The organism is Thermococcus kodakarensis KOD1 (assembly GCF_000009965.1).
In the GTDB taxonomy this organism is placed as follows: domain Archaea; phylum Methanobacteriota_B; class Thermococci; order Thermococcales; family Thermococcaceae; genus Thermococcus; species Thermococcus kodakarensis.
The window spans coordinates 1,489,689-1,547,359 of the sequence record NC_006624.1; the positions used below are offsets into that span (position 1 = coordinate 1,489,689).

General features: G+C 47.4%; 56 protein-coding genes and 2 tRNA genes (2 of these 58 cut by a window edge). 34 read left to right on the plus strand and 24 right to left on the minus strand.

Annotated elements, in window-relative coordinates; translation table 11 throughout:
• The 3 genes from TK_RS08450 to TK_RS08460 form a co-directional block, all read left to right on the plus strand.
• A protein-coding gene (locus TK_RS08450; protein ID WP_011250643.1) for an ATPase crosses the window boundary here: on the plus strand, positions 1-280 show its end. Its footprint begins 461 nt before the window's first position; the window shows 280 of its 741 coding nt (coding positions 462-741); its start codon lies off the left edge, out of view; the stop codon is at positions 278-280.
• A gap of 62 nt (positions 281-342) precedes the next feature.
• A complete protein-coding gene (locus TK_RS08455) occupies positions 343-876 on the plus strand; it encodes a metal-sulfur cluster assembly factor (protein WP_011250644.1) in 534 nt (177 codons plus the stop codon).
• A gap of 142 nt (positions 877-1,018) precedes the next feature.
• Positions 1,019-1,210 (plus strand): ferredoxin, encoded by a 192-nt coding sequence (locus tag TK_RS08460; protein WP_011250645.1) that lies wholly within the window; start codon positions 1,019-1,021, stop codon positions 1,208-1,210.
• Positions 1,211-1,344: 134 nt separating this feature from the next.
• Here TK_RS08460 and TK_RS08465 read toward each other — a convergent pair whose 3' ends face one another.
• The 14 genes from TK_RS08465 to TK_RS08530 all read right to left on the minus strand — a co-directional run bounded on the left by TK_RS08465 (position 1,345) and on the right by TK_RS08530 (position 9,332).
• Positions 1,345-1,518 carry a 30S ribosomal protein S27ae gene (locus tag TK_RS08465; protein WP_011250646.1) on the minus strand — a complete coding sequence of 58 codons (174 nt, stop codon included), beginning with the start codon at positions 1,516-1,518 and terminating at the stop codon, positions 1,345-1,347.
• A 10-nt stretch (positions 1,519-1,528) separates the two neighbouring features.
• Positions 1,529-1,825 carry a 30S ribosomal protein S24e gene (locus TK_RS08470; RefSeq protein ID WP_011250647.1) on the minus strand — a complete coding sequence of 99 codons (297 nt, stop codon included), beginning with the start codon at positions 1,823-1,825 and terminating at the stop codon, positions 1,529-1,531.
• Complete coding sequence (locus TK_RS08475) at positions 1,815-2,342, minus strand: GTP-dependent dephospho-CoA kinase (RefSeq protein ID WP_048053746.1); 528 nt, start codon at positions 2,340-2,342, stop codon at positions 1,815-1,817. Before TK_RS08475 ends, TK_RS08470 begins: the two co-directional genes overlap by 11 nt.
• 2 nt (positions 2,343-2,344) lie before the next feature.
• A complete protein-coding gene (spt4, locus tag TK_RS08480) occupies positions 2,345-2,548 on the minus strand; it encodes a transcription elongation factor subunit Spt4 (protein WP_011250649.1) in 204 nt (67 codons plus the stop codon).
• A 2-nt stretch (positions 2,549-2,550) separates the two neighbouring features.
• Positions 2,551-3,123 carry a DNA-directed RNA polymerase gene (locus TK_RS08485; protein ID WP_011250650.1) on the minus strand — a complete coding sequence of 191 codons (573 nt, stop codon included), beginning with the start codon at positions 3,121-3,123 and terminating at the stop codon, positions 2,551-2,553.
• 36 nt (positions 3,124-3,159) lie between these two features.
• Positions 3,160-3,696 (minus strand): inorganic diphosphatase, encoded by a 537-nt coding sequence (locus TK_RS08490; RefSeq protein ID WP_011250651.1) that lies wholly within the window; start codon positions 3,694-3,696, stop codon positions 3,160-3,162.
• A gap of 57 nt (positions 3,697-3,753) precedes the next feature.
• The gene (locus tag TK_RS08495) at positions 3,754-4,716 is read right to left on the minus strand and encodes a DUF5305 family protein (protein ID WP_011250652.1); all 963 of its coding nucleotides are present in this window, start codon (positions 4,714-4,716) and stop codon (positions 3,754-3,756) included.
• Positions 4,717-4,735: 19 nt separating this feature from the next.
• A complete protein-coding gene (locus tag TK_RS08500; protein ID WP_011250653.1) occupies positions 4,736-5,683 on the minus strand; it encodes a COG1470 family protein in 948 nt (315 codons plus the stop codon).
• On the minus strand, positions 5,680-6,747 hold the full coding sequence (locus TK_RS08505; RefSeq protein WP_011250654.1) for a signal peptidase I: 1,068 nt from the start codon (positions 6,745-6,747) through the stop codon (positions 5,680-5,682). The genes TK_RS08500 and TK_RS08505 overlap by 4 nt, the downstream gene beginning before the upstream one ends.
• 52 nt (positions 6,748-6,799) lie before the next feature.
• Complete coding sequence (locus TK_RS08510) at positions 6,800-7,339, minus strand: DUF1102 domain-containing protein (protein WP_011250655.1); 540 nt, start codon at positions 7,337-7,339, stop codon at positions 6,800-6,802.
• A gap of 14 nt (positions 7,340-7,353) precedes the next feature.
• Positions 7,354-7,950, minus strand: coding sequence for a DUF1102 domain-containing protein (locus tag TK_RS08515; RefSeq protein ID WP_011250656.1), 597 nt, complete (start codon positions 7,948-7,950; stop codon positions 7,354-7,356).
• 187 nt (positions 7,951-8,137) lie between these two features.
• Positions 8,138-8,629: a DUF7344 domain-containing protein gene (locus tag TK_RS08520; RefSeq protein WP_011250657.1), complete on the minus strand. Its 492-nt coding sequence runs from the start codon at positions 8,627-8,629 to the stop codon at positions 8,138-8,140.
• A 6-nt stretch (positions 8,630-8,635) separates the two neighbouring features.
• Entirely contained in the window at positions 8,636-8,857 is a 222-nt protein-coding gene (locus TK_RS08525) for a hypothetical protein (protein ID WP_011250658.1), read from the minus strand.
• A 399-nt stretch (positions 8,858-9,256) separates the two neighbouring features.
• Positions 9,257-9,332: transfer RNA gene (locus tag TK_RS08530), tRNA-Gln, on the minus strand.
• Between the two features lie 92 nt (positions 9,333-9,424).
• Between TK_RS08530 and TK_RS08535 the strand changes: the two genes are divergently transcribed.
• Positions 9,425-9,502, plus strand: a tRNA-Arg gene (locus tag TK_RS08535).
• Between the two features lie 513 nt (positions 9,503-10,015).
• Here TK_RS08535 and TK_RS08540 read toward each other — a convergent pair.
• Entirely contained in the window at positions 10,016-10,966 is a 951-nt protein-coding gene (locus TK_RS08540) for an NAD-dependent epimerase/dehydratase family protein (protein ID WP_011250659.1), read from the minus strand.
• A gap of 83 nt (positions 10,967-11,049) precedes the next feature.
• On the opposite strand from TK_RS08540, the gene TK_RS08545 reads away from it, so the two are divergent.
• Genes TK_RS08545 through TK_RS08560 form a run of 4 tightly spaced genes read left to right on the plus strand, consistent with a single transcriptional unit; the run spans position 11,050 to position 14,152 of the window.
• Positions 11,050-11,457 (plus strand): type VII toxin-antitoxin system MntA family adenylyltransferase antitoxin, encoded by a 408-nt coding sequence (locus TK_RS08545; protein ID WP_011250660.1) that lies wholly within the window; start codon positions 11,050-11,052, stop codon positions 11,455-11,457.
• On the plus strand, positions 11,447-11,878 hold the full coding sequence (locus TK_RS08550; RefSeq protein ID WP_011250661.1) for a type VII toxin-antitoxin system HepT family RNase toxin: 432 nt from the start codon (positions 11,447-11,449) through the stop codon (positions 11,876-11,878). Before TK_RS08545 ends, TK_RS08550 begins: the two co-directional genes overlap by 11 nt.
• Positions 11,875-12,870, plus strand: coding sequence for a sugar phosphate nucleotidyltransferase (locus tag TK_RS08555; RefSeq protein ID WP_011250662.1), 996 nt, complete (start codon positions 11,875-11,877; stop codon positions 12,868-12,870). Before TK_RS08550 ends, TK_RS08555 begins: the two co-directional genes overlap by 4 nt.
• Positions 12,871-12,904: 34 nt before the next feature.
• Positions 12,905-14,152, plus strand: a complete 1,248-nt coding sequence (locus TK_RS08560; RefSeq protein ID WP_011250663.1) for a flippase — start codon at positions 12,905-12,907, stop codon at positions 14,150-14,152.
• A 355-nt stretch (positions 14,153-14,507) separates the two neighbouring features.
• Here TK_RS08560 and TK_RS08565 read toward each other — a convergent pair whose 3' ends face one another.
• Together TK_RS08565 and TK_RS08570 are read right to left on the minus strand one after the other, a co-directional pair.
• Entirely contained in the window at positions 14,508-15,581 is a 1,074-nt protein-coding gene (locus TK_RS08565; protein ID WP_011250664.1) for a glycosyltransferase family 4 protein, read from the minus strand.
• Positions 15,578-16,549: a glycosyltransferase family 2 protein gene (locus TK_RS08570; RefSeq protein WP_011250665.1), complete on the minus strand. Its 972-nt coding sequence runs from the start codon at positions 16,547-16,549 to the stop codon at positions 15,578-15,580. The genes TK_RS08565 and TK_RS08570 overlap by 4 nt, the downstream gene beginning before the upstream one ends.
• A gap of 69 nt (positions 16,550-16,618) precedes the next feature.
• Here TK_RS08570 and TK_RS08575 point away from each other — a divergent pair, with 69 nt between their 5' ends.
• From TK_RS08575 to TK_RS08585, 3 genes are read left to right on the plus strand one after another with little or no spacing between them, the layout of a single operon-like run.
• Positions 16,619-17,806, plus strand: a complete 1,188-nt coding sequence (locus tag TK_RS08575; protein ID WP_232500645.1) for a CDP-glycerol glycerophosphotransferase family protein — start codon at positions 16,619-16,621, stop codon at positions 17,804-17,806.
• Positions 17,803-18,492 carry an IspD/TarI family cytidylyltransferase gene (locus tag TK_RS08580; protein WP_011250667.1) on the plus strand — a complete coding sequence of 230 codons (690 nt, stop codon included), beginning with the start codon at positions 17,803-17,805 and terminating at the stop codon, positions 18,490-18,492. The genes TK_RS08575 and TK_RS08580 overlap by 4 nt, the downstream gene beginning before the upstream one ends.
• Positions 18,489-19,373, plus strand: coding sequence for a glycosyltransferase (locus tag TK_RS08585; RefSeq protein WP_011250668.1), 885 nt, complete (start codon positions 18,489-18,491; stop codon positions 19,371-19,373). The genes TK_RS08580 and TK_RS08585 overlap by 4 nt, the downstream gene beginning before the upstream one ends.
• Before the next feature lie 33 nt (positions 19,374-19,406).
• Here the strand turns inward: TK_RS08585 and TK_RS08590 are convergent, their stop codons facing one another.
• Complete coding sequence (locus TK_RS08590) at positions 19,407-21,707, minus strand: oligosaccharyl transferase (RefSeq protein WP_011250669.1); 2,301 nt, start codon at positions 21,705-21,707, stop codon at positions 19,407-19,409.
• 263 nt (positions 21,708-21,970) lie between these two features.
• On the opposite strand from TK_RS08590, the gene TK_RS08595 reads away from it, so the two are divergent.
• The 11 genes from TK_RS08595 (at position 21,971) to TK_RS08650 (ending at position 36,199) form a co-directional block, all read left to right on the plus strand.
• On the plus strand, positions 21,971-23,194 hold the full coding sequence (locus tag TK_RS08595) for an oligosaccharide flippase family protein (protein ID WP_232500573.1): 1,224 nt from the start codon (positions 21,971-21,973) through the stop codon (positions 23,192-23,194).
• Positions 23,157-23,882 carry a glycosyltransferase family 2 protein gene (locus TK_RS08600; RefSeq protein ID WP_011250671.1) on the plus strand — a complete coding sequence of 242 codons (726 nt, stop codon included), beginning with the start codon at positions 23,157-23,159 and terminating at the stop codon, positions 23,880-23,882. The genes TK_RS08595 and TK_RS08600 overlap by 38 nt, the downstream gene beginning before the upstream one ends.
• Positions 23,879-24,958: a glycosyltransferase family 4 protein gene (locus TK_RS08605; RefSeq protein WP_011250672.1), complete on the plus strand. Its 1,080-nt coding sequence runs from the start codon at positions 23,879-23,881 to the stop codon at positions 24,956-24,958. Before TK_RS08600 ends, TK_RS08605 begins: the two co-directional genes overlap by 4 nt.
• A 1-nt stretch (position 24,959) precedes the next feature.
• Positions 24,960-25,778, plus strand: a complete 819-nt coding sequence (locus tag TK_RS08610) for a glycosyltransferase family 2 protein (protein WP_011250673.1) — start codon at positions 24,960-24,962, stop codon at positions 25,776-25,778.
• Positions 25,779-25,798: 20 nt separating this feature from the next.
• Positions 25,799-26,965 (plus strand): glycosyltransferase family 4 protein, encoded by a 1,167-nt coding sequence (locus TK_RS08615; protein WP_011250674.1) that lies wholly within the window; start codon positions 25,799-25,801, stop codon positions 26,963-26,965.
• Between the two features lie 2 nt (positions 26,966-26,967).
• Positions 26,968-27,978 (plus strand): hypothetical protein, encoded by a 1,011-nt coding sequence (locus TK_RS08620; RefSeq protein ID WP_011250675.1) that lies wholly within the window; start codon positions 26,968-26,970, stop codon positions 27,976-27,978.
• A gap of 16 nt (positions 27,979-27,994) precedes the next feature.
• Complete coding sequence (locus tag TK_RS11670) at positions 27,995-31,723, plus strand: hypothetical protein (protein ID WP_011250676.1); 3,729 nt, start codon at positions 27,995-27,997, stop codon at positions 31,721-31,723.
• Positions 31,724-31,857: 134 nt separating this feature from the next.
• Complete coding sequence (locus TK_RS08630) at positions 31,858-32,715, plus strand: hypothetical protein (protein ID WP_011250677.1); 858 nt, start codon at positions 31,858-31,860, stop codon at positions 32,713-32,715.
• Positions 32,716-33,341: 626 nt separating this feature from the next.
• The gene (locus TK_RS08640) at positions 33,342-34,790 is read left to right on the plus strand and encodes a hypothetical protein (RefSeq protein ID WP_011250679.1); all 1,449 of its coding nucleotides are present in this window, start codon (positions 33,342-33,344) and stop codon (positions 34,788-34,790) included.
• Positions 34,791-34,832: 42 nt separating this feature from the next.
• Positions 34,833-35,492: a glycosyltransferase family 39 protein gene (locus TK_RS08645; protein ID WP_011250680.1), complete on the plus strand. Its 660-nt coding sequence runs from the start codon at positions 34,833-34,835 to the stop codon at positions 35,490-35,492.
• The gene (locus tag TK_RS08650) at positions 35,486-36,199 is read left to right on the plus strand and encodes a hypothetical protein (protein WP_011250681.1); all 714 of its coding nucleotides are present in this window, start codon (positions 35,486-35,488) and stop codon (positions 36,197-36,199) included. The genes TK_RS08645 and TK_RS08650 overlap by 7 nt, the downstream gene beginning before the upstream one ends.
• On the opposite strand, the gene TK_RS08655 is transcribed toward TK_RS08650, so the two are convergent.
• From TK_RS08655 to TK_RS08665, 3 genes are read right to left on the minus strand one after another with little or no spacing between them, the layout of a single operon-like run.
• On the minus strand, positions 36,189-37,250 hold the full coding sequence (locus TK_RS08655; protein ID WP_011250682.1) for a glycosyltransferase family 4 protein: 1,062 nt from the start codon (positions 37,248-37,250) through the stop codon (positions 36,189-36,191). The two genes, TK_RS08650 and TK_RS08655, sit on opposite strands and share 11 nt — an antisense overlap.
• Positions 37,247-38,368 (minus strand): glycosyltransferase family 2 protein, encoded by a 1,122-nt coding sequence (locus tag TK_RS08660; protein ID WP_011250683.1) that lies wholly within the window; start codon positions 38,366-38,368, stop codon positions 37,247-37,249. The genes TK_RS08655 and TK_RS08660 overlap by 4 nt, the downstream gene beginning before the upstream one ends.
• Positions 38,358-39,467: a glycosyltransferase family 4 protein gene (locus tag TK_RS08665; protein ID WP_011250684.1), complete on the minus strand. Its 1,110-nt coding sequence runs from the start codon at positions 39,465-39,467 to the stop codon at positions 38,358-38,360. Before TK_RS08665 ends, TK_RS08660 begins: the two co-directional genes overlap by 11 nt.
• A gap of 144 nt (positions 39,468-39,611) precedes the next feature.
• On the opposite strand from TK_RS08665, the gene TK_RS08670 reads away from it, so the two are divergent.
• The 8 genes from TK_RS08670 (at position 39,612) to cca (ending at position 51,825) form a co-directional block, all read left to right on the plus strand.
• Positions 39,612-40,418, plus strand: coding sequence for an HAD-IIA family hydrolase (locus TK_RS08670; protein ID WP_011250685.1), 807 nt, complete (start codon positions 39,612-39,614; stop codon positions 40,416-40,418).
• Positions 40,419-40,856, plus strand: coding sequence for a ferritin family protein (locus TK_RS08675; protein WP_011250686.1), 438 nt, complete (start codon positions 40,419-40,421; stop codon positions 40,854-40,856).
• Positions 40,857-41,046: 190 nt separating this feature from the next.
• Positions 41,047-46,287: a vitamin B12-dependent ribonucleotide reductase gene (locus tag TK_RS08680; RefSeq protein WP_011250687.1), complete on the plus strand. Its 5,241-nt coding sequence runs from the start codon at positions 41,047-41,049 to the stop codon at positions 46,285-46,287.
• 142 nt (positions 46,288-46,429) lie between these two features.
• Complete coding sequence (locus tag TK_RS08685) at positions 46,430-46,894, plus strand: phosphoribosyltransferase (RefSeq protein WP_011250688.1); 465 nt, start codon at positions 46,430-46,432, stop codon at positions 46,892-46,894.
• 39 nt (positions 46,895-46,933) lie between these two features.
• A complete protein-coding gene (thpR, locus tag TK_RS08690; RefSeq protein ID WP_011250689.1) occupies positions 46,934-47,488 on the plus strand; it encodes an RNA 2',3'-cyclic phosphodiesterase in 555 nt (184 codons plus the stop codon).
• A gap of 249 nt (positions 47,489-47,737) precedes the next feature.
• A complete protein-coding gene (locus tag TK_RS08695) occupies positions 47,738-49,147 on the plus strand; it encodes a hypothetical protein (RefSeq protein ID WP_011250690.1) in 1,410 nt (469 codons plus the stop codon).
• Between the two features lie 141 nt (positions 49,148-49,288).
• Positions 49,289-50,380, plus strand: coding sequence for a PQQ-binding-like beta-propeller repeat protein (locus TK_RS08700; RefSeq protein ID WP_052273633.1), 1,092 nt, complete (start codon positions 49,289-49,291; stop codon positions 50,378-50,380).
• Between the two features lie 74 nt (positions 50,381-50,454).
• Positions 50,455-51,825, plus strand: coding sequence for a CCA tRNA nucleotidyltransferase (gene cca / locus TK_RS08705; RefSeq protein ID WP_011250692.1), 1,371 nt, complete (start codon positions 50,455-50,457; stop codon positions 51,823-51,825).
• Here the strand turns inward: cca and TK_RS08710 are convergent.
• Together TK_RS08710 and TK_RS08715 are read right to left on the minus strand one after the other, a co-directional pair.
• Positions 51,769-51,996, minus strand: coding sequence for a hypothetical protein (locus TK_RS08710; protein ID WP_143598710.1), 228 nt, complete (start codon positions 51,994-51,996; stop codon positions 51,769-51,771). The two genes, cca and TK_RS08710, sit on opposite strands and share 57 nt — an antisense overlap.
• A 27-nt stretch (positions 51,997-52,023) precedes the next feature.
• Positions 52,024-53,760: a hypothetical protein gene (locus TK_RS08715; protein ID WP_011250694.1), complete on the minus strand. Its 1,737-nt coding sequence runs from the start codon at positions 53,758-53,760 to the stop codon at positions 52,024-52,026.
• Positions 53,761-53,876: 116 nt separating this feature from the next.
• Here TK_RS08715 and TK_RS08720 point away from each other — a divergent pair, with 116 nt between their 5' ends.
• Genes TK_RS08720 through TK_RS08730 form a run of 3 tightly spaced genes read left to right on the plus strand, consistent with a single transcriptional unit; the run spans position 53,877 to position 55,470 of the window.
• Complete coding sequence (locus tag TK_RS08720) at positions 53,877-54,185, plus strand: hypothetical protein (RefSeq protein ID WP_011250695.1); 309 nt, start codon at positions 53,877-53,879, stop codon at positions 54,183-54,185.
• 30 nt (positions 54,186-54,215) lie between these two features.
• Positions 54,216-55,043, plus strand: a complete 828-nt coding sequence (locus tag TK_RS08725; RefSeq protein WP_011250696.1) for a DMT family transporter — start codon at positions 54,216-54,218, stop codon at positions 55,041-55,043.
• A 49-nt stretch (positions 55,044-55,092) separates the two neighbouring features.
• Entirely contained in the window at positions 55,093-55,470 is a 378-nt protein-coding gene (locus TK_RS08730; RefSeq protein ID WP_011250697.1) for a hypothetical protein, read from the plus strand.
• A gap of 84 nt (positions 55,471-55,554) precedes the next feature.
• On the opposite strand, the gene yjjX is transcribed toward TK_RS08730, so the two are convergent.
• Positions 55,555-56,091: an inosine/xanthosine triphosphatase gene (gene yjjX, locus TK_RS08735; protein ID WP_011250698.1), complete on the minus strand. Its 537-nt coding sequence runs from the start codon at positions 56,089-56,091 to the stop codon at positions 55,555-55,557.
• Between the two features lie 196 nt (positions 56,092-56,287).
• Between yjjX and ileS the strand changes: the two genes are divergently transcribed.
• Positions 56,288-57,671: the start of an isoleucine--tRNA ligase gene (gene ileS / locus TK_RS08740; RefSeq protein WP_011250699.1), read on the plus strand. 1,814 nt of this gene lie beyond the right edge of the window; 1,384 of the gene's 3,198 nt are visible here — the first part of the coding sequence; it begins with the start codon at positions 56,288-56,290; the stop codon falls past the right edge of the window.

The following is a 57,671-nucleotide window of genomic DNA, read 5'->3' on the forward strand; positions in this document are numbered from 1 at the left end:
CGGGGACATGCTCAGTTCCGGCTTGATCTCTATCTACCAAAAAGAGGACCTTGTAATTCTCAACCTTCCAGCGTTTCTGGCGCTGGACAAGGCTGAAATTATCGAGATAATTGGTGGGGACTACGATCTCAAATTCGGCTGTCCCCTTCTCTGGGAGCTGTTTAGAAAAGCTCCTTCAACCAAGAGGCTTTCCATCCAGAGGGTTCTGAGGGAGACGAGGGCAAGGGCTTTGAGGCCCGGGATGGCCAGGGAACTGATACTCGACATCCTCTCCCGCTGAGTACACATTCCTGTCCCAAAAGGTTTAAATGTGTATTCTCTGAGGCTCTTCAGGTGGTGTTAATGGTCACGAAAGAAGAAGTTGAGAAGGTCGTTAAGTCCATAGTTGATGAGAAGTTCATCCGCTCAATCGATGTCGATGAGAAGGGGAACGTTACAGTCACACTGGCGAAGGACACTCCCGACATTGACAACGTCCTGATAAAGCTCCACTCCGAAATTGGAAAGCTGGAAGGAGTCGGCTTAATCACAGTAAACCGCGAGAGAGAAATCAAGGAAGCCGACGAGAACGTTCAGCTCACTGAGGAAATGGTCCTTGAGAAGCTTAAGGAAGTAATCGACCCCGAAATTGGGCTTGATGTCGTCAACCTTGGGCTAATCTATGACCTTAAGGTCAACCCTGACAACACGGTTTACGTCAAAATGACGATGACGACTCCAGGCTGTCCACTTACAATGTGGCTCCTTCGCGCCGTTGAGGACAAGATACTGGAGATTCCTGGGGTTAAGGACGCTGAAATCGAGCTCACCTTCGATCCGCCATGGACGCCCGACAGGATAAGCCCCGAGTACAAGAAGAAGCTGGGTCTCTTTTGACCCATCTGGTCTTTTTTTGTTCACTGAGAGACTTTTTTAGGGCCGTTTATTCTGTTTTACACCCATTTGAGAGTCTCCGCGGTTCTCTCCGCCTACGAAAACTTTATATCCCCTCCAGTTCATTTAACCACGGTGATGTCCCATGGCTTGGAAGGTAAGTGTTGATGTCGACACCTGCATTGGAGATGCCATCTGTGCTAGCCTCTGCCCGGACGTCTTTGAGATGGGCGACGACGGCAAGGCCCACCCGGTAGTTGAGACCACCGACCTTGACTGCGCCCAGGAGGCCGCCGAGGCCTGCCCGGTCGGCGCTATAACCCTCGAAGAGGCCTGAACTGGTTTCTTCTGTTCTTCTTTCCTTGTTGTTATAAGGGTCATTGATTAAGTGCTTCGTAGGGATGGACTTCTTAGAAATCTTGAATCAAAAGAATCTCTGATATAAGTTAAGAATCAAGAAGAAAAGAGAGCTCACTTCTTCCACTCGGTATAACCACATCTTCCACAGGACCAGCGGTCCTTGTGGTTGGCCATAAAGACTCCCGGCCCGCAGCGCGGGCAGAACTTGTTCTTCCTAACGACCTTACCACCCTTGACTTCGTAGAGCTTCCACTTCTGGCTGGTCTTCTTCTTACCCTTGGCCATCTACACCACCTCACTCCTCCTGCTTCTGGACAAGGCCGTCCCTAACGAGGATGTACTCGGGCTCGATGTAGAGCATCCTCTCCCTCGTCTCGTAGGCCTTGGCGTAGCCCTTGCTGACGTTGCTTCCGAAGTAGCTCCTGATGTACTGAATAACGGTAGTGTTCGGGTCGAGGTCGAGCATCGCGACGAGCTTACCCTTCACCGCTTCCCTGCTCGGGGTAGGCTCGCCCTCATGAAGGACGTCGAAGTATATCTCCTTCCTTCCCAGGAGCTTGTTCTCCCTTATCTCGGTAACCTTAATCTCCATCACGAACCACCTCCATACTCGCGAGTATCTTGGCACACCTGCGCTTGCATTCGGGTGTTACCTTTATAAGCACTACCCCTTCATCGGGCTGGCCGTACAGGACGAGCGTTCCGAGTGGGGCGTACAAGACGGCCGGGATCGCCGCCAAGTCCTCCTCCCCGCTGACCAGGATGTGGACGTTTCTCCCCCTTTCAGCCAGCCCGAAGGCCTTCCTGACGGTGTCTAATAAAGCTTTCGTTATAGTTCCAGGGGGGTTTGTTACGGTCAGAAAAACGGCGGTGTCCTCAATCTCGGGGGAGTATTCTTTTCTCTTCGTCTTGAGATCGTAAAGGGCAATTATTGGTTTGACGCCGATCTTGAGGACGTTCTCCGTGACGACATCCCCAACAGTGACAACGGGGTGTTTCTCGAGCTCACCCCTAACCTTAAGGTAGGGTTCAGGAATCGGCCCCCTAACCAGTTCACCTAGGGGCCTCTTCAGCTCGTCCCTCAGTTCTCTAGTAAGCCTGAAGAACATTTTCACCTTACCCTGATGGCGTACTTGCCGGGAACCTTGGCGGCCTCTGGTATGCTCTCCCTGAGCTTCTTCGCTATCCTTGACTCGACATCTAGGACTATCACTAGGTCGAACCAGTCATCGCTGAGGTCCCTGCTGCCGCAGACGGGACAGCGGTCTTCAGTCGTTATGTAGTGGCAGTGCCTGCAGGCCCTCTCCTTGGCCATATTCACTCCCCCTTGGATTCTTCCTTAGCTTTTTTCTTCTCCTTCTCAATCCACTCGAACTTTCCAAGGCCAGGCTGGCGCATCGTCATGTTTATCTTGTTCTCCCTGATTACCCTGCTCTTGACGCTCACGCCGATTATCCTGGCCCTCACGTAGTCACCGAGCTTGAGAACCCTGTTGGTTTCTTTGCCAATGAACTGCCTGTTCTTCTCGTCGAAGACTACGTAGTCGTCCATGAGCTGGCTGATGTGGACGAGGCCGTCCATCGGGCCGATTCTTATGAAAGCACCGTAGGGCATCATCTCAACGACTTCGCCCTCGACGACCTCCTGGTTCCTCGGCTCCCAGACGAGAACGTTGAATATTGCCTCGTGATATGTAGCACCGTCGCCCGGAACGATGACCCCCTCGCTGATTTCCTCAACGTCGAGGATCGCCAGTACAACACCCTCGTCTCTGTCGTATATGCCCTCGTAGGTCTCCCTGAGGACTATCTTCGCGGCTTCCTTTGGGTCCATCGTGAACATCCTGGGTGGAATCCTCACGACGTCCTTAACTTTCAGGAGCTTGTACATGCCTCAACCTCCTTCAGAAGGGAAAAGGAGAAGGAATCACTCCTTCTTGCCGAACTTCTCCTTGTAGAGTTCGATGGCCCTGAGGATCTCTTTCTTGGCCTCCTCGGCGTTGCCCCAGCCCTCGACGGTGGTGGTCTTTCCTTGCAGCTCCTTGTACCTCTGGAAGAAGTGGGCTATCTCGTCGAGGAAGGCCTTTGGAACGTCATCTATGTCCTTCCAGTCCTTGAAGTACGGGTCCTCAACGGGAACGGCCAGAACCTTCCAGTCCTTGTCGCCGCTGTCCTCCATCTTCATTATGCCTATCGGCCTCGCCTCGACGATGGTGAGCGGATATACCGGCTCGCGCATGATGACCATGATGTCGAAGGGGTCGCCGTCGTCGTACCAGGTCTGCGGGATGATACCGTAGTCAACCGGGTAGAAGAACGGGCTGTAGAGGACCCTGTCGAGCTTCAGAAGACCTGTCTTCTTGTCAAGCTCGTACTTGTTCCTGCTCCCCTTCGGGATCTCTATAAGGGCGTAAACGACCTCTGGAACCTCCGGTCCGGGCTCAAGCTCGTGGAACGGGTTCATACCTAACCACCTCTAACCTTTTCTTAGAACTCCTAGCTTTGCTTTCCGGTTCTGCTTTTAAAGTTGTTGGTATTCGTAGACTGTGTCGCCGTCCGCTATCGAATAGACGTCGCCCTCATTACTGCCGTCGTGGACTATCGGCCTGTCCACAAGCTCAAAGACCCTCTTAAGGTCTTCGGGAGTTTTGAGTTCGACTTTTCGTGTTCCTTCAGGGGATTTGCCTTCAACTACATACTTCCTCAGTGAAGCAAGTTCGTCTTTGGGCTTCTTCTCTCTCTTTGAGTAGACAAAACCGAGCGGTGGAACCGCGAAGAGCAGGGCCATGGCGGGAAACACCTTTCTCGCAGTGGAGTCCTTAACGCTCGTCCCAACGAAGCCAACGCTGTTTTCAGTTATACTTACATTCCTCTCAACTTTCTGGTAGTCCTTGGTCGCTCCGTCAAGGCTCAGCATTCCTGAAGTGTCTTTTTTCAGCTGGATCTTCTGTGTGAATGGTTCACGTCCATTTATACTGACAGTAACAGTTAGATAAACTTCGTTCTCGGCCCTGTGCAGGTCAGTGCCTTCCCGTATCTTTTTGAGCTCTTCTCCAAGCGATGTCATGTTAAACTTCACTGGAACCGAGAATGAACCGGCGAAGTTCCCCGATGCTATCTCAGTCGTCCTGTTGAGCAGGTAAACTGGCTTCCTGTTCACCGAGACGTAGTAGTTTGAGTGCATCTCTATTTTATAACTGCCTGAAGCCCCAGGTGACGTTGAGTACCTGTATTCTCCTCTTATTACGTCGGTTATCCCCGAGGGATAATACTTCAGCGAGGTGCCGTTCTGGTAAACGGTCTCGTTCGAGAAGAGGGCGTAGTGCCTCAGTGAACCACCTTCAGAATAGGCGGTAGTGTAACTAACATCCCTGGTTGACACCGGCGTTGCGTAAGCTATAACCGAGTAAACACCAAAAAGAACCGCCAGTGAGAGTGAAATTCCAAGGCCCGCAATCAGGGCCTTCTTTTTATTTACCTTCATCTAAACCAACTCCAAATCTTCAATCGTCGTCTGAACAGGCGACGCTAACCTCTATTCCGTTGCTCCTTCCCGGGTAGCCGTCTATAGTTGCCCCGTCGTTGAGTGAGTAAGTGCCGCATGAGGTGAACTCCTGCTGGTTGCCGTTGTTAACCCTTGTGAATATCGTCACGTTGATGTGCTCGCTTCCTCCAGCCGGAACTAATACTTTCCACTTCATCTTGGTTGCAGGATGAGAGTTCCCGTTCTGTGAATTTCCGTTTCCATTGCCGTTTCCCTGGTTAGCGGCCCAGAAGCTGTACGTTCCCGAGCTCGCCGAGACTTCCGAGAGGCTGACGTTGAACTCAGCTGGTATGGTGTCCCTGACCGTTAGGTTCAGGTCGTTGTCAGTTGGGTTAGAGACTTCTATCTGGAACGTCCACTCCTGGTAAGTCTTCAAAGGTATGTCGCTCGTGTTTCCCGAGAGCAGAGTCTTCGTTATTCTCGGATCGTCGAGAACGGTAATCTTTACAGGGCAACTCTCAATCACCGCGCCCCCTCCGTCCCAGGTGGCGTAGATCGTGACCGGAACGTAGTACTCTCCAGGTGTGGCCGAGCTGGCCGCAACGTGTCCACCGAAGGTATGTGAGTCCCCAGGTGCTATGTCAACTGGTGTTCCCGTACCGCTCTCAACGTCCAGATACATTCCAGCTGGAACATAGCAATAAGCCGGTTCCAGAGTAATGCTCACGTACTCGTTTGTTATGAGCTGGTTCTCCAGCGTCATTACGTCGAAGTCCTTTCCTTCCCCATTCAGAACTATAACTGACGCAATCTCGCCGTCCGAACAGTTAAAGCCCACGTATTCGTCCTCGTGGGAGACGACCATTACGCTCGCCGCTCTGGACGATGAATATTCCCTGAAATTCCCGCTGGAGCCCACGATGAGGAAAGCCCCCATCAGGAAAACAAGAACTATAATTGCTTTCATAACCTACCATCTCCCGTTAGTTTGGATAAAATCTTCCCCTTTCTTATTGAGATCATCTCTCCCGAAATCCCGGAGATCCAGTAAAATGCAAGCATCAGTACCGAGAGTGGGATCAGGTACAGCACCAGCGGGAAGTACGGGCTGATTGAGTACGCCCAGTTTATCAGGCTGTAAGGCAACAGAGCCGGGTATGACCACACAGATACTTCTTCCCTGTAAATCCGGGTGTCCACCGGAACGGTCACGGTGAGGCTGAGGTTCTGGGCCTCTCCGCCCCCGAGACGGAAGCCGGTTGTTTTCAGCTCGACCCTACCACTGTCATCCTTGAAGAAGTAGTAGAACGGATAAACCGCGTGGTTCTCAACGCTGAGGTTCTTCTCAAAGGTTGTTCCGGGTAAGTGCCAACCATCAGTCTGTCCTCCGGCCAGGGTCGAGGAGTACGTAAACGCCAGCGTCCCCCATGATGCAATGATGACCGCCAGAAAACCCGAGATTATGAGGACTGAGACTATCCCGTAGAGTGTTTTTCCCTGAATTCTGATGAACCTCCGGCGTTTTGACCTTCTTCTGCTTCTCTCCTTTGAGCTTCCAGAGAAAGTGAGCAGGCCGCCGAGGATCACTATTATCACTATGGCATAGACGTTCGTCAGCCTTTTCCTGAGGTTCACTATGAAATCCCCACCGCCCCTGATCACCAGGGGATGGTTTGAAATCTGGACTACTTTTCCAGCAATATCAACATGCTCAACCTCGGGATACGCCCCATCCTGCTGGTCTGTAGCAACGTTGTGGTCCCCTTTGGTTATGTACTTTCCATCAACAATTGCATAAACCCTATGGACTGTCCAGCCATCTCTTCTGTGGAAGACTATAATATCCCCAACCTCAGCATTCCTTGAAAGGGGGTTTATGAAGAAGAGGTCGCCCTTGTTGATCGTGGGCGTCATGCTCTCAGAATAGGCATAAGATACTAGAATCGGCCTGTCAAGGATGAACCCCACCACTGAGGCTACGAGTATCATAAAAATTACGGCTGTAATAATGCCTTCGAGCAGTTTTTTCATCCTTAACATCTCTTCAAGATTAACAAAGTGAGGCAAAGGCCTCAAAAGGAAATCACGGGCTTCCGCATTCGCCTGCAACGGCCTCAAAGCTGAGCTGGAACTGATCCATGCCGAGGCTTGCGTTGGTGTTGTCAAAGATCATACCAACTGGCACGGGGTCTCCGTAGTTGACCGTGAACTCGAGGTTGTTTGACGGCCCTGCTATCGGACTGTCGTAGTCTCCTGCAAAGAGCAGGACGTTGTCGTGGTTGCTCTTTATGGTAACACAGATCGGATAGTTTGTCTGGTTGTTCTCCCAAAGGTCGTTGCTTACCTCGAACATTTCCTCAAAGACGTAGGTGGTGTTCGGGCTCATGCCCGTTCCGCCCCAGTCGGGGTGGTTCGGGTTATATTCGCTTATGTCCACGTAGAGCTTTCCAGCGTCGTAGGTCACGTAGGGCTGGAGTGCGGTCAGGTCAATAAGTTCGTTGTCGTCGGAGACGACATCGAAGCTCGCAGTCCTGTCGGCGGAGTAGTACCTAAAGTTAGCACCCGCGCCGACGGCCAGGAGCATTCCAACCATTAACAATGCCAATCCAAATAGTTTATTCATCTTTCATTCCTCCTTCACGGCTGACCGCAGTTTCCAGCTATCTCAGCGGGCTCTGTGCCGAGCCTGTAGGCTTCAATGTGTACCGCTGCGTTGTTGGTTGTACCTGGTGCGTCGTTCGCGACGGTAAAGTCCATACCGACCTTAACCGCGTCTCCGTTGTTCACAACAAAGCAGACGTCGTTCCTCGCCATGTCGCTGGCGTAAACTGTCTGGCCGGTTGTGCTGTCGTGGACGTCAAACTCATGTCCGTAGAACTGGATCATGGTGTTGTCGCTGGTTATCCTTACGACTATCGGCATTCCCTCTTCCCATAGGTCGTTGCTGACTTCAAACACTTCATCGAAGTTGTACTCTGAGTTCGGGCTCAGGCCCATTCCATATCCTGGGTAGTTCGGGTTGTTCGGGCTTATGTCCACAACTAGGACGCCGCCATCGTTAATGTACGCGTAGGGCTGAATTGGAGTCAGATCGATGAGCTCGTTGTCATCGGTCACGATGTTCCAATGAACGCTCCTGTCCGCGTTGTAGTCCCTGAAGTTAGCTCCAGCCCCCAAAACGAGGCCAAAGGCCACCAACAGGCCAAAAATTCCCAAAGCAAGATTCTTTTTCATTTTTTCGCCTCCTATACGGAGGCACTGTGGTACGGAAGCAGGTTCCGAAATACCAGAGGTGTTTCGACACCACATCGGTGGGCAACACAGTGCCCTTGGCGGACGACCATTACGGTCGCTCCACAATCACATGGGTCCTTCAGATATATATGAAGTTGGGGATTACCACATAGTAATCAGTCATTACCTACACATTATCCTCTGATTTTTCAGGGTTTTTTCGCTCCCTTGGTCTGGCTATGAGGTACGTCCTCCTGTGCTGTATGGCAGATACTACCAGATAAGTCACTGCAGCAAAGAGGAGGAGGACGTTGCCGAGCCATAGGGCCATGAGGGCAAAGATAACTGAGAGGCCAGCATAGAACACGCTCCAGCTTATGTCGTTCTTCTGGACAACTTCCATGTAGAGGGTGACGTTGTCAGGAACCTTGAGGAGGGTTATCCTCCCTCTGCTGAAAGTCACAATTCCCTCCCTCTCAAGCTTTGGCAGGTGCGTCTGCATAAGGCTGACATAGACGCTCTTCCTGTGTTTTCTGTCGGTGTTGCCCTCCCTCTCGGCTATGTACTCCACAACATCCCTGAGCTCAGCGCTCCCGTTTTTCCTCTGGAGGAACTCTATGAGGAGCATCCGCCTCTTGTTGCCGAGTATCATCCTGGAAGGAGCTTTATTGCTAGCCATAGCTTATCATCTCACCCTGTAGTGCTTTCTCTTGTTGTAGAAACCACTGTTGTAAAATGCCTCCACCACACCCCTCGAGACAAGATCCCTCAAGACCCTCTCAACTCGCTGACGGGTGCATTCAACTCCCATCTCGTTCAAGAACCTAGTGATAAAAGCAACGCTTAAGGGGCCCTTTTTCTTCAACAGGGCAATGATCTCGCCTTCAAGGTTTACATTTCCATTCATTCTCTCACCTTCTTGTAATTACATGATTTAAAAATGAGACATCATTCTCAACAAGTTACTAAAATCCCACTTAACACCTATTAGGCGCACCTCCTTAAAAGGGTTCTTAAAAAGTTCGATTTGCGCGCTTTTTAGTCCTGAAACAGTTTTTTGATGGCAAATTATGGGAAAAGTCCAACAGTTGGGCTGCAAGAATAAACCCCTGCCCATTGGGTTCTGCAGTTAAATATCCCCTGAGCTTCTCCCACTGGGAGCTAAGAGGACATTACTTAAACTAGAAAACAACAAAAACTTCAGGGGATTTCCAACTGCAGGGACATAGTATAGTTATTTTCCAGAAGGGGGATTACAAAGGAGAGTAAAACACGGGGTTCGAAGTTCATCTGGAGCCCAGTTGAATGGTAGCCCCGCGGGGATTCGAACCCCGGTCGCGGGATCCAGAGTCCCGCATGCTTGGCCGCTACACCACGGGGCTGTACCCGTTGATAGCTCCGATGGTGGATTTATAAATTTTACTCCTTCTAAAGGCGGTTAGGTTTTTAAGTTTCTTTTCATTTTCCCAGATGTGGGCCGGTGGCCTAGTCTGGACGGGGCGTCGGCCTTCGGAGCCGAAGGTCCCGGGTTCAAATCCCGGCCGGCCCGCCATAGAAACTTTGCTGGGCAAAGTTTCATCAAAAATCGAATGTCCTTTTGAGTGCCCAGCTTTTCAGTGATTCTCACCATAAATTGGAAATCCTCAAGGGGTTTGCTCGCAGTATAACGCCCGAAAGGCGTTAAAAATAAGAAAACCCCTATTCATCTGCAAATTTGTCATGAGAATCCCAATTCTCAGCCAATATCACGAAGACATTCAAGCTTTTGGTGAAGCTTTTTTCCAAAAGCTTCAGCGCCGCTTTCACTAGCGTTCAAGCGTCCTTAACGGATGGCGGAAGAGTAGTATGCGTTTTTAATGAGCTGGCTTTTGAGCGGGTTTACTTATCTAGTTGCTAGATTTACAGGATTTCCTCACAGTATAGCGCTCAAAGAGCGCTAAAAAGAAAGGTGAAATCGCAATTACCAAGAGATTTTGAGAACAAACCCGCGCAAAGCTGGAGAAGTTTGAGCAGAGATTAAACTTCTCCACTTTCTTTCAACGTTAGGGGGAGAAAATATCAAAAATCACCCCTCAAGAAGCTCCTTAACCGTTCTTCTGACGGCCTCGTAGCTGTTCATCTTTGGTCTCCAACCGGTGGACTTGGCCTTGCCTATGTCGAGGAGCATGAGCTTAACGTCGCCCTTCCAGCCCCTTCCGCCATCTACCCCGCCAGTAAAGCGGAACTTCGGGCTCAACCCCATCTCCTCGCTAACTATTTCTGCTATCTCCTTCACTGTTATCCAGTCGTCGTTGCCAAGGTTATAGACGTCGTAGGTCTCGCCGCTTTTCTTGAAGTGTTCGAAGATGTGGAGCATTCCCTCAACGGTGTCGCTCACGTGGAGGTAGCTCTTCCTCTGAGTTCCATCTCCAAGGATTTCCAGCTCGTTCGGGTTCTTCCGCAGTTTGTTGATGAAGTCGTATATAACGCCGTGGTTCGAGCGCTTGCCGATGATGTTCGCCAGGCGGAAGCTCAAGGCCTTAAAGCCGAATATGTGGGCGTAGCCACTTATTATAGCCTCAGCCGCGAGCTTTGCACCACCGTAGACACTTATCGGCTTAAGAGGGCCGTAGCTCTCAGGAGTTGGAATGACTTCAGCATCGCCGTAGACCGTTGAGGAGCTCGTGAAGACGAGGTATTCAACGTCGGAATTCCTCATAGCCTCCAAGAGGTTGTAGGTTATCGTGACGTTGCTTTCGTAGAGCGTTTCAGGGCTCTGGGCGCTGATTCTAACTTCAGGGTTAGCCGCGAGGTGGAAGACAACATCAACGCCTTCAATGGCCTTTTTTACGGTCTCGAGGTCAACCATGTCACCTTTTATGAACTCGAAGCGCTCGTTATCGAGCCAGTGCTTTACGTTGTCCAAGCTCCCGGCGCTCAGGTTGTCCAGAACTCTGACCTCATAGCCACTCTCCATCAGCCCGTCAACGAGGTGGGAACCGATAAAGCCAGCACCGCCCGTAACTAGGACTTTCATGTGCACCATCACCCATGTAGTTATCGAGGTCACGTTATTAAACTTTGGGAAAAGCTTTTTTACTCTAACGTTTAAGTTAAACCATGATGAAAATCTATGACATTCCCCCACAGGGAAGGGAGAAAATAAAAGTGAAAATTCAAGAAGCCCTCATGAGAAGAGAGGAAGTTATATTTGCTTATCTCCATGGTTCTTTCATCGAAGATAGGCCGTTCAGAGACATTGATGTAGCCGTTTACGTGAAGGAGAAGCTAGATATATTCTATGAAATGACGCTGGAGGATGAACTTACTGAACTAACGGGGTTTCCCGTTGACGTCCGGGTTCTGAACGAGGCCCCTATTACTTTCAGGTTTAAGGTCATAGGCGGAGAACTACTGTTCTCGAAGGATGAAAAAGCAAGGTGCAGGTTCGAGGAAGAGACCATGGCAGAGTACCACGATTACTCCTACTACCTCGAACTCTACGGGAGGGAGGCCCTTGGAATATGATAGGGACAGAGTAACGAGGCTGATGGGAGAAGCCAAGAATGCCCTTTTCAACATCCATGAACTTGCAGAGCTTGATGAAGAAGAGTTTCTAAGGAACAAGCATTACATATCTAGCGCAAAGTACAATCTTCTGGTTGCAATTGAGGCATGCATAGACATTGCGTATCACCTGATATCAAAAAACAAACTGAGACTACCGAAAGACTACTCGGACGCGTTTAAGGTTCTCCAGGAAAACAATGTTATAAGCAATGAACTGGCACGCCGCCTTATCTTAATGGCTCGTTTTAGAAACAGACTTGTGCATATATACTGGGACATTGATGACAGGATGATATACAGAATCATAACCGAAAACATAACTGATATAGAGAAGTTCTTAGAGCACATCCGTAAAATCCTCGGAGGGGATAACAAATGAAAGCCGTCATAATGGCCGGTGGCTACGCCACCAGGCTCTGGCCAATCACAAAAGATGTCCCCAAGGCCCTGCTGCCGGTGGGGGACAGGACGATACTTGACCACATATTGGAGAAGGTCGCAGAAACCGGCCTTGAAACATATATCTCCACCAACAGGTTCTTCGAGAGCAGATTCAGGCCCTTTGCCGAAAAATGGGGTGTCAAACTCATAGTTGAGGACACACTCCACGAGGAAGAGAAGCTCGGAACGATAGGCGCGCTGAAGAAGATAATCGAAGAAATAGGCCTTGACGATTATTTGATCATCGCTGGGGACAACCTCTTCTCCTTCTCGCTCCAGGACTTCCTCAAGCGATACGATGAAAAGCCCCTGATAGCGGTCTATGACGTTGGTAACCCAGAGCTCGCCAAGAGGTACGGCGTTGTGCTCCTAGAGGGGGACAGGGTTGTTGACTTCGAGGAGAAGCCGGCTGTACCTAAGTCCACGCTGATAAGCACCGGCGTCTACGCCCTCCCCAGGGATGTTATGGCTCTCATTGATGAATACCTTGCAAACGGCCACAGAGACGCACCGGGCTACTTCCTCAGCTGGCTCCTGAAGAAGGGAATCGAGATAAGGGCCTACCGCTTCTCAGAGTTTTGGTACGACATTGGTTCAGCAGACAGTTATCTTGAAGCCCTCAAGACTCTACTCAAAGAGAGCCACATCGAGGAGATCCAGATAAGCCCCTACTCTAAGATAATCCCACCTGTGGTCATAAAGAGGGGGACGAAGATACTGGGCCGTTCCATAATCGGGCCCTACGCGTACATTGGGGAGGACTGCGTCATAGAGAACTCGGACGTAAGCGATTCAATAGTTTTTAGGGGCACTATACTCAAGAACGCGACGATATGGCGCTCAATAATAGACGAAAAGTGCGAGATAAGGAACCTCGAGCTTAAGAAGAGCTTGGTCGGAGGACATGCGAAGATACAGAGGGGGGATTAGGTTTTTAATTTCCTTTCCCTACTGAAGGGTCGCCATGACCGAAAGCCTTAAGCTGAGACTCATTAAAAATGCTGGCTGGCTCTTCGGGGCCGAGGTCATTTCGAAACTCCTGGCCTATGGGGTAATAGTCATCCTGAGCAGAACCCTCGGCCCGGAGGGACTTGGCCAGTACTCGTTCATCTTCTACTATGTTGGACTTCTGGGGATATTCTCTGATCTCGGAGTTGGCTACTACTTCATGCGTGAGGTTGCGAGGGATAGAAGTAAGGCTGAAGAGCTTCTTCCCGATGTGCTTGGGCTTAAGATTGCACTAGCGCTGATCAATTTTGGGATAATTGTTGCCCTAACCCTCCAGCTCCCAAAGCCGGAATGGATGAAGGTTTTGATTGTACTTGCTGGAGCTGAGGCAGTGCTAGGATGGATAGCGTATGTATTTGTGAACATGATGTATGCCCATGAAGTTACTAAATATGAAGCTATTGCAAGAACTATTGAGAGAATCTGGGCGTTTTTTATAGGAGGAACCGTTCTCTATGTTTGCAGATCTCTCTCACCATTTATAATCACACTTCTCATTGGATACGTCCTAAGGGAACTTTTGAGGATAAAATGGGGTAAAAGATTCGTTAGAGAAATCCGCATCCATTTTGAGCCCCAAAAATGGCTCTCCCTTCTCAAGAAGTCCTACCCCTTCTGGTTCATCGGATTATTTACGCTGATCTACTACCGCACTGACATGGTGATGCTAAGCCTAATGAGGGGAGACTACGAGACCGGAATATACCGGGCAGCTTATACTCTAATCGAAGTTTCCCTATTTGTTCCGAATATTGTTGTCCCGACGACTATGCCCTCAATGGCAAGGCTGTGGCAAGAGGATCGAAAAACCCTTGAGATCTTACTGAAGAAGAGCTCTCGGATTTTGAGCGGTTTGGGCGTTCTGGGAACGATAGGGTACTACGTTTTTGCAAGGTGGGGAACTATACTTGTGTTCGGAGAAGGTTTCCTGGCAAGCGTTCCTATGCTCAGAATCTTGGCCTTTGCGGTTCCATTTATGTTCCTAAACTCACTATTTGGGAGCTTTTTGAATGCAACGGGAAGGGAACTAACGTTTACCAAGATAACGGGATTCACTGCGTTGCTGAACGTTGTGCTAAACTACTTCCTGATACTGAATTATGGAGCAAGAGGAGCCGCGATGGCGACGGTGGTTAGTCAGGGGATAGCAAGTGTTTTAAGTTTTAGAGTAGGAATAAAAAACGGGAAATATAACGGTGCCTAAGGTCTCAGTTATTATTCAGACCATCAAAGAAAGAGAAAACTGTTGAAGCATGTTGTTTAGTGTTTCGAATTAAACTTTTGTCAGGATTCTGAGATCATATGATGGCCAATAATAGCCCCATAGACTACCTCTCGATGACAACAGAGTAAGAATCTTGAACTTCTTGGCTCTAACGTATTACAGGCTAGAAACTATAAGATTAAAAATACGCATGAACAATACATTGCGTTTCTTGATGAATAGCCATTTACAAAGCTATTGAGAAGTCAGACTGTTCTACTTGTTTAAACCGCCCTTATGTTATTGACTGAATCCGCCATACGGATAATTTAAAAACAACAGGGCTCTAAGAGGCTTAGTCAATCCAACTGACCTTGCATGATTTGTCCAAAGTTTGTTTATTTTTCTCTGACTTGTAGGTTTCCAAAATTGTAGTAAGAGCTTTTTTGAGTATCTCGTCCCAGTCATACTTTTTAAGGATTAGTCTGGATATTTTCCTGTATCTTTTTTCGTAATAGGGGTAATTTTCCATAACATAGAGGAAGGTCTCATAGAGATCCCTTTTGTCACAACACCTGAATGGAATTGTATACCGCGAAATCTCTGTCTGGATGCTATCACTCACGATAGACGGCACTCCGAGGGCAAGAGCCTCCAATAAAACTAATGGAAAAACTTCATGACGAGACGGCAAAATCAATACCTTAGACTCTTTCATCATCCTCAGTACATCTTTACGTGGGGAAAATGCTTTGACTACTATATTTCCCACAACAGTATATTCTTTGTCAGCTCCAACCATTAAACCCCTATAAGGTTTGTCTTTAAAAGTATCAATCACAAGCTGGGGATTTTTTTCTTCACTAAACCTCCCTACGTAGATAAAATCCCACCTACGCCGAAATTTCCTTTGGTATAACTTCTTGACATCATCATCAATACCATTTGAAATATGGCGTATATTTGAATTTCTCCGTCCATAATACTGAAAACTGTTTTTATTGAGTAGCAGGATCAATGTATTGGGCATAGAAACATATAAATCACGAATCTTTTTGAGTGGATAGTTCAGCAACTTTCCTCTCCAGTTCAGATAAAATTTAAAGAACTTATCCCAATCTCTACCATCTATTATGACTTTTACAGGCTTCTTTACCGGTAAAAGGGATGTGTGTGCAAAAATTATATCAACATCTCTGTATTTTCTTAATGTAGCTAACTTCTGTGCAAGCTCATTTATACTGCCAAGACCATTTAGCATTGGAAGTGTTATCATCTCATCACATGACACGCAGGGGACATCCCCCACATATGAACAGATGAGATACAGATCATATTTTTCCTTAAGCTCAGTAAGAACCTCTGCAACTTTTAGCATGACTCTTTCGGCACCACCCACTGTGCCGCATCCGTGGACGTATATTTTCATTTTTTACTCACCATTTTTCTCAAAAGTGGCCTAATAGGAACGAACAAATCAACAATCCATATCAACGTCAAATATGACGAATGAGACCTAACTGGCCTGTAAGTTTTGATGTAGTCAAAGTATTTCCAAAACAGCTTACGTGCTTCCTTCCTACCGTAAGTATCCGACACGATTGTGATGTAGGTCATAAAGCTAAAAGGTCTCAACTGCCTTGCAACAACGTCGCAGACCTCACGATGTTTGCCTGACACTTCTTTGACTCTTAGACAGAGCTTATTGTAAGCTTCAAGCGTTCCCCTAATTTTCTCTTCTGGGGTTTTGCTTCTTCCTTGGACAGCCGAGCTTCTCCTTACAAGGTGGTAGAAGTCAGGTTTCGGAACAGAATACACCTTCTCAATCAATGACAGATACAAAGTGAAAAAGTATGCGTCCTCCGAGTAGCGAATGTTTTCTGGAAACCGCAAGCCGTAATCATTGATTATGTCTGCTCTCAAAAGAGAGCTACCAACACCAAACCTCGCTTTGAGCATAAGGACATCCTTCCAAGACAGTTCGCCGTGTTTTGAAGCTCTAACGTGGATTTTCTTTCCAGTTTCCTCGAAAACATCGTAGTATTCAGTTGAGACGCCACCAAAACCCTTTATATGGCTCACCGTATCTTCAAGAAAACTCTCGCTCCACCAATCGTCGCTGTCTATGAAAGCTATGTATCTACCAGAAGCAACCTCAATACCCATATTTCTACCGACAGAAACGCCACTCCTTCGCTTTGGCGTCCTTAGAACTTCAACCCTATCAGGATGTTTATCTTTAAAGTCAAGCAAAAGCTCGTAAGTGCCATCATCTGAGTTGTCGTCAACGAGTATAAGCTCCCAGTCCTCGTAGGTCTGCTTCTCTATCGAACTAAGAAGCCTTGGAACGTAGTCTCGCGTGTTGTAGACGGGAACGATGATTGATACCTTAGCCATGCATTTCCCAAATATAGCTGGGGGACAATGGTTAAAAGTTTTAGGGCATTTATCCTGGCGAGGGTGAGAATGGACAGAGTAACCAAACAGCTGATAGCCTCCAGACTCCTTTCACTGGCAAACGTTATTCCAAAAGACGAAAACAAACTCCTCTTCTACTCAACTCCCGACGTATCTGACAATGCCCTAGCACTCTTTAAGTACGTTTCCAGAAAGACCAATGATTACGAGCTGGTCTGGCTCCTGAATAATCCAAGCTCTCCATCCGTTAAGGTCCTCAAGGGAAGGTATTCTGAAGCGAAAACTGTGCCTCTCTACTCAATTAAGGGCCTAAAAGAGCTTTTGAGAGCCAAATTCATCATCACTACTGATGTTCTACCCGTGACGCCCCATTTAGGTCAAAGGGTAATCCAGCTCTGGCACGGACTTCCGGGCAAGAAGACCGGCTACGAACATCCCCTAGGCATCAGGGATCTCTACCTCTACATGGACAGGTGGACGACTGACTTCGTAACAACCTCGGAACTTGTCGTCGGTTCGTTCGTGAGGCAGTTCATGATAAACCCCCGGAAGTTCAGAATCCTCGGACAGCCCAGAAACGACGGCCTCTTTGACCACATGAAGGACTCAAAAGACACGCTCTCGTCAATACTGGGAATTGATGTGGAGGCCTATGATGGCGTTGTTCTCTACGCACCAACTTACAGGTATACCAGCTACCTGAAAGACTTTGAGGCCAGCGTCAGGGCTGTTGAGAGCCTCTTTCGGAGAGACTTCATCGAGTTCATAAGAGAGGAGAACATCCTGCTCGTCATAAAGCCCCACAAACTAGTGGCTGAGGCGGTAAAATCCAAAGTAAAAGTAAGTTCGAACGTTGTTCTCCTCACAGACGAACCGCTTCAGTCACACCTTCTCAACATAAACGACATCATGGGGGCGTTTGATATCCTGATAACCGATTACTCAAGCATCTTTGAGGACTACATACTCCTGAACAGGCCAATTGTATTCTACTTGCCAGATAGGGAAGCATTGGAGCAAAAAAGCGGCTTTCTCTTGCCGTATGAATTTTTTGCTCCTGGGAAGAAGCCCGAAACTGTCGAAGACCTCAAAAGGAGCCTGAGAGAGTACATAGACGATCCCCAGATAGATGCAGAGTGGAGGGAAACTATCAAAAACCTCCTTTACGAAGTTGGGCAGGACAATAAATCTTCGGAGAGGGTTTACAAACACATAATAAAGGGGGAATTTGAATGACAACCCTTATCCTTCTCGCGGGCGGAATCGGAAAACGGGCAAACCTCGGCCTCCCCAAACAGTACTACAGGATCGAGGAGAAAATGATAATAGAGTACACGTTGGAAAACGTGTCAAAAGTCGGAGGCATAGACAGGCTAATCCTCGTCTCCAATCCTCAATTCATGGACACGGCCCTGGAACTGGCGGAAAGCTTTCCAAAGATAGAAACGGTCACGATAGGGGGGAAGACTAGGAACGAATCAATGTACAACGGATTTAAGGAAGTTCCACCGGGAGAGACCAAGGTTATAGTCCACGATGCCGTAAGACCATTCACACCCAGGTGGGTTTTTGAGAAAATAATAGACCTCCTGGACGAGATGGATGTGGTAACAACCGTGAACCCAATAACCGGGAACCTAATAGAGCTGGATAATGGAAAGGTAAAGAGAATCCACGACCGTTCGAGATACGCCATGGGAGAGGCTCCCACAGGATACCGCTACGATGCCCTGAAGAAGACTCTTGAGACGGCACTATCACGGGGAATCCTGAACGAGATTCCCCACGACATCCTTCTCGCGATGGAGGCGGGATTCAACGTCCACGTGCTACATTGTAACTGCTTCAACCTGAAGATTACCTTCAGGGAAGACGTTGAGATCGCGAGGACCCTGATAAAAGTGCTGGAGGAGCAGCGTTGAGGCCCAGGGTCTCGGTTGTCATCCCAACTTACGGCAGGGATAGGCTCCTGAGAAGGGCCATAGAGAGCGTCCTAAACCAGACCTTCGACGATTTTGAGATCCTGATCATAGACGGTGCCCGGAGCGAATCAACGAAGGAGCTTGTGCGTTCCTACGGCGACGGAAGGCTCAGGTACATCCCCCAGCGTGGGAAGGGCATAGCGAACGCCCGCAACATCGGTGTCTTAAAGGCCCGTGGAGATTTCATTGCCTTCCTCGACGATGACGACAGATGGAGAAAGGACAAGCTAGAACTGCAGCTTGAGGCCTTCGGGGAGCTTCCCTCGAATTACGGGCTTGTCTATACCGCCTTCACGTATTACTACTTAGAACGGGACAAAGTTCTGGGGATAAAGCATCCGAAAGCGAGCGGAGACGTTTATGGACATCTCCTAAAGGACAACATAACCGGAACATCCACGATAATGGTTAAACGGGAATGCTTCAAGAAGGCGGGCCTATTCAGGGAGGACTTCGTGACCTGCGAGGACTGGGACATGTGGCTGAGGATGGCCAAGGTTTGCCGCTTTGGGGCGATAGATGAGCCCCTGGTTGACTACTCCATCCACTCCGGCCAGTTCTCATTTTCCAAGTATCTCTCGGGGCGGTACAGGATGATCGATGCCCACGGAGATATAAGACATGATCCCAGGATTCTGAGCTACCATCTTCTCCAAATTGGGGTTTTGAAACTCTTCAGTGGGGATAGGAGCGGTGCGAGGGAAGTACTGGAGGCGTTCAGGTTGAACCCAGTGATGCGTGGCAACATTCGGGATATCTTATCCTCATTCCTGGATGTGAGAACCAGGATATACATCCTCAAGTTTTTGGGGAGGCTTTAGCGAGGAAATTTTAAATTTGAAAAAGAACAAAAATCAGTCTCTTCTAAACACACCCCTGTCCAAGATTTTCTCGCCCTCGGCATAGGCGTACCTTATCACCGTTCCGTTGACCTCCGCCGGCAGCTCAAACTCTTTCAGCCCTTCGACGTTGTACCACTTCTCAAAGACCTTCGTGCCGTTGTCGAGGAAGCCCCAGATTCCGAGTCTCGTCCCGGTTGCGTTCTCGAACTGAAGGAGTGTCTCGCCACCCCTTCTCTCAACGACAACGTTCGGGTGCTTAAGCCTCAGGATTTTTATGATCCCTCCATCAGAGTAAACCAGCTCATAGGGCCCATCTGGCTTTATGAAGAGCCTCGCCAGGTTAGTGTTGAAGGCCTCCCCGTTCATGAGGATCGCGTAGTTGTAGTTGAGGTTGATGTAAAGGTAAGCCCCAGATTCGGACGGCGTTATGTTCGGTTTTATAATCTTATCTCCGTACTCGACGTAGACCTCCCGCGGTCCAAAGACATGGCCGCTGACGCTTATCTTCACGTCCCATTTTTCGCCAGGTCTTGCAACGACCGTGTAGCCCGAGTTCCTGAACACCAGCGCCCCCGCTGAAGAAACCATGGGCAGGACAACGAGGCCGTAGTTTTCACTCACGTTGCACCTCGAGCACATCATCGCGGTGTCGACTATCGTTCCAAACTTCAGAAAGTCGTAATAGGAGACGATAACGTAGTCGACGCCAAGGCCCATCGCCCAGTTCTCATCGCGCTTGCCGAGGTAATACAGGGCCACACCTGTATTGGGGGCTAGCTCAGCGACTGGTGCGCGTCTGGCATAATAGGTAACCCACGTTCCGTAGTCCCACCAGGCAAGAACGATATCGTTTTCGTTCGAGTTCTCGCCGAGCCACGTTAACGCCCTCTCCCAGTGCTCGTTCATAAACGGCTCCACTGCCGCGACCTTCTCGAAACCGATTGCAGTGTCAACGGCGGGGACGAAGAGGAGAAGCCCAAGTGCAACGGCGAGTCCTTTTCTCCCCTCAAAGCGCGGCAGAATTTCATAAAGCTCCAACAACCCGATTCCTGCCATTAAGGCAACTCCCATAGAACCTATGAATAGAAACCTCGTCCAGGTCTTGATCATGTAGAGGCTGGGAAGGACAAGCCCGAGGAGCATGAAGTCCTGAACTCTGACTTTCCCGGGCCTGAACCGGAGGAAAAAGAGGGGGGCGAGGAAAAGACCAACGGCAAACGCGCTCCAGAGGTCGTGGAAGGTCGACGGGCGGGTCTCGGATATTGGCCATTCATTGAATATTCCAAAGCCAGTTGAGAGGTCTTTCAGCCCTTCAAACCTCGCGAAGAGGAGGTAAACGGCGAGAGCACCGAACACCAGGACTGTCAGGGTCCTCAGCCTTTTGTCCCTGATGAACTTCGAGAGCGCGAGGAGGGCCAGGAGTCCAGCCAGGGCGAGGGGGACCAGGTACTTAAGATGGAAGAGCAGGTAGGCGTCCCTTACCGTGGTGAGTTCCAGGGACAGCTTTTCGGCGACCGTTTTACTCAACCACCTGTCGTACCCGAGCATGCCATAGCCAACCCTGGCCCCAAGGTAGTTCGCAATAAGGGCGCCAATCGCCGTGGAGACTGTTAGGAGTATCCCGTCGAGGATGTACCTGTCCCTACCGAGGAGAAAATCCCCGACTCCCAGAAAGACCGCGCTGGCCAGGAGAAACACGAAAATCGGGTAGTAAGCCTGCCAGAAAGCCGCCGCAAGGCCGCTTGCGAGGGCTGGCACAGCGTAGAAGGCAAGGCTTTTATGTCCAAGTCTTTCCCTCGTTGAAAACGCGTAGGCGATTCCGAGAAGCGAAATAGAATACCAGAAGAGCATGTAGTTATCGCCGCGGTAGTAGCCGGCCATTGAGCGAAAGACGTGGCCGAAGCTAACCGCTAGAAAGAGCGAAGCAAAAAAGGCCCGCTTTTCATCGTAGAGTTTCAGCAGGGCCCAATAGAACACGGCTATCGTCAAGATCCCAAAGATGACGGGCGTTATCCTAAAAGCATTGTAGAGGGAAAGGCCAAAGATCTTCAGGAGTTTGTAAACATAAGCGGGCGTTGCCCACAGGCCGAGGGGGTGAAATGTCCTCATCTGAAAGCCCCAAGGTCCGTTTGCGATTGTGAAAAAATTGAGCCACTTGCCCGCTTTTAGGGCCTCCTCTATGTAAGCGAGGTGGAAATAAGGGTCGTAGCCTAAGAGATATCTGAACCTTATGGGGATTAACCTGAGAATCAAGGCAACGGCCGTTATCATGGGGAGTGCGATTTTTGGCCTGAAGATTTTATTGAAATCCATTGTTTCTTACCTCCCGTTGTATCAACTCGTTATCATGTTTAAACCTTTTTCCATCACATTCCCACCGAGCGCATAGACTTAACTACTATGGATTCGGACGCTACAAGATAAGGTAAGCAGTATGCATTTAAGCTAATAACATAGTAGTAATATTTATAAAAACTCTCGCTCCACAGTGGCACGGTGAGATTAATAGCATGGCCAGCAGGCCCGTTCAAATCTTTCACATCTGGAAACAAGACTTCTATCGGGACGCCCTTATCATGATGGTCGCGGTCACACTCTCCAACTTCTTTAATTACCTCTACCAGCTCCTAATGGGAAGAATGCTCTCCCCCCAGGAATACGGTGAACTTTTCAGCCTGTTGTCCCTGTTCTACATATTCTCCGTGTTTTCAACAACCATAAACACTTCCATAACCAAATTTACGGCAGTTTACTGGGCAAGAGAGGAATACGGAAAGATAAAATCGATCATAATTAAGGGGACGAAAGTCCTGGGACTCTTCGGTGTCCTGTTGTTCGGGTTGATAGCCCTAATCTCCCCCATGTTTTCCAGTTTTCTCCAGATTGAGGACAACACACTTTTGCTGGTTTTGTTTGCATCGCTTCCCCTCTCAATGGTTCTCCCCATATACCAGGGAGCCTTAAGGGGTATGCAGAGGTTCTCGGCGTTGGGGCTGAGCACGTCTTCCTGGGCGTTCCTTAAGGTGCTCTTCGGTGTTTCCCTGGTTGCACTCGGCTACGGAGTTTTTGGAGGTCTACTAGGGATATTTTTGGCACACGTGGGGGCGTTTTTCTTAACACTAATGTTTCTAAAGGATCTGTTCCAGTATAGGGAAACAGGGGACCTTGAAATTCGAGACATCCTCTCATACAGCGGTCTCGCGTTTCTCGCAGTTCTTGCGTACACAACAATGTGGAATATCGACGTTATTTTGGTCAAGCACTACTTGTCCCCCTTGGAGGCGGGGCAGTATTCCGCCATCTCTGCGCTGGGAAAGATTGTCCTTTTTGCACCCGGAGCGATTGGAATGGTCATATTCCCCAAGGCCGCCGAAAAGCACGAGAAGGGAGAGGAACACTTCCAAGTGCTGCTGAGGGGAATGGGCCTGACACTCCTGATTTCAGGGGGAATAGTTTTGGCCTACGCCCTGTTTCCGGAGTTCATTATCAAAATCATTTATGGGGCAAAATATCTCAATGTCGCCCCGTATCTGTGGAGATACGGGCTGGCGATGATGTTCTTTTCGTTGGCGAGCGTAATGATTAATTATTCCCTGTCAATAGACAAGACAGATATTTTTCTTTACCTACTTGGACTGCTGACAACTGAGATAGTTATGCTATCCATTGGAAGTAAGAACATTTCTACGATTATAGACATGCTAATCGGCGTAAGTGCCTCAATACCCATTGTACTGTTTATATCTATTTGGAGGCAAAATAATGCCCAAGATATCAATACTGATGCCCGCTTACAATGAGGGGGAAAACCTTAGAAAGGCAGTTATAGAAACCATGAAAGAGTTAAAAGGGCTAGACTACGAGATAATCATAATCAACGATGGATCCAGGGACAATACCCCCGAAGTCGCAAGGGAACTCTGCGAGTCATTTAGGAACGTCCAACTAGTGAGCTATTCAAAGAACCGGGGAAAAGGGTACGCTCTAAAAAAGGGCTTCGAAAAGAGCAACGGTGAGATAATCGTGTTCTTCGATGCAGATTTGGATATTCCTCCTTCCCAAATAAAGAGGTTCATAAAGTTTCTTCAAAATGGATACGACGTTGTTATAGGTTCAAAATACCTTCCGGGAGCTAGGGTGAGGTACTCCGAGAAAAGAAGGCTATTCAGCATCTGGTACAGAACGCTCGTTAAATTACTGCTTAAGCTTGACGTCAGCGATACTCAGGTCGGACTCAAGGTGTTTAAGAGAGAAGTCCTGGAAAAGGCATTTTCCAAAGTCTTAGTCAAGAAGTACGCCTTTGATGTTGAACTTTTAACCGTGATAAATATGTATGGATACAAGATTTATGAACTGCCGATTAAGATTGAACATAAGAGTTTTAACTCCTCCATAAACTATAGGGCAATAGCAAGAATGTTTTTGGACACTGCAGCAATAGTTTACAGAAAAAACATCTTGCATTACTACAATGGTGATAAAAGATGAGGATACTATGGCTCAACTGGAAGGATATAAGACACCCCGAAGCAGGGGGAGCTGAGGTTTATACTCATGAGATTGCAAAAAGATTAGTTGAAAAAGGATATGAAGTTACCCTCTTCACTTCGTATTTTAATGGAGCTGAAAAGGAGGACGAAATTGATGGTGTCAAAATAGTCAGAAGCGGAAAAATAGTTGGTCTCTTTGATACGGTGTATTCCCACGCAAAGAGGTTCTACAGGGATAACAAAAACGATTTTGATGTAGTAATAGATGAGATAAACACCCGGCCATTTCTAACTCCAAAATACGTTGATAAGCCAATAATAGCGCTGATACACCAATTGGCAGTTGAGTTTTGGGATTATAAGACACCGTTTCCGATCAATACCCTTGGGAAACACATCCTAGAACCCTACTGGTTAAAGCATTACGTCAATGTTAAAACAATAACTGTCTCCGAATCCACGAGGAACGACCTAGAAAAGCTCGGATTTAAAGATATTGAGATAGTTTACAATGGATTGGATAGAAATATTTTAGAGAAGGTCCCCGAAAAGGAAGACGAGTTTACCGCTTTATTCGTTGGCAGGTTGACCCCAACTAAAAAGCCCGAAGACGCCGTGATAGCCTTTAAAATGCTCAATAAGGGAAAAATGTGGATTGTTGGCAGAGGCGAACTTATGGAAAAGCTTAAAAAAAGGCATAATAATGGAAACATCGAATTTAGGGGGTTCATCCCTGAGAAAGAAAAAATTGAACTCATGAAAAAAGCCCACGTATTGTTGGTTCCAGGAATAAGAGAGGGCTGGGGGAGGGTCGTGATCGAGGCCAATGCCCTGGGAACCCCAGCAATCGGTTATAACGTTCCTGGACTCAGGGACTCAATAAAGCATAGATACAACGGCTTACTGTGTGATCCAAACCCCAAGGCAATGAGCGAGGCCCTTAGAGTATTGCACGAAGATGAAGAACTCAAAAGGAGATTAAGTGAAAACGCTTTAAAGTGGGCCAAAAGGTTCAGCTGGGATGAGAGTGCGGAGAAGTTTGAGAGGGTATTAAACTCCTCAGTCGGTGAGTGAGATGGAGAATAAAGAGATGCCGCTGGTCTCTGTGATTATTCCCACGTACAACTCAGAAAAAACTATTGGAAAGTGCTTAGAATCAATCAAAAACCAGACCTACAAAAACATAGAGGTTATCGTCGTTGACAATTTTTCCCAAGATAAAACGGTTGAGATATGTAAAAAATACAATGCAAAAGTTATCCAAATCAAGAGCGAGAGGACAAAAGCGAAGAATATCGGGTTAAAAAAGGCAAATGGGAAATACGTCCTTTTTATTGATTCTGACATGGGATTAACTCCAAAGGTTATAGAGGAGTGTGTTATATTAATTGAATCAGATCCCAAAATCGGGGGGATAATAATCCCAGAGCGCTCTGTCGGTAATAGTTATTGGGTGAAGGTTAGAGATTTCGAGAGAAGTTTCTATACTGGAACTGAAATAGAATCCGCACGATTTTTCAGAAGGGATTTAGCTCTACAAGTAGGGGGATTTGATGAAGACGTTGTATTTTTTGAGGAGTCTACACTCCCTCAGAAGATTGAGAAACTTGGATTCAATGTCAAAGCCAGAATAGAATCTCATATTATTCACCATGAAGAAAACTTTTCACTAATAAAATGGCTCAAAAAGAAGTATTATTATGGACAGACAGCCAGAAGATATAAATCGAAATATAGGGAGTATGGAAACAAGCAGATAAGCTTGTTTTACAGGTTTGGGTTGTTTTTTAAAAGGAAGAGATTTTGGAGCAAACCTCATTTGGCTGCCGGAGTAATTGTTTTAAAGGGATTGGAGTATTTAGCCGCAAGTGTTGGATATTTAAAGTCATCTTAAACTTACGAAGGTGGAGAAAAATGAGGATCCCTCAGAGAGCCTTGTTCATAGCAAATGGCATTGGGGCTGAAAATGGAAAACCAGGAATAAGTGGTGGAGACATAAGATGGATAGAAATTGCTAAAAAATGGCAAGAGATGGGAATTGAAATCCATGTATTGACTCAAGACGCCGGAATAGAACTTTGCAAAAGAGTAGGGCTAACAGCTGAGTTCCACAGGATGAAAATGCCAAGCGAATATTCAATAAGGGGGTATCTTTTAAGGGCCCTTAATTCTTTCAGGATCCCCCAAGAACTCATGAGATTTGAGGGAATAATCTATGCTTCCACAGAGCATTGGTATGATGTTATTCCTGGAGCATTAATTAAAAGGAAAAATCCTCAGAACAGATTCGCAATAGTAGCTCATTGGGTTGCACCACTAATAAGGAAAGGAACTTCGGCTATAAATAGCATCCTTTTTTATATTAACCAACGCGTGGGATATTTTGTTGGTAAGAGATACTCAGATGTTTTTTTAGCAGTATCCAAACCAACTGGAAATGATTTAAAAAGAATAGGGATACCTGAGTCCAAAATAAGGGTAGTTGAAGCAGGTGTAGATTATGAGAGAATAAGACAAATTTCATCCAAAATAAAAGAGAAACAATTCGATGGAGTATTTATGAAAAGATTTGACGGTACTAAAGGCGTCTTCGATGTAGTGGAAATATGGGAACATGTAGTCTCAGAGATTCCAGATGCAAAACTGATTTTGATCGGTCACGGAACCAAAACAAATGTGAATAAATTAGAAAGAATGATTAAGGATAAGAAGCTCGAAGAAAACGTAAAAATTCTGGGTCCAATATATGATTTCGAAGAGAAATTTAAGACACTGGCAAAAAGCAAAGTGTTTCTCTTACCTAGCTATGAAGAGAATTGGGCAATAGTAATCGGAGAGGCAATGGCCGCAGGATTACCTGTAGTATGTTACGATCTACCCGAAATACGACCAATTTGGAAGGACAACGTTATCTGGATTCCAAGAGGAAATAAAAAAGAATTCGCTAAGAAAGTTGTTGAATTGCTTGAGAATGAGAATGTTGGAAAAAGAGTAGGAGAAAATGGAGCCAGATTTGTTAAGAGATATGATTGGAGAAAAATAGCTGGAAAAGAGCTGATGATAATCCAAAGGGGGGTCTGATTTTGATCCAAAAAGAGGCCATTCCCAAACTAATTACTATAGAGACAAATAAAGAGATAATCCCAGGGTTTTCAATTTCGCCTTTTTTAGTAGATGCCAAGGACACCACAGAAAAAACACCATTCTGGTTCAGATTTCAAGTGGATTCTAAGTTTCATATTAACAAACATGATGTCGTTAAAGTATTTGATAGATTTATGCTTCTAAGAGATGGTTCTATATACTACTCCAATCACATACTTCCAAAAATCATGCTTAATTTGGTATTTAGACCCAATACTAATGAGATTCAAGTTAATCCCACATACTTCTTATTAGTAAAAGAGAAGATTGGATCGGCATATCCACCTGGAGTATTGTTATTAGATTATGTCTTTGTTGAACTTCTTGTGCGTAACTTCTTTGTATTACATGCTAGCGGTATTTCGGATAATGATGGTGCATATTTATTTATTGCTCCTCCAAATACGGGTAAGACCACTACTGTGTTACAATTTCTAAATAATCATAAAAATTTATTATACGTCGGAGAAGACACTGTGATCATAGATGCTAAACGGAATTTTGTATACCCTACACCTCATACTTCAACTTTCTTCCATCATGAAACTCGCTTTGGGCATATTGAAGGACTATTTCGTGTAAAATATAAACCAACAGGAAGATCCCTTTTTAGGGGTAGAATACTAGATACTCCTCAGAATATTTCCTCAATATTTTTACTTCAGAAAGGAATAGATGACAAAATTATTCCCTTAGAGGATGTTGACCATAGATATATTATGAAAATACTACTTTCAATTCAACGGTACGAATTTTCCTGGTTCAAAAACCCTTTGCTACGTGCATCATCCTTTTTATTAGATGATTGGTACAACCTTGATGAATTACTAAACAAAGAAGAAGAACTTCTTTGGAAACTATTAAAACGAAACCAAGTTTTTTTAGTTCGCAGTTCAAATAGTTTTCGATTTTATAACATAATAAGAGATCATTTAGATATAAAACCGTAGTAAACAGGGGGTAAATATGGAAAGGATGCGTTATACATATCTACGAGTTGGTTTTATATACGCACTAGTGTCTTTCCTCTCAAATGCTTACTATATTTTTTCTCCAGGCGTTATCGGATTTAGACATGACTGGAGAATCCCGTACCTCCCTGGCCAAGTGTGGGACAGGTTTTTTGAAGCAATATTTACTTGGAATTCTATCTCTGGTAGGGGGGTGTCGGGAGTTCCAAACACTTTATTATATGAAAGACTCTTTGAGCTCGCACTAGCAGTTTTGGTCAGATTTAATGGTGAGGTATTATCAAAGATTATTGTTCCGATTATTATGTTGGTTTCTGCTTTGACCATGTTCTATTTAGGCAAGGTACTAAGATTCTCTAGTAAGTCCGCATTCTTTATGGGTCTTTTCTATATGTTGACTCCTGTACTTTATAATAGAATCATAGCTGGATATCATCTCTATAATTTTGCATATGCAATCTCACCATTGTTTTTTGCATTTTTACACAAATATGTTTATTACAAACAAAGATGTTCATATATTCTCACAGCCGCATTAGTATTTGGCATGTCGGCTGTTCAAGTGCAGTTTCCCCCAATGTTAGCGTTTATGGCGGCTCTGTACTTGTTGATATTTGCTATATCAAAAAGAAACTACTCCTCACTTATAATATCATTAAAAGCCATCGCTATTCTTATAGTGCTATTTATCATACTTAACTCTTTTTGGATTTTAACAATGTTTATGAATCCAGGATCTAAACTTGTGATAAATAAAGCAGCACCAATTGATTATCATGAAATTATGAACGCTCCTAAGCTTCTTCCAGCATTTTTAATGACTGGATATAGTCATGTTTATGATCCATTTTATCTCTATACTCACAATAAACTGCCCAGTTTAGTCATATACTCTCTGTTATCCTTGTCAATTCTTTCACTTATAGCAAGCATCTTTGCTATTAACAAAAAAGAGCAAGCATATCTCGCTGTGTACTCACTCTCATTGCTTTCTATTGGATTATTCTTTGTGTCTGCTCTAAACGGACCATTCCCCCAATTGTGGAAACTTCTCTACCTTAAAATTCCAATTCTTTCAGTATTTCGTGAGGTATATCATTCAATGTTTATAGTAACATTTGCATATACTTTACTTGTTGGAATGCTCATAGAAGAGCTTCACAAGAAACTCTCCTCTCCTAGATCGAAAAATCTATTAGTAGTGATATTATTGTTTATAATTCTATCTTCTGGATACCCTTCGTTAAATTCGTTTATGCATCAATTAAACGTATTAAATTATGGGAACAGCGACATTGAGGTGTATAATTTTCTGAAAAATGAATCAGGGATATATCGCGTAGTTTATGTACCATCCTTAAGCCCTATAAGATACCCTACTATAAATCGGGGCTCTGTGGACTTGATGATTAAATATAGCCCAAAACCAACGTTTCCACAGCATGTGACTAGGGTATTCCCTTCCGAAGGGATTTTACAATATTATGTGTTGACCTCAATTGAACACCCTGAAAGAATAGAGAATATTCATGAATTACTCGGAAAGATCAGTGTAAAATATATAATTTGTAGACCCAATTGTACATCCTATTACCCATATTACGTTCCAATGTTGAGATACCTCCAAAAAGTTTATGGTAGTACTATACTATACCACCGCTGGTTTAATACAAGCCTTCGATGTGACAATATAAAACATAGGGGACAAATATTGAACTTTAACAACATAAATTTAGTTCAGATAGATAATTCTCCGTTTATCAATGTAGGCGGGACTCCTTTGGTTTTCTCTTCATTTGACGATTTGTTGTCCGGAGTTCGTTATTTAGATAATAATTTTGCAATAATTTTGAATGTCCATTTAAGAGAATTTCCACTTATTAATAATATCAGCAACACATTTGTATTCACTAACGAACCCTTGTATGATTTATACTTGATGGACTCCTATTTGAGCACTACTTTATTTGTAACGCCAAACGCACCAAACAACAGACCTGAGAAGAGCTGGGCAACTGATTTGCTTAGTTGGTATATTAATCCCTCCATTGCTATAGCCCCTCTCTATGGAGAAAATACAGTACTCACGTGGGCCCCTCCCACGGCAGATTTACCGGAAAACATGCCTATATCCAATTTAATTGCCAGTTGGGACTTTACATCCCAAGATCAAGTTAAAGCATGGGAAAATGTCACTCCAAAAATCCAGTTTAGTGCTATTCAAACAATTTCATGGGACGAAAGTGTGCAAGCTCTTAGAGCAGAACTTTACAATTCAACTTGGGTCTGGAAGACAATTAGATCCCCTCTGATTCCGGTTAAATATGATCACGTCTACAGATTTATGTTTAAAGTTAAAGGTCAAAATACTAATGTAGTTCATGCTTATGTTAAAGAATATGATGTCAATAAAACGCTGATCAAAGGCTCTTTCTTATATTACCCTTTTATAGGTGATGGAACTTTCAACTGGAAAACAATTTCTTTCAACTACCAGCCCCAAAGTGAAGATACCCGCTATATCCAACTCCAGATATGGCATGGCCACGAAACAGATAAACCGCTACCTAACATAATCTGGATAGATGACGTGAAAGTCTATGACATAACAAACTATACCAAACCCGTAACTCTGGACATTCCCTTCAAAGTCGATAAAACTGACAATTACAAGCTTTTCATCCGCTACTTTAAGAACCAGAAGGGCGGCGCAATAAGGGTTTATTTAGATGGAACTCCAATTTATATCAAGACCAAAGACCAGCTTAACAAATTCGTTTGGGAAGATCTAGGAACATTCAAGCTTGAAAAAGGAAAACACAAGATAGTCCTTGAGAACGTTAGGGGATTTAACGCAGTTAATCTATTTGCGTTGATACCTGAAAAAGAGTACAATAAAGCAAGAAAAGAGGCCATAGAACTATTGCAGAACAAAACCATAATATATCTCTTCGAAGCAGAATCCGATTTATACAGGGAAAACACCGAGATTATAAAAGACTTCAACGCAAGTAACGGAGAGGCCATAAAATTCGACCAGAAGGGAAAAGCATGGCAAAACGTGGAGATAGTGAAAAACAGTACCTACAGACTTGCATTAAAGGGCAATGGTACATTTAATATATCCATAGGAGACTATAAGTATGTTTTAACTGTAAACAATTCAACATTTGAATATACCCCACTGTTCTACTTGAGAAATGGAGAATACAAATTAGAAATAACCCCTACATCAAAGGACGCCCTCTTGGACGTGGTCTGGCTCTACTCAACTGATAAAAACGAAACACTCGAAGAACTCTTCCAAACAAATGAAACTCCCGCCACAGTCCAGGACTACACAAAGGTCAACCCAACCCTCTGGAAGGTCAAAGTCAACGCAACAAAGCCCTTCATGTTAACCTTCGCCGAATCCTATGATCCGCTGTGGGAGGCGAGAGTTTACAAGGATGGCAAACTCGTGGAAAAAGTCTCCCCAGTTCCGGTATACGGAGTCATCAACGGCTTCTGGATTAATCAGACAGGGGACCTTGAAATAGTCCTGAGATACACTCCTCAGGACTGGTTCGAGAGGGGACTGATGGTATCCTTAACAACTTTCCTCCTCAGTGTATTCTACATCTTCTACGACTGGAGAAGAGAAAAGGGGGACAAATGGGCCAAGAGGCTAGAGAAGAAGTTCAAAAAACTAACCAGCAAAGTTAAACGAAAATTAAGCCCTTAACTAGAGAAAGTTTCGGGTCACGAGTTCAGCTTTGTGAAACTTTTCACGTTGATATTTCAAGAACAATAAACAGACTGAAGATTTGTAAAAAATTTAATAAATCCCATAGGAGATACTCAGATCGGGGAAATCACATGACGGATAAAATATTGTCTGCAGACTCAAAGTCACTTGTTATTGTACGTAAAAAGCAGTTTAAGGCAAACATTGGTGTCGCTTTATTGTTCGAAGACCCCAAAAAATTCAAAGAGAATTACATCAACTATTTTGAGAGCCTTAAAGGTAATCTCAACACTAAGAATCCAAGATACGTATTCAAAAGCAAAGACATAAAGTCGCTCTTTGGTCATGATAAATCTAACGAAATTATAGAGGACTTTGTTTCCCTAATCAATGAATCTAAAGTCACCGTTAGTTTTGTGTTCTCTATATTCAACACGAAGCGTTTAAGGGAGGTTAAATATTACTCCAAGGACAATACAGTAAAGACGGAAAAGCCCATGAAGTTTATAGACAAGCTAACGAGTTATTTCTCATACATAACCGCATGGAAATCAATAAGAGAGCTTGGACTTAACGGCATCAAAGTTTATCTGGACAATTTCGATGAACAGGAATATACCTACGCATGGGATGATATAACAGTATCTAACCGGCCAGTTATCTTCCCAAAGGGGGATCAAGTTAATCTTTTTATCTCCACTGCAGACATCATAGTCGAATACGTTTATAGGAAAATTATGGAACAAAACATCCGCCTGGGAGTTAGAGAGATGTATGAGCTTAATGAAAAGCACTTAGGTCTTGATAATTTTAAAGTATCTTATAGTGGAAACAGAGATGTTAAATACCTAGCACCATATTCACACAGGAAGATTCCAATTAGAGACTACCTCGCAAGACCAATGCTTTATGTTTTAACCGAAGGATTAATTGGGAAAGGAAGAAAGAACAGTTATAGAGAATTCCCCGTCCTTCCAATATCTTCTTAGATTTGCCTCCGATATTGGGGGAGGGTTGAAATTTATATCGCTTGAAAAAGATGCCTATAATATAAGAGAGAATGATATTATTGTTTGCTTCGGAGATGAAAGCAAGAAAAGAGCTGAGTATCTTAAAAAAGTACTTAAATATCCAATAGAGATACATTCTATATTGGAAATCATTGAACGCTACGAGACAAACGCTAACGGGGTCTGACCGATAGATTTTTATACCTGAAGATTAAACGTCATAATGAGGGTGCACTCCCGGTAGGGAGTGTGCCCGTTATCTGATCTCATATCCCCGTACTTTCTATTGTTTTATAAATGGTCTGTTCTCAAAGACTCTCCCAGAAGCAAATATCCCCGGTAAGTGAAGCCTGATCCCCTTCCGCCCCGAAGGGTGAGGCTTTCAAAAGAAAAAAGTAAATGAACAAAGAAGCTAGTCATCCGCCGGTTTTTTACGCTGATCTAGCGATAGAACGTTAGTATCACCAGAGATCTCGTGTTTCTTCTATCCCTATCTGTTTCTTTTCTTCCCAAAATCTCCCACATTAAGAAAATTTTAAAGCTCATGACCAAAATTGGGACATAAAGACTTATGCAAGAATCAAAGACTTTAATAGGTGAATCCTATGAAAAAGTTAGTCTCTCTAATGTTAATCACTATGTTGTTCACTTTCGCTCTGGCCCAGAAAGAATGGATGGGCCATGGCGTTAATATAACCCTGATGGAAAATGGAATAATAAAAGCAGCCTCCACACGGAGCGGGCTTAACACCCTAATCTCCCCACTATTTCCAATAAATACAACCCTGAAATATTCCTTCTCAATAAGGAGCGAGAGTACCAACGGCGTTTTAGCGGAGATTGCTTATTTTGACGAAAACAGAACTTTCATGTTCGCCAAGAACGTTACAGTCGTAGGAAACGGCTCGTTTGGATGGAAAAACGTCGAAATAGTCGCCCTACCAGCTGAAGGGGCGACGTTTTCTTCCCTGGTGATTGCGATAAACGGCACTGGGATGGTTTACATTGATAACTTCACCGTCAGCGAAGCTAAGCCAACAGAAAAACCAGAGATGGAGAGCACAACCCCAACTAAAACCGGGGCACCAAAAAAGACCGAAACCACAACATCTCAAGAAATTGGAAAAGGAACCATACCCTATGAAAACTCTCAAAAGCTTTCAATTGACGATGACGATATCAAAGTCGAAGTCTTTCTAAACAAAACCTACCACCCCGGGGATACCATAAGGGCGGACTTCTACATAACCAACAAAAAGGGAGTAATCTATGAGATAGACATAAGGCTCGATGTGTATTACCTTGGAATCAAAGTGTTCTCGTACGAGCACCCCTCCTGGCGCGAATACAGGGAGGGAAAAACTGTCCACATATTCCAGGAATCCAAACTCCCAGTGATCACTCCCCCCGGCAGATACACCCTGAAGTTCTACATAACTCCCGCGGGCAGGGAGACGAAAGAGCTGGAAGGGGAAATAACGGTAAAGCCAAACCTCGAATGGATTTTGCTAGTTGTGTTCTCAGCGTTTTCACTCCTCGGGATTATCCTCCTGATCAGAAGATACTGGAGGTTGCTGGTTAAAACATACAGGGAGTTTTCAATCGGACAGAGATTCGTGTTCTTCGCAGTGGTGGGACTGATAATAGCGGCGGTCATACTAGCGCTTGGGGCCGAGAACTACGCCAACGATGTGGCAATCGTGGTGTATTATCTCCTCTTAGTTGGAGTTCTAAACGAGTGGGTCGAGTACCTGGAGCCCAAGTGGGACAGGGAAAGTATAAGAGAAGTCTCCAGCGTCTACCTGCTCGCATTGTTGATGTACCTATCAAAGGACACGTTCACCGTTTATCCGGCGATAGCAATTTTTGCCCTAGGGACCGTTGTCGGCTTGCTGAGGTTACAATCAAAGAACGGTGAAACTCCACCTGGGGCTAAAGCAACAGTCCCCAAGGGTAAAGTGAGCATCGAAGAGATTGAGATAGTTGGGGAAACCGAGGAAGGATTCATAATCTACGAAATAAAGAGTAAAAGCAAAAAAGAAAAGAGCGGGTAGAGCATCAAGCCTTAAAAACAAAAATAATGAGGGAATCAACAGATGGAAGAGAGAACTAAACTAGTCCTAATCTGGGTTGTGATGATCTTTATCCCCTTATTCACATTGAGGCTTTTCCAGGATGAGATGTTATACTTGAACATCTCAATGAAAGTACTCCACTTCGAATTTCTGCCCAGATCTTCGCTCGTTTTCATTCTAACGTCGCCCCTGATGGCATTTGATAGTGTCGACCTCAGGGTGTTTCTACCCAGGGCCGCAACAGCCTTCGCAACGCTAACAGACACAATCCTGATCTATGAAATTGCCAAAAGATATCATGGAAAAAAAGCTGGATTCCTGAGTTCTCTAATGTTCCTTTTTTCATTTGTAGCTTTAAGATACGGGGCAAGATACACTCTGGAGCCATGGGGGACGCTCTTCATACTCTCGGCAATCTATTATTTCGAGGAAAAGCCCCTTACAGCATCTCTTTCAATGGGCTTGGCCTTTTGTGCGAGGGAAACTTGGCTCACAACGTATCCTTTCTTTTTGGTGTACGCGTGGAGAAAAAGGAGAAAAGAGTTCTTGAAAATTCTGATGATCTCGGCATTTCCCATAGTATTGAATTTCCTGTTTATAGCATCGATCAGTGTATACCAAAGTCCCATAGGCTACAATGCGCGAGACACATTAAATGGGGAGCCCGCTACATTGTGCTGAGACTAGCGCGGAGCTGGCTTGAATTTTCAGTTGCTTATGTCCTGATAGTTGTTGGGTTTATATACGGGACAAAACACGACAAAACACATAGGGACATCCTGTTAATGATACTGCCATCAGTGATAACGCTGAACGGAGTTAATGGATTCATCCTTAACGGCCCGTTCGAGCGCTACACCTTTGGACCATTGGCGTTAATGAGCATCTTCTCTGGGTATGGCATAATCGAGCTCTACAACAACTTTAAATCGAAAATTAAGCCCCTGAATATTCTAACTGTCGAGAAATGGATAGCGCTGTTTCTGATTGTACAGCTCATTCTCCTCAACGCCGCCGTCCTAAAGCTCAGCGACATAGGGGCAAAGGGAATTCAAGACTACGGCTACTGGTACGATAGGAAGGTGTTCAACATCCTAAAAGAGAGGGCAGCCCCGGAAGAGTTTTTCGTTGGAACCCCCCATCCCGCACTCATTGGTTTTAAAAATTGGACCTGGGCAGACAGGAACATAAAGAAGGCCGTAGAGCTCGATCCAGACTGGTTGATAACGTTCAAGAGCTGGGTTAATTTTAGGGAGAATCCCCAAGAAATCCGTGAGCTTGAAATCTATTCCGTGGGCCCATACCTGCTAATTCATGCTGAGGAGAAAGGTGCTATAAAGAAATACGTCGTTTCAAGTGATTTAAAGCTCTGGAAATTCAGGAAATAAAGCGTTTAATCGCTTTTCTCCCCGTTACTGCCATTTTTCTCCTCATCTTCTCATCCTCAAGCAAAAAAAGGATCTTTTCTGCTATATCCCGCTCATCCAGTCTAGCCAGGAGCCCGCTCTTTTTATCATCAACGATTACCGGAAATTCCCCAACTCTGCTGACTATGGCGGGAGTCCCCAAAGCGAGGGCCTCCACGACAACCATCCCAAAGGCCTCGCTCTTGGATGACGGCAAAACCAGGAGTTTAGCCGATTTATAACTGCTGATAAGCCTCTCCCTGCTCACCCGTCCAAGAAATTCAACGTTGCCTTCCAGGCCCAAATCCTCGGCTAATTTCGTGTAATAGCCTATTAGGTCTCCTCCGCCGATCACAACAAGCTTAACATCGGGGATTTCCCGCTTGACCAAAACCAAAGCCCTTAACAATAAATCGAGGTTTTTCCATCTATGGAACCTGCCAAGTTGGCCAACAAAGAGAACAGTATTCCCATCACCTCTGAAATCGGGTCTTTCAAGAATGAACGCCTCATCAATCTTCGGGTATTCCACTTTTGAATGAAACCCCTTCCTCCCCAAAATCCTCTGGACATATCGGGAAACTGATATGATTTTAGTATTCCGCAAAGTCATCTTTTCAACCGTTCTCTCATAAAACCCTGCCAGGACATCAGTCCAGGAACCCTTCTTCAGCTCGCCGGTGTGATAAACAATTGTTATAGGCTTTCCCATAAGCTTCGCAGCAAAAGAGGCAACATCCGCAAAAAACGGTACCGGTGTGTGGGCAATTATAACGTCAAAATTCTGTCTCTTAATCATCCGTATAAGCTCGAACGGCAGGAGAACCCTAACAGGTGTGTTCGAGATAATGAGGTTGGGTTTTTTTCGTATCACTTTAATATTGCCAATTTTTTCAGTTCTTTCATATAGTTTTGTTGCGCATACGACAACCACCTCATTTTCCTCGCTCAGCTCCTTTGCCATCTTATAGGCGTATCTCTCCAGCCCGCCGCCTTCTGGATAAAAATAGGGAGCAACGAGCAGAACCCTCATTCAAACTCCTCCTTCAACATTAGGGAGCTAACGAAAAACGAGAAGAATATCAGCTGGATGCTCATGGCTATCAAGGTCAGCACTATTATGGCTGACCTAATTTCAAACAGTTCCCCATAACCTAAAGCTCTCCACTTCAAGAATATTCTAATTCCCAATGTTAAACCGGCGATGAATAATATTCCCCCAAACATAAGGCCTTCTTCCAATATCGAATATCTCATGAAAAATTTCGTGATTTTATCTGGTTTATCGAGTCCTTCCCTAACGGCGTAGACCTTTCCAGAGATTCCAAAGTTTATCACCTGGAACCCAACTATGGTCAAAAGGCTTCCCAGAATCATAGTATGTACCCTGAGCGGGTCCGTATTGGAAGCGTAGGCCAGGAGAACTATCCCAGTAATCATCAAAAACAACCCCGGAAGAAGGAACAAGTGGGATGGCGAATAAAGTAGCATCAGCCTCAGATGCCTCCACCCATCCCTAAACGAACTCAGTTTGGATTCCCCAATCCTTGGGCGATAAGTTATGGGCACCTCCCTAATCTTTAAACCTGCTTTTGCCGCCTCTATGACCATCTCGCTTGCGAATTCCATTCCACGGCATTTCAGAGGAAGCCTCTGCAATGCCTCTTTTTTTATCGCCCTGAAGCCGCAGTGGGCATCGGAGACTCCAGCTTTAAAAAACAGATTGAGGACCTTGGTCAGAAGAGGATTTCCTATGTACCGATGAAGCCACGGCATTGCACCGGGTTCGATCATTCCCTTAAGTCTGGTCCCAATGACAAAATCTGCCTCATCCTTCAGTAGAGGTTCCAGCAACTTCGGAATCTCGCGGGGATCATAGCTCCCATCCGGATCCAGCATCACGATGTACTTTCCCCGAGCAACTTTGAACCCCTCAATGTATGCGTCTCCATAGCCTCTTCTTTTCTGACGGATTACCCTCGCACCCAATTCAGCCGCGATTTTGGGTGTTGCATCCGTACTTTTATCCACCACAATTATCTCATAGGAAACGCCCAACCTTTCCAGAGTCTCCTTTATTTGAGGGATTATTATTTTCACTGCATCTTCCTCGTTCATTGTGGGCAAAATCACGGAGACTTCAACTGTCATCTGCGACCCTCTCGTAGAAGTTTTCGATCAACCTCGTTATGTTATCCCAATCGTAGTTCCTGGCATACCTAACGCAATTTCTTTTAAGCTTTTTACCGTGATCCAGCGCCACTAGAATACTCTCCGCGAGAGAACCAGGATTTGGAAACGCCAGAAATCCATTGTATTCATGAACTATCAACTCAGCAGCGGCATTCAAGGGATGAACAACAGTAACAACAGGAATGCCGGATGCATTGGCCTCCAGCGCCGTTATCCCGAAACCCTCACGGATAGAAGGTAGCACAAAGACTCTTGAGGCCTTCATGTGGGAAATAACCGCTTCATATTCATCTAGAAATCCCTTAAAATCAACGTTTTCAACCAAATTGAGCTCCTCTGAAAGTCGCTCCAAACGCCTCCTCTCGGGACCATCCCCAATTATTAGCACCTTTATGTCTGGTATCTCAGTTTTGAGAATCTGGACAGCACGTACAAGCAGCTCTACATTTTTTTCACGTATCAAACGTCCAACAAAGAGTACATCATAGTCAACTCCCTCTAAACGGGGGACAGACCTTATTTTTTCAAAGTCGATCCCATTTGGTATAACCCTACTAGGAACACCAAACCTCAACAGCCGTTTTTGAGTAAATCTTGAAACCGCAATATTATGGGGGGTTAATCTAGTGGTCAGTCTCTCAACTCTCCTTCCAATACCCCCCAGTTTTCCCAGGTACTCATACCAATGCCCATCCCAGACTTCATGCCACGTGAGTACCAGGGGAGTTCTCTTTAGTATGCTGTGGAGTTTAGTCGAAAAACACGAGAAATACGGGAACTCCTGACAGTCAACTATGTCGTACTCTCCCCCAAATTTTAGAAGGAGCTTTTGGGCAAAGTACAGAGCCTCTCCAATGGATCTCCGATCTCCATGATAAAAACGCTTCCAGTTGCCAACTCTGTGTACCAATATGTCGTCCAGCTCCCCATCCCAATTCAGAGAAAACCAGTGAACTTCATGTTTTCTTGCCAGCCTTCTACCTATCTCATATACTCTTTTTTCAACTCCACCCTTTACAAAGGGATAAACCGCATCGTACACATAAGCGATTTTCATGACATTGATTGGTCACGTGCAGGCATTTAAAAAGCTGACTTTTCCCTTTAAAACAAGCCTCGTCCTTTAGGGCGGGGAGGAGGTCAGTAGCAACAACTGGTCATAAACAGTGAACTTTTAAACTCCCTCTTCCTCTTTTCCCTCATGACGAGAAAAATCGGCATTATCTTCGACATGGACGGCGTCATCTACAGAGGCAGCGAGCCGATAAATGGTGCAAAAGAGGTCATCGAGTTCCTGAAAGAAAGGAAAATACCCTTCCTGTTCCTCACGAACAACTCCACGAGAGACCCCGCAATGTACAGGGAAAAGCTCCTCTCGATGGGCATAGACGTGCCGGAAGATGTTATAGTCACGTCGGGCCTGGCCACGAGGCTCTACATGGAGAAGCACTTTGAGCCAGGAGAAGTTTTCGTTATCGGTGGAAAGGGGCTTCTCAGGGAGATGGAGCGCCTCGGCTGGGGAGTTGTTAGCCTTGAAGATGCTAGGAAAGGCGCCTGGAAGAGGATCAAGCACGTCGTTGTGGGCCTTGACCCCGAGTTAACCTACGAGAAGCTCAAGTACGGAACGCTCGCTATAAGGAACGGGGCAAGCTTCATAGGGACGAACCCGGACACGACATATCCAGCGGAGGAAGGGCTCTACCCCGGTGCTGGGGCAATAATAGCCGCCCTCAGGGCATCAACGGACAGAGAGCCAGTGATCATAGGCAAGCCAAACGAACCGGCCTATGAAGTCGTTAAGGACAAACTTGGAGACGTTGAAGAGCTCTGGATGGTCGGCGACAGGCTCGATACCGATATAGCGTTCGCAAAGCGCTTCGGCATGAAGGCCATAATGGTGCTCACGGGTGTAAGCACGCTCAAGGACGTTGCCGAAAGCGGGATAAAGCCGAACCTCGTTCTCCCCGATGTGGGGGAGCTGAAAAGGTATCTGGAGGCTGCCCTTTAGATGGACGCAGGAGAGCTCATAAAGAAGATCATCTGGCAGGAAAACGAGCTCTACAACCTATACAAGCTCGGTGAGACCTTTGCCCTCTTTGAGAGGCCCGACCTGAGGGACGACTTCGCCCAGCTCGCCGAGGAAGAACTTAGACATAGAAAGACCCTTGAAGGCCTCCTTTCGGAGGGTACAATCGAAGGGCTCCTCCTCGATTACATGGACGAGCTTGAACTGGAGCCGATGGTGCACGACGAAAGGGCACACCCCGATAGCCTCGAGGAGCTGATAGTGGAGGCATTGATAAGGGAGAAACATGCGTACGAACTCTACACAAAGCTCTCGCACATCCTGGAGGGAAGTCTGTCGCAGATATTCCGAATGATGGCAGGAGAAGAGCTGAAACACGCCTACAGACTGAGGCTTATATACGAAAAGATCGATGGATAATTCGTCCAGCATTGTGATGCCCCCTTTTTTAACATGGCTGCACCGTTATGCAAACATCACAGACATTTTTTGTCAACATGCCAAGCTGAAGCAGGGTAAGGTATATGTACCTTTTCCTCCATAGCCCTACCCGCTGTCCATAATACCAATAGACACGTATGTGTTTATCAATTATGACAGGGGTGTTTATATGCCTGTTGAAAAAGTGATGAAACGAGACGGTAGAATTGTGCCCTTTGATAAGGAGCGTATAAGGTGGGCTATACAGAGGGCAATGCTTGAAGTCGGCGTCAGGGATGAGAAGCTTCTCAACAGGGTTGTCAGGCGCGTTGTGAGGAGGGTAAACGAGCTCTATGACGGCCAGATTCCGAACATAGAGAACATACAGGACATAGTCGAGCTTGAGCTCATGCGCGCTGGTCTTTTTGATGTGGCAAAGGCCTACATCCTCTACCGCAAGAAGAAGGCCGAAATCCGTGAAGAAAAGAAGAAGATACTCAACAAGGACAAGCTGGATGAGATTGACAAGCGCTTTTCCCTCAACGCACTCCGTGTTCTCGCTTCCCGCTACCTGATAAAGAACGAGAAGGGAGAGATAATCGAGAGCCCGAGGGAGCTTTTCGAGAGGGTTGCAATCCTTGCAGTCATCCCAGACATCCTCTACGACGAGAGGGTCTTTGACAAAAACGGCGGACACGAACAAGACGTTAGTGCCATTGAAAGATACCGCGAAAACCTCGATGAGTACGACGGAAAGTTCTCGATAGGCAGGTTCAGGCTCAACAAGTGGCACTTTGAGCGGCTCCTCAACCTCTACCGCGAGCTGGCCGAGAAGGGCCAGATGAAGCTCCCCATAGACGAAGTCCTGAAGATGCTCGAGAACGGCGCTTTTGACAATTACGAGGACGAGATAGAGGAGTACTTCAGGCTGATGACCGGGCAGTACTTCATGCCAAACACACCAGCCCTCATCAACTCAGGAAGGCCCCTTGGAATGCTCTCGGCCTGCTTCGTCGTCCCGATTGAAGACGATATGGAGAGCATCATGAAAGCGGCCCACGACGTGGCGATGATACAGAAGGCCGGAGGGGGATGTATAGACGGAAACGCCAAAATAATCTTTGAAAACGACGGCGAAGAACACATCATGACGATGGCCGAGATGTACGAGAGGTACAAAGACCTCGGCGAGTTCTATGACCCGGAGTACAACCGCTGGGGGATAAACGTCGAAGAAGTTCCAGTATACGTGAAATCCTTTGACCCATCAACAAAGGAGATCACCAAAGGAAAGGTGAAAGTCATTTGGAAGTACGAGCTCGGCGAGGATGTTCCTAAGTACGAGATAAAAACTAACAAGGGTACAAGAGTTCTAACGTCGCCATGGCATCCGTTCTTTGTTATCACACAGGACCTCAAGATTGTTGAGAAGAGGGCCGATGAACTCAGAGAAGGGGATATGCTAGTTGGCGGAATGCCAAGTGATGATGACTATGAGTTCCTTTTGGATTACTGGCTCGCGGGATTCATAGCAGGGGACGGGAGCATAGACAAATACCGCTCTCACGTCAAAGGCCACGAGTACGTTTATGACAGGCTAAGGATATACGACTACACAACAGAAACACTCGGGATAATCAATGATCATCTTGAAAAAACCTTTGGAAAGAGGTACAGCCTTCAGAGGGACAGAAACATCCATTACATTGACATAAAAGCAAAGGGGATAACATCCCACTATATAGAGCTTCTGAGAGGTATTACAAATGGGATTCCACAACCGATACTCAAAGAAGGCAGAAATGCAGTATTATCGTTCATAACCGGCCTCTTTGACGCCGAAGGACACGTTAACAGCAAACCTGGTGTTGAACTTGGAATGGTGAACAGGAAGCTGATAGAGGACATCACATACTACCTCAATTCCCTTGGGATAAAAGCCAGGATGCGGAAGAAGCCGAGAAAGGACGGCGTTGATTACGTCATGCATGTTGAGGAGTACTCCTCACTCCTCAGGTTCTACGAACTCATAGGAAAGAACCTTCAGAACTCTGAGAAGAGAATAAAGCTTGAGGAACTTCTCAGCAAACATAATGGTGGATCATTTGGTCTTACACTCAGCTTTGAAGATTTTAAGGCATGGAGCTCAAAGTACGGCGTTGAGTTCAAGACAAACGGCAGTCAGACATTGGCTATAATAAAGAACGAAAAGGTATCTCTTGGTCAGTGGCACAGGAGAGGACGCGTTTCCAAGGCCGTTCTAGTGAAGATGCTGAGGAAACTCTACGACACTACAAAGAGCGAGGACGTCAAAAGGATGCTCCACCTCATTGAAGGCCTCGAAGTCGTTAAGGAGATCAACGTCACGAACGAGCCAAAGACCTTCTACGACCTTACGGTTGAGAGGTACCAGAATTATCTCGCTGGAGAAAACGGGATGGTCTTTGTCCACAATACCGGCCTCAACTTCTCGAAGCTCCGTCCCGAGGGAGACCTTGTCGGGACCACCACTGGAGCGGCGAGCGGTCCAGTCTCGTTCATGCACCTCATTGATGCCGTCAGCGACGTCATAAAGCAGGGGGGAGTGAGAAGAGGGGCCAACATGGGCATCCTCGAGGTCTGGCACCCAGACATAGAGAAGTTCATCCACGCAAAGGAGAAGAACACGGGAACCAACGTCCTCAGCAACTTCAACATAAGCGTTGGATTATGGGAGGACTTCTGGGAGGCCCTCAAAGAGGGCAAGCGCTACCCGCTCATCAACCCGCGCACCGGTGAAAAGGTCAAGGAGATCGACCCCAAGAGCCTGTTTGAAGAGCTGGCCTATATGGCCTGGGCCAAGGCCGACCCGGGTGTTGTCTTCTTCGACGTCATCAACAGGAGGAACGTCCTGGAGCCTGCAAAGGGTGAAAAAATCCGCGCCACCAACCCGTGTGTCGTCGGGGACACGAGGGTTCTCACGCCTGAAGGATACATCAAGGCAGAGGAACTGTTCAGCCTCGCGAAGGAGAGGGGTAAGAAGGAGGCCGTTGCAGTAGAGGGAATAGCGGAGGAGGGAGAGCCCTACGCCTACTCAGTGGAGGTTCTCCTGCCCGGTGAGGAGGAAGTCAAGTACGAGACCGTCCATGGAAAGGCCCTCGCAATAGCAGACCCCGTGGCCGTCCCGGCCTACGTCTGGAAGGTCGGAAAGAAGAAGGTCGCAAGGGTCAGAACAAAGCAGGGCTACGAGATAACGGCGACACTCGACCACAGGCTTATGACTTCCGAGGGCTGGAAAGAAGTTGGAGAGCTGAAGCCGGGAGACGAGATCCTCCTTCCACGCTTTGAAATAGAGGAGGACTTCGGAAGCGAGAGCATAGGAGAAGACCTCGCCTTCGTCCTCGGATGGTTCATAGGGGACGGCTACCTCAACGTTAACGACAAGAGGGCTTGGTTCTACTTCAACGCAGAGAAAGAGGAAGATATCGCGTGGAAAATCAGGGAGATATTAGCGAAGCACTTCGGCATTAAAGCCGAGCCCCACCGCTACGGCAACCAGATAAAGCTCGGCGTGAGGGGAGAAGCCTACAGGTGGCTTGAGAGCATCATGGGAAGCAATGAGAAGAGAGTACCAGAGATAATCTACAGGCTCAAGCCGAGGGAAATAGCGGCGTTCCTCAGGGGACTCTTCAGTGCCGACGGCTACGTTGACAACGACAATGCGGTAAGGCTTACATCGAAGGACAGGGGGCTCCTCAGGGATGTTCAGGACCTTCTCCTGCTCTTTGGAATACTCTCCAAGATATACGAGAGACCTTATTCAAGCGAGTTCAAGTACACGACCAAGGATGGAGAGGAGAGAACCTACAGGGCGGAGGGCTACTACGAGCTCGTCATAGCTAACTACAGCAGGAAGCTCTTCGCCGAGAAGATAGGCTTCGAGGGCTACAAGATGGAGAAGCTGAGCCTTCAGAAAACCAAGATCGACGAGCCTGTGGTCACCGTCGAGAGTGTTGAAGTCCTTGGCGAGGAAATCGTCTACGACTTCACAGTTCCAGAGCATCACAGCTACATAAGCAACGGCTTCATGAGCCACAACTGTGGGGAAGAGCCGCTCTACGAGTACGAATCCTGTAATCTGGCCTCCATAAATCTCGCAAAGTTCGTAAAGTACGACGACGAAGGCAAGCCGTACTTCGACTGGGACGAGTACGCCTACGTCATTCAGAAAGTCGCAAAGTATCTCGACAACGCCATCGATGTCAACAAGTTCCCGCTCCCGGAGATAGACAGGAACACCAAGCTCACGAGGAGGATCGGAGTTGGCATGATGGGCCTTGCCGATGCGCTCTTCAAGCTCGGCATTCCCTACAACAGCAAAGAGGGCTTCGACTTCATGAGGAAGGCCACCGAGTACCTGACCTTCTACGCCTACAAGAGGAGCGTTGAAGCGGCAAAAGAACGCGGTCCGTTCCCGCTCTACGAGAAGACCAGGTATAAGGACGGAGAACTGCCCGTCGAGGGCTTCTACCACAGGGAGATATGGAACCTGCCCTGGGACGAACTCGTTGAGGAGATTAAAAAGTACGGCGTGAGGAACGGAATGGTGACCACCTGCCCGCCGACCGGAAGCGTCAGCATGATAGCCGACACCTCCAGCGGAATCGAGCCTATATTCGCCCTCGTCTACAAGAAGAGCGTCACCGTTGGAGAGTTCTACTACGTTGACCCCGTGTTTGAAGCAGAGCTCAAGAAGCGCGGGCTCTGGAGTGATGAGATACTCAAGAAGATAAGCGACAACTACGGTTCAGTTCAAGGCCTTGAGGAAATTCCAGAGGACATGCAGAGGGTCTTTGTAACGGCCATGGACATCCACTGGCTCGACCACATTCTAGCTCAAGCCAACATCCAGCTCTGGCTGACTGATTCCGCCAGCAAGACGATAAACATGCCGAACGATGCCACCGTCGAGGACGTGAAAGCTGCCTACCTGCTCGCCTACAAGCTCGGCTGTAAGGGCGTAACCGTCTACCGCGACGGCTCGCTGTCGGTTCAGGTCTACAGCGTCGAGGGTGAAAAGAAGAAGAGGGTTCCCGCGAAGCCGAGCGACTACGCCGTCGAGAAGCTGAAGACGATAGTAGAGGCCGAGCCGTGGCTATCGCGCTTCATCAACGTCGAGGCCATCCTTAACGGGACGAACGGAAAGGAGAAGAGCGCCCAGGCTGGAGGGCTGACATTCTCGGTTTCCCACGTCTCCGCCGTAAAACCCGCCCACGAGCACTCGCACCACGCCAAGAGGCCGGATATCCCAGAGGAGAAGATAAGGGAGCTCCTCGGAGTTGCCTACTGCCCGGTCTGCTACGAGAAGGACGGCGAGCTCGTTGAGCTCAGGATGGAGAGCGGCTGCGCAACCTGCCCGCGCTGCGGCTGGAGCAAGTGCGTCATAAGCTGAACTCTCTCCTTTTCTCCAATTTCGGCATTTTTACAAATTCCTGTCAAAGTATCATTTTTAAGGGGGAAGTTTTAACTTCTGCCACTCATTGGGAAAGTTTAAGTTTGAGAAGACGAACCGGACTTATTAAGGGGTGATGCTCATGGACAAGGTTTACCTCACCTGGTGGCAGGTTGACAGGGCCATATTCGCCCTGGCGGACGAGCTGAGGAAGAACTTCATGCCGGATGTGATCGTTGGAGTCGCGAGGGGCGGGCTTATCCCGGCTGTGAGGCTCAGCCACATCCTCGGCGACCTTGAAGTGAAGGTCATAGACGTCAAGTTCTACAAGGACATAGATGAGAGAATGGAGAAGCCGGTCATAAACATCCCGCTCCACGGCTCGCTTGAAAGAAAGAAGGTCGTTATTGTGGACGACGTAAGCGACACCGGAAAGACCCTCGAAGTTGTCATCGAGGAGGTAAAGAAAGCTGGAGCCGAGGAGGTTAAGGTCGCCTGCCTCAGCATGAAGCCCTGGACGAAGGTCGTCCCGGACTTCTACGTCTTCAGGACGGACAAGTGGATCGTCTTCCCGTGGGAGGAGTTCCCGGTCGTTGTGAGGGAGTGAGGTTTTTATTCTTCCGCTCCCACTCTTCTCGGTGATATCATGAGGGCGTTCATAGCGATAGACGTCAGCGACGAAGTTAGGGACAACCTTCTCAGGGCCCAGGAAAGGATAGGGAACAAGGCAGCCAAGATAAAGTTCGTCGAGAGGGAGAACTTTCACGTCACGCTCAAGTTCCTGGGCGAGATAGACGAGACGACCGCCGAGGAAGTTAAGAGGGCACTGGCGGAGATAGCAAAGAAACACAAGAAACACCGCGTCAGGGTGAAGGGGATAGGCGTCTTCCCGAACCCGAACTACGTGAGGGTCATCTGGGCGGGAATAGAGAACGACGAGGGGATAAAGGCGATAGCGGAGGATGTGGAGAAGGCCATGAGGAAGCTCGGCTTCAAGAAGGAGAAGGACTTCGTCGCCCACATCACTATTGGCAGGGTGAAGTTCGTCAGGGACAAGCTTGAGCTTGCCATGGCGCTGAAAGACCTCGCCAACGAGGACTTTGGGGAGTTCGAGGTCGAGGCGATAGAGCTGAAGAAGAGCACGCTAACGCCAAAGGGCCCGATATACGAGACGGTTGCCAGGTTTGAGCTGGCCGATTGAAGCTGTAAGGGGCCTGTGGACATTTCTGGAGAACTTCGGTATCCTTATTGACTGATACAAATCTTTTTCTTTCGATTGCATGCCTATGCCCCCCATTATTCAGATTTTTTCTTTTGAGATATCATAAAAGTAGACCACATCCAAGAACAATTTTTTTCATTTCAAGTTAACATAAAAAATTTAGAGAAAATGACAAAAATATTTATAAGGACAAGGATACTATAATGAATTGAAGATAAGTTATGGAGAATGAACCTAATGCAGTGGAAAATTATAGTGATAGTCATATTAGGAATGATTGTCTTGGGGGCCTCCCTCGAATTGAGCGCAGTAAATCTTGACTTCAACAATCCTCCAGCTCAGGTAATATCCCTACCTCAAGACAACGAGACCAATACAAGGGTATGCGCAAATTTTGACCCAGATACTGCATTACGAGAAATAAATATGACAATTCAAAAGCTCACATTAGATATCACTCAAAAAGAAAACAGATTGAAAGAGATCTCTAAAGAGATAAAGACAACACGGGATTCCAAGTTACTGAAGGAAATAGTTGAACTCCACAGGGATATTGAAGTGTCAAAAAGCAAAAGAGCATTCTATCAAAGAAAAGCAGGAAGCACACAGATATATAGACAATACCTAAACGGCGAAAACATTGGAGTAACAAGTGCTGAATTAAACAAATATAAGAAGACCATGCCTAACTTCAAAGACGTAAGGAACCCTGAGGACGCTATAATAAAGCTTTCAATTATGGGTGAAATGACCTTTGATAAAATAGTATTAATTGACAACAAAATAAACAGCATACTTGAAAACATCTCTTCAGGAACTGCCATGGGAGATGACGTCATCAGCAAAGTCTTTTCATTAATGAACAATCAATCAATATTATGGAATCAGCTAAGAGCGTATGCTGCATTAAGAGATAACTTACGAGTTAGATCTTTTCTCTCAAAAAATAGCAATAGCTTAGCCATCAGTGCTAATAGCGATCACAATTGTCAGTTAAAAAGTAACGGAAAAATAAACTGTAGAGAAATTCAAAAAGGCTACGACGAAGACTTTGACTGTTGTTTGAGCTTTTATAGACTCTTACCTGCGCTTAAAAGCTATCAGACTTACACCTTCATCAACCTCAGACCCGTAGCTGTGTGGGTTGGGATGTACAGTTCAGAATTCCCTAATAAGGATTACCACGTTGGAGATTGGTGCACTTACACTTTTCCCCCAGATAATAAAGAATCAACAATTATTAACATCTATTGGGAGACTGCCCAAGAAATAAGCAGAAACTGGGAGCTTAAAGTAAGTTCTGTTCAGATAAAGTTTTTTTACTCTGCTTTGGTATACCGGCAGGAAACACAGCGATATGAAGAGACAAACTTGATATTCCAATACGATTGTTATTTCAGCAAGGGAAGAGTCAGATGTCTACCTTCCTCGTCTTACGGAAAATATTTATTTACAAATCCTAGGACTCCTCCATACAAATACACCACTAAAATAGTTACTAATCCATATTGGTTAGTATGCAAGTACGGAGGAAACTGCAATGGATACGGCTGTCAATATTCAAAATGGGCAAACGCACACTGTGGAGGATGCTTTGCACCAGATAAATCCGCCAGTCAGTACTTTGCAAAATCCTGAGGGGGTACTATAAAAATGGATCGGCGTATTCTTTTTCCCCTCATTTCCATGTTTTTGGCTTTTCTTCTGTGTTCTGACATTATATCTGCCCAAAACTGGATTTTCAAGGGAGTTGCAGTCTCGGACGAAGGTATATATGCTATGACCGAAAACAATACCCTCGTTAAGCTTACTGAAAGCCTGGAACCTCTATGGGTGGTTGAGATTCAAAAGAATGCCCATATCAAACGCCTAATTCCAGCCGACAACGGCGTTCTCCTTGTCGGCGATGTTTTAGCCAAGCTCGACGGTAACGGAACCCTGCTCTGGGCAAAGAACGTGAGCGTCCGCGACGCAAGAGTTTTGCCCGATGGAGGTATTGTCTTCACAGACGGGAAGGTCGTTGGAGTGATCGACAAAAATGGAAAACCACTCTGGACAATCAAGTTCGCAACAAGAATAGCTGAAGTCCCTCCCGGTGTGAGAATAAACGCCCTTGCGCCGCTGGACGGCTACATCCTTGTGGCAGGAACCTACATTTTGCCCGACGATCCAAAGTCCCACCTTTTTATAGGGGCACTCTCCCGGGATGGAACCCTTATCTGGACCAAAGTTCTCAACACGGGATACTATGACTATCCAGATGTCGCCATCTCCCTTGGAAACAATGGGCTCGTTGCAGGGGTTTACGGCGGCGGGAGCGACGCTCCGTGGATAGCTGACTACTTTGCCTTAAGGGTGTCTCCCGACGGAAAAATTGAGTGGTTCAACTCCTACGCCTGCCCAAGAGAAGAGGACTGGGACAGGTTTTGGAGCATGAAAGTCCTCGGAGCGGCCTGTAACGATGACACCTGCGCTCTCGGAACAACGACCGGGACGTTTGTTATCAACGCCGAGGGAAAACTTCTAACGGGGCTTAACTTTTCCGGAAAAGCCCTGAGAGTGGAGAACAATTCAATTCTTCTCCTCTCGAACGGGACTCTCCTAACGGTGCCGCTGAAGGGCGCTGAGTGCCGCGCGTACTCATCCAGTGTCCAGTTCAAGGAGATCACTCCAGACGTGAAGGTCGTCCCGGCGGAGTTGAAAGTGGGGGAAGCTCATCTGCAGGTGACAAAAATAAAGGAAGCCACACGGCCAGATCGCGGAATTCAGAATACTGGAGATGGAGGCCAGGCTAAAGGAGCATACTTTGGAGTTATCTTAGCTGTGGTCTTAATCGTCGGGATGGCTCTGGTAGCTAAGCTCAGAAAGTAACTCCTACTTTTCTCTCTAACTCCACCAACAAAAGCAATAAAATACCTCAATGCGAACTCCAATCAGGTGTGAGCATGGAGATGGAAGAAGTAATCGCTGAAGTCCTCCAGAAAATCGTACCAACCGAGGAAGAGAGGGCCTTCGTTAAGGAACTGATAGGGGAGCTTGAGGGTATAGCGAGAGAAAAGGCGCAAGAGCTTGGCCTCGAGGTTAAGCCATACTTCGTCGGCTCCCTCGCCAAGGATACCTATCTCGCTGGAGACCACGACGTTGATCTCTTCTTGGCTTTTCCGCTCGACACACCTCTTGAAGAAGTGAGGGAGAGGGGACTGGAGCTTGGGAAGGAGATAGGGAAAACACTTGGAGAATACGAAATAGCCTACGCGGAGCATCCATACGTGAGGGCTAAATACAGGGACGTTAAAGTCGATTTAGTTCCCTGCTACGACGTGAGGGACTGGAAGGACGTAAGAACCGCCGTTGACCGCTCAATTCTCCACACAAAGTGGGTGAACGAGAACCTCAACGGAAAGAACAACGAGGTTAGACTGCTCAAACGCTTCCTCAAGGGGATAAAAGCCTACGGGAGCGAGATATACGTCCGAGGTTTTTCAGGATACCTCTCCGAGATACTCGTGATAAAGTACGGCTCTTTTGTTGAAGTCCTCGAAAAGGCCGACTTCATACTGAGGCAAAAGGTGGTTGATCCAGCAGGCTGGCTGAAAAGGGAACCCGAAATAGCGATGAAAACAGTAAGGAGGGAAGTTGAAGAGGACAAGCCCCTCGTTGTCATAGACCCCGTTGATCCGAGAAGGAACGTGGCCGCTAACCTGAGCTGGGAGAAGTACGGGAGGTTTTACTTCAAGGCAGACGAGTTCCTCCAAAGGCCATCGCTTGAGTTCTTCTTCCCTACGGGAAAAACTGGAGGGGACTATCTGGCGGAGCTGAGGAGAAAGGGGACTCACCTAATAACGCTTCTCTTTGACGTTCCGGAGATGGTGGACGACCTGCTCTTCCCACAGCTGGAGAGAAGCGCGAGGGGGTTTGAGAAGGCCCTTTCGAGGGAGGGTTTTGAAGTCTTAGGGTGGAACACTGGACGGTACGGTGCTGAAAAGGCCTTCGTAATGCTCGAACTCGACAGGGTTGAGAGGCCGAGGGTAAAAATCCACCCCGGCCCGGAGTTCTTCACGGAGAGAGGCAGGGACTTCTACAGAAAGAACGAGAGGGTATGGCTCGTTGGCAAGAGGCTCTACGCGGAGAAGAGGGTAAAGGAAAATATCATTGACGTCGTCAGAGAACTGCTTGAGAAGAACCAGGTGGCCCTTGGAAAGAATCTGCGGGAAACTGTAAAAGGAGCAGAGATACTCGTGGACTACGTGCCGAGGCCTTTAGAGAACGAGGCCTACCTCTTCCTTAGCAGAGAGAAGGAAGGCCTTAAACATTAGGGCCAAGAGGAGGTCTTTTCTTTTCGTTTCACGTTTTAGCTTCTCAAGACGGTTGAGGGCATCCTCCAATTTTGAGCAGAACTCCCAGCTGAATCCCCGCTGGAGGCAATCTATCAGCATTCCCTCGACTTTCTTATTCGACTTCTGTTTTTCCATGTAACCCACCGTCATAAAATTAGGAGGACAAAACTTAAAAAGCTATCCCCTGTGCTCGCACCACTCCCGGTTCTCCCAGTGACCATGCGCCTCGCCGGGTATGTGTCCAGTATCTGCGACCGCCCATTCAAGTTTATAGTTCTCTATCAGCTCCCTGAGCGACCCCCTGAGGTCGCGCTTTCCGACGAAGAGAGCCGCTCTCGTCACGACGTTGTAGCCGCTGTTTGGAACCTCTGGGGCTAGGGCGTCGGCCCAGGCTTTTTCGGTAGTTTCCCAGCCCTCAAGCGACGGAAGAGTGCCGAGGTTCCAGAGGTGGTAAAGCTCTCCAAAGTTCAGAAGCTTGAGGTAAGCCCCGATGAAGAGGCCCTGAAGCTCGCTCCCCTCAAAGTATTCCATGAGCTCTATGAGCGCCTTCGAAAGGACCGAGACGTTGCCAAAGGCCACGCGCGTGTCGAGGTTCTCCCAGAAGCGCGGACAGGAGTGGTTGGCCAGGAGCATGAGGTAGTAAACCCTACCAAGCTTAAGGGCCTTCTCTTCTCCGTTCGCCGGCTCAAGGACGTAGTCCAGGGAGGTGTCCATGCCAAAGTAGTCATAGTAGTCCCTGAAGAAGACCCTTGCGTAGCGGACGAGGAACTCCGCCGCTCTTTCACGGTCAGCACCGATGTCTTCAAGGGCCCTGAGGACTCCGAGCCTCACAACCCTGTTCAGCTCTTCGAAGAGCCTCGTGAAGGCAACCTTCCAGAGCTGGCTTATCTTCCTTCCGTTAACCGCCCTCGCAAAGACCTTACCGTCGGCCCTGCGGTAGCCGAGCCAGCGTGAATCGCTTGTCTTGCCGTCGAGGCTCAGATCGAAGTAGTCGCTCCAGGCAGAGTAGTCCTTGACGCCCATTTCAAAGGAGCACTCCCCATCAAGGCGCCTGAACTCTCCCGAGAGCTTCCGTCTGACGAACTCCATAGCTGAAACCCTCTCGACGCCGTTCTCTTCGAGGCCTTTCATCCAGGAAATGAACCTGTCGAGCTGTGCAGGGTTTCCGAGAAGGCTCTCCAGGTCACTTGCCGTGAAGACAAGGTAGGGGACACCAACGCTCTCCTTGTATTCGTCCCGTCTCTCCAGGGTCTTGCCGATCAAACCTAGAACATCGAGGGTGTTGAAGGCAAAGGCGTCGCTCAGCTCCCACTCCCTCCCGAAGACAAAGGAGTTCAGATAGCGGTTGCAGGAGTACTTTGCCTGAGGAAAGTCGTAGAGGAGCTGCCTCTCGTCGAGGAGGAAGACAAGCTTTCTGTCAGTTGAAGATTCAACTATTGAAGCGCTCTCGCGGGTGATAACTGCTTCGGGAAGCCAGTAGCCAACGACTGGGCGGTTCTCTATCAGGGGCGAGTAGAAGTCAAAGGAGACCTTAGCGAGTATTTCCTGCTCAAACCTGTCGAGGTGGGGCACTATAGGATGGAAGGGCGTTGTCGGGACAGCGTCAAGCTCCCGCAAAAGCTCCACTGTCTCCTCAAAGGCGCGCCTGCGGTAGTGGAGGAGCATGAGGAAAGTGAACGGCTCTATGTCAACGCTCACGCCCTTCATCCTGCCGAGGACGTCGTTTATGTACTCATAGGAGTACAACATGGCCCTCGTCCAGTTCTCGCCCTTGACGTACTCGTCGCGGATTTTAATCGAGACGGGGCTCTTACGCTCTTCATACTCAATTGGGGATTTCCCATCGCCGTCCTTGACGTAGACTATATCGCCGGGCTGGTAAGCGTGGAAGTGGTGGGCGTACTTCATCTCCATTGTCTCACCGTGAGTGATACAATTCGGAAGTTTATGGGCCTTTCGGAAGTCCATTATTACCCAGAGATGTCCGACAGATTAATAAAGGTGTACACTCAATTTCTCCCGGTGGAAGAATGAGAAGGGAGATAAGGGAGCTTCTTGGTGAGGAGCTGGCCAACTACCTCGAACTGTTGAGGGCAAAGCTCGCCTTCGCCGAAGAGCTGTACGGAGTCAAGATGAACTACGTTCCTCTAATCACTGAGGGAGAAGTTGTTGTCCTCGATAAGAACGACGGGGAGGTAAAGTGGCTCAGGGATAAGAGGCCTCTCACGACGGAGGAGTTCCTGAGGCTGCTCCCGAAGATAAAGGAGAACCTTGAAAGCGGCTTCGTCGAGATGCTCCTGGCTATGAACATGGGCTGCATCAACGGGCCGGGGGAGTAAATTTTTAAGCTCCCCATCGGACGACTTCCGATGAAAAAAGCCGAACTCGCACTCCTCGGTGTCACTGTCTTCTGGGGCTTCACCTTTCCCGCCATGAAGGTTAGTCTCAACTATTTTCCGCCGATACTCTTTCTCGCCTACCGCTTCGGTCTGGCTTCACTCCTCATGCTTCTTATCTTCGGGAGGAGGGCCCTAAAGCGTGAGACGTTTAAGGAAGGCTTCATCCTCGGCCTGACCCTCTTTTTTGGCCACGGCTTCCAGATAGTCGGCCTCAAGTACACGACGGCCTCGAACTCGGCGTTCATAACATCCCTCTACGTTGTATTAACACCGTTCATAGCCTACTTCATGCTCGGGGAAAAAGTGACCGGAAGGGACTTAACTTCGCTAGTCTTGGCTGTCATCGGCCTCTACCTGATATCCGGGGCGGGAACGTCCATAAACTACGGGGACTTCCTCACACTGCTCTGCGCGGTGAGCTTTGCCTTCCAGATAGTCCTCGTCCACAAGTTCGGCGAGAAGGATTATCTAAGCCTGACCTTCTGGCAGCTGTTCTGGAACTTCATCTTTTCGGCGCTCTTCGCCCTGGCCTTTGAAGAGCCTGCTTTTCCGAGGGAAGTGCTCCCGTGGGTGGGCGTCATCTACACGGCGGTCTTCGCCACGGTGATAGCCTTCACGGTCCAGCTCAAGTATCAGAGGTACACGACGGCCCAGAGGGCGGCCCTTATCTATTCTTCCGAGCCAGTGTTCGGCTCGCTCGCTGCTTACATAGCTCTGGGCGAGACGCTCTCCCTTAGGGGCTACCTGGGTGCGGCGCTGATCATGAGTGGAATTCTGAACGAGGTCAGGAAAAATTAACGAAAGGTTAATAAATTTTGAATCCAACCTTCTCTGGAGGTGAGGCCGAATGGTCCACGAGTACGTTAAGGAGAGGATTAAGGAGTTCACGAAGGAGGAGAAGGAAAAGCGCTACAAGTACCTTGGCAAGGAGGTCATCGACGTTGGAGACCCAGGCCTCGACAGCATCCCCGAGTTCTACGGCATAGCCAACGCCATCTGGAGGGACTGGAAGAACGGGGAGATAAGCACGAAGACGGCCCTCGGAAGGCTCGCGCTCCTCAAGCTCCTGACCTACAAGACCAAGAACAAGAAGATAGCAGACATACCTGAGGAAGACCTCGAGGAAGTCAGGAAGTTCATAGACTACGTCATACAGGTCATCAAGAACGAGAGCAGGAGGAAGGGAGAACCCGAGGAAGAGAGGCAGATCGAGGAGAACGCTTAAATTCTCAAACGCTGAACTCCCAGTGCCCTCCCCTCTCACACCCCCGGGAGCGGTGACCGGGGGGCGGTCGGGGAGGGCACACCTTCACAGTCCGTACCATTCAGGGTTCAGCCTCGGAACCAGGGCCATTAGGACAGCCAGCTTGTTCAATTCTTTTCTCACGAGCATTCCATGGGTCAGAACGCCTATCGCACCGATTTTTCTCTTCAGCTCGGGGTCGTTAACCAGCTCACCCATCGCAATTCCGACCTCAACACCTTCCTCAAACACCCGCCTGATTACTCCTGGAGGGTACTCAAAGCCCGGCCCGTGGCCGAGGGTTATTCTGCCCTCCCGGTCAACAACAGCACAGAACTGGACGTCCATGTAGCCGGTAATCGTTTCCGGAACCCGGTAAAGGCCGGCCTCGATGCCCACTCCAAAGTCTGCATCAGTTTTCTCAATGGCCTGTTTGGCCCTGTTGATGGCTCCCTTAACAGTCTCCTCTAGCCCGACAGGCTGGTCAGGAACTCCGCTGTCCACCTCGATGGGGACTACCTCAACGTCTCCATAAATCCCCAGGAAAACCTCTCTAACGGCCTCAACTTTGGCTGGGTTTGTTGAGCCGACGGCCACTTTCATTCTACCACCACCCCCAAAGAAAACCAAGAGGGCTTAAAGGGATTGCCCGAGAACCATCCAAAAACCTTATAAGCAGACTTCCCAACTTTGCCCGATACCCATGAGGGGGGAGTGTTTTATCCTCCGCTTCGCCCGTTTCGAGGCTTGAGACCCTCTTCTGGGTTAGCATTGACTATCATTTCTGGAGGGATTTTCCATGATCAGGGAGCCAGAGTTTAGGGAGTACAACCCAGGTCAGCTTGAGGAGAAGATAGAGGCCTTCTGGAAGGAGAACAACACCTACGAGAAGGTGAAAAAGCTCAGGGAGAACGGCCCGAAGTACTACTTCCTCGACGGGCCGCCGTACGTCAGCGGTGCAATCCACCTCGGTACGGCCTGGAACAAGATAATCAAGGACATGATAATCCGCTTCAGGAGCATGCAGGGCTACAACGTCAGGAGACAGCCCGGTTTCGACATGCACGGCCTTCCCATAGAGGTCAAGGTCGAGCAGGCCCTCAAGCTGAAGAACAAGCGCGAGATAGAGACCAAGATAGGCGTTGACAACTTCATAAAGAAGTGCAAGGAGTTCGCCCTCAACAACCTCAAGATCATGACGGAGCAGTTCAAACAGCTCGGCGTCTGGATGGACTGGGACAACCCGTACATGACGATAAAGAACGAGTACATCGAGTCGGGATGGTTCACGCTCAAGAGGGCCTGGGAGAAGGGCCTTCTCGAAAAGGACAAGCGCGTCCTCCACTGGTGTCCGAGGTGTCAGACGGCCCTTGCTGAGCACGAGGTCCGCGGCGAGTACAAGATGAGGAAGGACCCGAGCATCTACGTCAAGTTCCCGATTGAGTGGAAGGAGAAAGAGTACCTCCTCATCTGGACGACAACGCCCTGGACACTGCCGGCCAACCTCGCCGTTGCCGCCCACCCGGAGTACGAGTACGCGAAGGTTAAGGTCGAGACCGAGAACGGCGAGGAGTACTGGATAATGGCAAAAGCCCTCGTGGAGAGGGTTCTCAGCGAGGTAGGCGTCAAGGGTGAAATTGTTGAGACGTTCAAGGGCGAGGAGCTTGAGGGGATACGCTACACCCATGTCCTCCTTGAAGAGTACCCAGCTCAGAAGGAGTTCCGCGAGAAGTACGAGTGGGCGCACCGCGTAATCCTCGGCGAGCACGTCACGCTTGAGGACGGTACTGGACTGGTTCACACCGCCCCCGGCCACGGTGAGGAGGACTTCGAGGTCGGCCAGCGCTACGGTTTGCCAGTCTACAGTCCGGTTGACGACGCCGGAAGGTACACCGAGGGCAAGTGGAAGGGCGTCTATGTAAAGGACGCCGACCCTGAGATAATCGAGTACCTCAAGGAGAAGGGCTACCTTGTGAAGGCTGGAGAGATAGAGCACAAGTACCCGCACTGCTGGCGCTGTAAGACCCCGCTCATATTCCGCGCCACCGACCAGTGGTTCCTCAAGGTCAGTAAGGTCAAGGACCAGATAATCAAGGAGAACGACGAGAAGGTGACCTGGTACCCTGAGTGGGTGAAAGTTAGGTACGACAACGGCGTCATGAACTCCGGCGACTGGGTCATAA

Bases quoted from the DNA above. Each gene is read 5' to 3' on its own strand.
- TK_RS08685 (WP_011250688.1), top strand. From the start codon at position 46,430: ATGGACAAGGTTTACCTCACCTGGTGGCAGGTTGACAGGGCCATATTC.
- spt4 (WP_011250649.1), bottom strand. From the start codon at position 2,548: ATGGCCAAGGAGAGGGCCTGCAGGCACTGCCACTACATAACGACTGAA.
- TK_RS08660 (WP_011250683.1), bottom strand. From the start codon at position 38,368: ATGACAGTTGAAGTCTCCGTGATTTTGCCCACAATGAACGAGGAAGAT.
- TK_RS08520 (WP_011250657.1), bottom strand. From the start codon at position 8,629: ATGGCTAGCAATAAAGCTCCTTCCAGGATGATACTCGGCAACAAGAGG.
- TK_RS11670 (WP_011250676.1), top strand. From the start codon at position 27,995: ATGGAAAGGATGCGTTATACATATCTACGAGTTGGTTTTATATACGCA.
- TK_RS08525 (WP_011250658.1), bottom strand. From the start codon at position 8,857: ATGAATGGAAATGTAAACCTTGAAGGCGAGATCATTGCCCTGTTGAAG.
- TK_RS08590 (WP_011250669.1), bottom strand. From the start codon at position 21,707: ATGGATTTCAATAAAATCTTCAGGCCAAAAATCGCACTCCCCATGATA.
- TK_RS08610 (WP_011250673.1), top strand. From the start codon at position 24,960: ATGGAGAATAAAGAGATGCCGCTGGTCTCTGTGATTATTCCCACGTAC.
- TK_RS08675 (WP_011250686.1), top strand. From the start codon at position 40,419: ATGGACGCAGGAGAGCTCATAAAGAAGATCATCTGGCAGGAAAACGAG.
- TK_RS08555 (WP_011250662.1), top strand. From the start codon at position 11,875: ATGAAAGCCGTCATAATGGCCGGTGGCTACGCCACCAGGCTCTGGCCA.
- TK_RS08510 (WP_011250655.1), bottom strand. From the start codon at position 7,339: ATGAATAAACTATTTGGATTGGCATTGTTAATGGTTGGAATGCTCCTG.
- TK_RS08455 (WP_011250644.1), top strand. From the start codon at position 343: ATGGTCACGAAAGAAGAAGTTGAGAAGGTCGTTAAGTCCATAGTTGAT.
- TK_RS08665 (WP_011250684.1), bottom strand. From the start codon at position 39,467: ATGAAAATCGCTTATGTGTACGATGCGGTTTATCCCTTTGTAAAGGGT.
- TK_RS08725 (WP_011250696.1), top strand. From the start codon at position 54,216: ATGAAAAAAGCCGAACTCGCACTCCTCGGTGTCACTGTCTTCTGGGGC.
- TK_RS08470 (WP_011250647.1), bottom strand. From the start codon at position 1,825: ATGGAGATTAAGGTTACCGAGATAAGGGAGAACAAGCTCCTGGGAAGG.
- TK_RS08605 (WP_011250672.1), top strand. From the start codon at position 23,879: ATGAGGATACTATGGCTCAACTGGAAGGATATAAGACACCCCGAAGCA.
- TK_RS08490 (WP_011250651.1), bottom strand. From the start codon at position 3,696: ATGAACCCGTTCCACGAGCTTGAGCCCGGACCGGAGGTTCCAGAGGTC.
- TK_RS08645 (WP_011250680.1), top strand. From the start codon at position 34,833: ATGGAAGAGAGAACTAAACTAGTCCTAATCTGGGTTGTGATGATCTTT.
- TK_RS08540 (WP_011250659.1), bottom strand. From the start codon at position 10,966: ATGAAAGTCCTAGTTACGGGCGGTGCTGGCTTTATCGGTTCCCACCTC.
- TK_RS08720 (WP_011250695.1), top strand. From the start codon at position 53,877: ATGAGAAGGGAGATAAGGGAGCTTCTTGGTGAGGAGCTGGCCAACTAC.
- TK_RS08560 (WP_011250663.1), top strand. From the start codon at position 12,905: ATGACCGAAAGCCTTAAGCTGAGACTCATTAAAAATGCTGGCTGGCTC.
- TK_RS08570 (WP_011250665.1), bottom strand. From the start codon at position 16,549: ATGGCTAAGGTATCAATCATCGTTCCCGTCTACAACACGCGAGACTAC.
- TK_RS08565 (WP_011250664.1), bottom strand. From the start codon at position 15,581: ATGAAAATATACGTCCACGGATGCGGCACAGTGGGTGGTGCCGAAAGA.
- yjjX (WP_011250698.1), bottom strand. From the start codon at position 56,091: ATGAAAGTGGCCGTCGGCTCAACAAACCCAGCCAAAGTTGAGGCCGTT.
- TK_RS08615 (WP_011250674.1), top strand. From the start codon at position 25,799: ATGAGGATCCCTCAGAGAGCCTTGTTCATAGCAAATGGCATTGGGGCT.
- TK_RS08670 (WP_011250685.1), top strand. From the start codon at position 39,612: ATGACGAGAAAAATCGGCATTATCTTCGACATGGACGGCGTCATCTAC.
- TK_RS08715 (WP_011250694.1), bottom strand. From the start codon at position 53,760: ATGGAGATGAAGTACGCCCACCACTTCCACGCTTACCAGCCCGGCGAT.
- TK_RS08710 (WP_143598710.1), bottom strand. From the start codon at position 51,996: ATGACGGTGGGTTACATGGAAAAACAGAAGTCGAATAAGAAAGTCGAG.
- TK_RS08545 (WP_011250660.1), top strand. From the start codon at position 11,050: ATGATGAAAATCTATGACATTCCCCCACAGGGAAGGGAGAAAATAAAA.
- TK_RS08460 (WP_011250645.1), top strand. From the start codon at position 1,019: ATGGCTTGGAAGGTAAGTGTTGATGTCGACACCTGCATTGGAGATGCC.
- TK_RS08500 (WP_011250653.1), bottom strand. From the start codon at position 5,683: ATGAAAGCAATTATAGTTCTTGTTTTCCTGATGGGGGCTTTCCTCATC.
- TK_RS08495 (WP_011250652.1), bottom strand. From the start codon at position 4,716: ATGAAGGTAAATAAAAAGAAGGCCCTGATTGCGGGCCTTGGAATTTCA.
- TK_RS08730 (WP_011250697.1), top strand. From the start codon at position 55,093: ATGGTCCACGAGTACGTTAAGGAGAGGATTAAGGAGTTCACGAAGGAG.
- cca (WP_011250692.1), top strand. From the start codon at position 50,455: ATGGAGATGGAAGAAGTAATCGCTGAAGTCCTCCAGAAAATCGTACCA.
- TK_RS08700 (WP_052273633.1), top strand. From the start codon at position 49,289: ATGACCGAAAACAATACCCTCGTTAAGCTTACTGAAAGCCTGGAACCT.
- TK_RS08485 (WP_011250650.1), bottom strand. From the start codon at position 3,123: ATGTACAAGCTCCTGAAAGTTAAGGACGTCGTGAGGATTCCACCCAGG.
- TK_RS08515 (WP_011250656.1), bottom strand. From the start codon at position 7,950: ATGAAAAAGAATCTTGCTTTGGGAATTTTTGGCCTGTTGGTGGCCTTT.
- TK_RS08595 (WP_232500573.1), top strand. From the start codon at position 21,971: ATGATGGTCGCGGTCACACTCTCCAACTTCTTTAATTACCTCTACCAG.
- TK_RS08580 (WP_011250667.1), top strand. From the start codon at position 17,803: ATGACAACCCTTATCCTTCTCGCGGGCGGAATCGGAAAACGGGCAAAC.
- thpR (WP_011250689.1), top strand. From the start codon at position 46,934: ATGAGGGCGTTCATAGCGATAGACGTCAGCGACGAAGTTAGGGACAAC.
- TK_RS08680 (WP_011250687.1), top strand. From the start codon at position 41,047: ATGCCTGTTGAAAAAGTGATGAAACGAGACGGTAGAATTGTGCCCTTT.
- TK_RS08695 (WP_011250690.1), top strand. From the start codon at position 47,738: ATGAACCTAATGCAGTGGAAAATTATAGTGATAGTCATATTAGGAATG.
- TK_RS08600 (WP_011250671.1), top strand. From the start codon at position 23,157: ATGCCCAAGATATCAATACTGATGCCCGCTTACAATGAGGGGGAAAAC.
- TK_RS08575 (WP_232500645.1), top strand. From the start codon at position 16,619: ATGGACAGAGTAACCAAACAGCTGATAGCCTCCAGACTCCTTTCACTG.
- TK_RS08475 (WP_048053746.1), bottom strand. From the start codon at position 2,342: ATGTTCTTCAGGCTTACTAGAGAACTGAGGGACGAGCTGAAGAGGCCC.
- TK_RS08630 (WP_011250677.1), top strand. From the start codon at position 31,858: ATGACGGATAAAATATTGTCTGCAGACTCAAAGTCACTTGTTATTGTA.
- TK_RS08655 (WP_011250682.1), bottom strand. From the start codon at position 37,250: ATGAGGGTTCTGCTCGTTGCTCCCTATTTTTATCCAGAAGGCGGCGGG.
- TK_RS08505 (WP_011250654.1), bottom strand. From the start codon at position 6,747: ATGAAAAAACTGCTCGAAGGCATTATTACAGCCGTAATTTTTATGATA.
- TK_RS08640 (WP_011250679.1), top strand. From the start codon at position 33,342: ATGAAAAAGTTAGTCTCTCTAATGTTAATCACTATGTTGTTCACTTTC.
- TK_RS08465 (WP_011250646.1), bottom strand. From the start codon at position 1,518: ATGGCCAAGGGTAAGAAGAAGACCAGCCAGAAGTGGAAGCTCTACGAA.